The organism is Microbulbifer sp. ABE4_465 (genome assembly GCF_056160765.1).
Genome location: NZ_JBSWXV010000005.1, coordinates 114,447 through 172,117, shown reverse-complemented (window position 1 = coordinate 172,117; position 57,671 = coordinate 114,447). Strand labels below are relative to the sequence as shown.

The window sequence follows — 57,671 nt, the reverse complement described above, 5'->3', positions numbered from 1 at the left end:
CAGCAGGTTGCCCAGCTCCTGCTCAATCATATAGCCGATGCCGCCCTCGGTTTCCGCACCCAGCACGTCGAGTGGGTAGGCCTCGTCCGGCTTGTAGGCGGCGCCCTGCAATGCCAGCAGGCCCACCTGCGGACCATTGCCGTGGCTGATCACCAGTTGGTGTTCGCGGGCGATGGGGGCCAGTGCCTGGGCGGCAAGGTGCACATTGGCACGCTGCACTTCTGCGGTCATGGGTTCGCCACGTTTGAGCAGGGCGTTGCCGCCCAGAGCCACTACAACACGCATGGCATCAGTCTCCCAGAGTCGCCACCATCAACGCCTTGATGGTGTGCATGCGGTTTTCAGCCTGTTCAAAGGCCACGTTGGCTTCGGACTCGAATACATCGTTGGTGACTTCAAGGCCGTTGTCGATACCGTGCTCTTCGGCAATCTGTTTTCCCACGGTGGTTTCAGTATCGTGGAAGGCGGGCAGGCAGTGCATGAAGCGGACATGCGGGTTGCCGCTCGCCGACATCAGTTCTCGGTTGACCTGGTAGGGCATCAGTAATTTGATGCGCTCCTTCCAGACTTCTTTCGCCTCGCCCATGGAGACCCAGACATCGGTGTGGATGAAGTCCACGTCTTGCACCGCGGCTTTCGCGTCTTCGGTAATCGTGAGTTTGGCTCCGTACTTTTCTGCCAGCTCTTCGGCAATGTTGCGGTAGCTCTGATCTGGCCACAGGGGTTTCGGGCCACAGATGCGTACATCCATTCCCATCAGGCAACCCACCAGCATCAGCGAATGGCCCATGTTGGAGCGGGTGTCGCCCACATAAGCGTACTTGATCTGGTGCACCGGTTTGTCACAGTGCTCTCGCATGGTCATCACATCGGCGAGCATCTGGGTGGGGTGATATTCATTGGTGAGGCCGTTGTACACCGGGACACCGGCGTATTTGGCCAGGGTTTCCACACCGGTTTGCGCGGAGCCGCGATACTCGATGGCGTCGAACATCCGGCCGAGAACCCGGGCGGTGTCCTTGAAGGATTCTTTGTGGCCGATCTGCGAGCCCGCAGGATCGAGGTAGGTGACCGTCGCGCCCTGATCACTGCAGGCCACTTCGAAGGCGCAGCGGGTGCGGGTGGAGGTTTTCTCGAAAATCAGGCAGACCGCCTTGCCCTCCAGGTGCTTCTGTTCGGTGCGGGCGTATTTGGCGCGCTTGAGGTCACGTGCCAGATCCAGCAGAAATTTGAATTCCCGCTGGGTGAAATCCTGAACGGTGAGCAGGGAGCGATTGCGTAAATTGAAACTCATGCCGGGTCTCTCCTGTGGAACGCTGGGGCTTGAGGGGCGAGGGGTTGCGGGAGGAGAACGCTGCCATATCAGTCAGCAGGGTCCCGCGCAATCGGGCAGGTCATGCAGTGGCCGCCGCCGCGACCGCGGCCGAGCTCCGATCCGCGAATGGTGATCACTTCAATACCGGCCTTGCGCAGCAGGGTATTGGTATAGACATTGCGGTCGTAGGCGATCACAACACCGGGTTCCAGGGCCACCACGTTGTTGCCGTCGTCCCACTGTTCCCGCTCGGCGGCGTAGACATTGCCCCCGGTCTCCACCACTCGCAGTTTTTTGATACCGAGGGCCTTGCTCACCACATCGAGCAGCGACGCTTCTTCGGTGCGCACTTCGTAGTGCCCCTTTTTGTCGCCGCGGTGAATGCTGTAACAGCGGATCTGATCGACAACTTCCCGGAACACGGTTACCGCGTCGCGGTCGAGAAAACTGAACACGGTATCCAGGTGCATGGCGGCGCGGCTTTTGGGCATCTGGCAGGCGATCACCCGGTCCGCGGCACCAGCGGCAAACAGCGCCTGCGCGGTCTGCAGTACGGCCTGCCGGGTGGTGCGCTCACCCATGCCAATCAGCACAATGCCCTGGCCAATGGGCATGACATCGCCGCCCTCCATGGAGGCACCGGTAAAGTCGGTGTCGGAATCTCCCCACCAGATATTGAAGTCACCGCCGGCAAAGCGCGGATGAAATTTATAGACCGCCCGCTGCAACAGGGTTTCCGGCTTGCGCGCGGGCCAGTACATGGGGTTGACCGTGACCCCGTTATAAATCCAGCAGGAGGGGTCGCGCTGGAACAGGGAGTTGGGCACCGGAGGCAGGATAAACTCTTCCGCCCCGAAGGCGTCGATCATCCGCTTCTTGTCCTGATTTTCCGGCAGTTCCGAAATGGCGATGCCGCCGATCAGGTGCTCCGCCAGTTGCTTGCTGGACATTTCGTTGAGCCAGGGGCGGATCAGTTCGGCGGTATAGGGACCGACACTGTTTGCGGTGACCCGCCGATCAAGTACAAATTTGCGCCCGTCGGGCACGTCCATGGTCTGGGCGAGCATATCGTGCAGCTCCAGTACCTCGGTGCCCCGTTCCTGCATTTTCAGCACAAAATCGTAGTGGTCTTTCTGCGCCTCGTGCACCCAGATTACATCGTCAAACAGCAGGTCGTGACAGTTGCCCGGGGTCAGCCGCTGGTGGGCCAGGCCGGGGCGGCAAACCATTACGGTATGTAATTTGCCGACTTCTGAATGAACACCGAATTTTGTCATAGTGGAGTCTCCGGATTGCGGAACAGCGACTGCCAGTCAACAGGGATATATAAAACCTTAGTTCAGTTTTCCCGAACGGTAGAATATCCCGACACGAGACACGAAATATTCACAGCGCGCCCAGGCTGAGCACGGCGCAGATCATGATCACCAGAATCAGCAGCAGGGGACCCATAAATTTCAGCCAGCGGTCGTAGCCCACACGGCCGATGGCAAGGCCTCCCATAACCACGGCGAACGTCGGGTTGATCAGGTTTACCAACCCGTTGGCGGACTGAAAGGCGGTGACCACCAGATGTCGGCTCACCTCGGCAAATTCTGCCAGTGGTGCCATGATGGGCATCGACAGCACCGCGAGCCCCGAAGAGGAGGGCACGAAGAACGACAGCAGTACCTCGATCCAGAACATTACGTTGATAAACGCCACTGAGGGCAGGTCGCCCACAGCCTGTTCGGCCCAGTAGAGCAGCGTATCGGTGATTTTGCCCTTATCCATGATGACCACTACGCCCCGCGCCACACCGATAATCAGTGCCACGCCCAGCAGGTCGCGGGCGCCATCGAGAAAGGTGTTCACCAGATTTTTCTCACCCAGGCGGGCGATGATGCCGATCAGTATGGCGGCGCCGAGAAACAGGGCGGACATCTGCCCCATCCACCAGCCTGCGGAGGACACGCCCCAGATCATGACCGCGAAGGTCAGCGCGAAAATGACCAGAATGATTTTGCGGGTGGTTGTAAACTCGATGGCTTCGAGGCTCGATTTTCCGCCGAGAAAATGCTGGCGGTTTTCTTCCCGCATATCGGCGACCAGAGAGGTTTCCGGGTTGGCCTTTACCCGTTTGGCGTAACGCATCACATAGAAGACGCAGGCGAGCCAGCCGAGCACCAGAATGACCACCCGCAGCCAGATTCCCTGGGTAAAGGGAATTTGCGCGGCGTTGGAGGCGATGACCGTGGCAAATGGATTGACGGTGGAACCGAGAGTACCGATACCGGCGCCCAGCATAATCATCGCCACGGCAGTGACCGCATCGTAACCGGCGGCGATCATTACCGGAATAATCAAGCCGTAAAATGCCAGGGACTCTTCCGCCATCCCGTAGGTCGAGCCACCCAGTGCGAACAGCGCCATCATAAACGGGATCATCCAGATCTCTCGCCCCTTGAGCGCCTGCATGGTGCGGCTCATGCCCGCATCAATGGCGCCGGTGCGGGTGACCACACCGAGAAAGCCGCCGATCATCAGAACGAAGAGTGCCACGTCAATGGCGCGGGCCTCGTTGGTGTCTGTGTCGTACATGCCGTCGACCGGCGCCATCAGCATGGAAATCAGCAGTCGCTGCGGATCGGACTCTACCTCGTGATAGGTGCCGGGCACCGGAACTTCTTCCCCCAGTTCTGGATTCATTTCCCGAGTGTATTCACCCGCCGGAATAATCCAGGTCAACGCGGCCACAAAAATGATCAAACCAAAGAGGATGGTGAACGCAGTGGGGAAGCTGAAGCGCTTTTCCTGTGTCTCGGGGCTTGGTGATGGGGGTTGGTCGGATTCATTGCCGGTGTTCACGTATGACTCCTCGCGCGGCGATAGTTGCTGTGTTGCTGAAGCACGGATCGCCTATCCACACGCTCTAGGGTGGCCCCGACCCGGATGCTTTCAGTATGGGTCACTATCTGGCGCCTGCAATCTAAGCTTTGGTAGTACCCGGTAGTTGCGCGCGGCGTGTGGGGTGGGAACAATTCTCTGATGGATGGGTGAGTAAAGATGAGCGATGAATCAGGTGTGTCGAATCCGCCGGTAAAAACACCGTCGCTGCTGGATGCGCTTGTGCCCGTAGTGGCCCTGCTGTGCCTGTTGAGTCTTTCCTATTACCTGTTTCGCGACGATGCGTCCTACGGCCCCAACCAGATTGCCCTGCTGTTCTGTGCGCTGATTGCCATGGCGGTAGCGTTCAAGAATGGGATGTCTATAGATGGTATCCGCCAGGCGGTAGTCGGTGGTATTTCGACCGGATTGGCGGCCATTCTGATATTGCTGGCGGTGGGTGCCCTGATTGGCGCCTGGGCCATGTCTGGAACCATTTCCACCATGGTGTACTACGGGTTGAAAGTACTCAGTCCCAGTTATTTTTATGCCACGGCCGCCATCATCTGTGGGATTGTGGGCTTTACCGTAGGCAGCTCCTGGACAGTGGCGGGCACTATTGGCATCGGCATGATGGGCATCGCTCACAGTATGCAGCTGTCGCCGGCCATTACTGCCGGGGCGGTGATTTCCGGCGCCTACTTTGGTGATAAGGCATCCCCCCTGTCGGATACGGCCAACCTGGCCAGTGCCGCGGCGGGAGCAAATCTGTTCGATCATATCCGCGAGTCCCTGTGGACCTCGGTTCCCTCGCTGATGCTTGCGGTGGGGCTGTTCGCCCTGCTGGGTGAACCCGGGAATTTCGATGCCAGTCCGGTACTCGCAACCATGCGTGCCCACGCCACCGTATCTCTGTGGACGCTGTTACCCCTGGCGGTTGTGGTGGTGTTGGCGCTGTTGCGTTTCCCGCCTTTTGTAACGATCTTTATCGGTGCGCTGGTAGGGGGTGGCCAGGCGGTAATCACCGCGCCGGACAGTGTGCTGGCGCTGGCGGGCGACAGTGATATCCCCACCGCACTGGCCTACGTAAAAGGTGTCTGGGCCGCCATTGCCACCGGGTTTACCGCGGACAGTGGCAATGCGCGCGTCGATGAACTGCTGTCCCGGGGCGGCATGGCAAGTATGCTGAACACGGTGTGGTTGATCATCACCGCACTCGCGTTCGGGGCGGTGGTTGAGCACGCGGGGCTGTTGCAGCGTCTTGTGGGGCCGCTCATTGCCAGGGCGCGCTCGGCCGGCGCACTGGTGTCCTCTGTGGTGGCCACGAGTTTCGGAACCAATGTGCTCGCGTCGGATCAATACATTGCCATCGTTCTGCCGGCACGGCTTTTCCGTCCGACGTTTGAGAAGCGCGGTTATGCGCCGGTCATGCTATCGCGGGTGGTGGGGGATTCCGCCACGGTTACTTCGCCACTGATACCCTGGAACAGCTGTGGTGCCTATATGGCCGCTGCCCTCGGCAGCTCGACCATTGCATTTGCGCCTTTCTGTTTCTTCAACCTGTTAAACCCGCTGTTGACCGTACTCTTTTCATTTATCGGTTTCCGCGTGCTTCGTGCAAGCCGGGGGTAGTCCGGTGCCTGCCGCCGGCCCGATGAAGTAGGTGAAATACCCCGCCCGGGCTGGTAGCATTCCGCGGCACTGGAGTGCGAACAGATTCTCGATTCCACCATCAGTCTCAAGAAAGTCTCCACGTTTCTGGCTGCAACCGTCCGTGCGCGATGCAAGGCCAAGCTTTGATGCTTTATCTTGTTTTTGATAATAAGTATCATTTGCGAAAATTGAACTTCAGGAGTGACCATGCAATCTCAACAACAAGTGCGGGCTGGCCGCGGAAAAGGGCTGGTACTTGGCCTGCTCTCCATGCTGGCTGCCGTATATGCTTCAGCCAACGGTGAAATCGGCGACCACGTAAATGACCTGAAAGGACATCTGGGGCAGTACTCGGAAGAGGTAAGCTGGCTGGTCGGAAAATATGACGGCGTAGTCGATACATACGAAGCGAAGGGGCAGAAGGCAGTAGAGACCCAGCAGCTGATCGACTTCTGGGAAGAGGTGGATTTCCACTCCGCGATCGAAACCAACTATGTACCTGTTTACGCGAATATCTGGCAGGGCATTTATGGTATCAAGCAGGCCATTGAAGCGGGTAAGCCGGTAGCCGAAGTGCGCGCCGAGCAGGACAAGCTGAACAGTGCTTTCTGGCAGGCGTTGGGGGCGGTGAAACTAGCGTCTCAGTTCCAGGAAAAGGGCTTGCTGGCCAAAATCCAGACCACGGAATCCGAGCCTACCACCATGCCGGAGACGCTGGACGATATTAAGCATCGCCTGGATCGCGTCGTGGCCAAATACGCCGAGAAGCTGCCAGAAGCCGCGACCACCATCGTTCACGATACCTACCTGCACCGTTTCGAAGGGGTAGAAGGTGCGTTGATCGAGCAGGATGCTGCACTGGTGGAAGATCTGGAGAAAGACTTCAATGTGACTCTGCCGCAGGCGCTGAACGGTAAATCCAGCGTCGATGACGTACGCAAGGTCGTGGAGTCCATGCAGGTTAAAATCGACCGCGCCAAGGCGCTGCTGGTTGCCGCCGAGAAAAAGCGCAAGGACGTTTTCTAACTGCCCCATGTGCGTTTACCCAAGGGCATACACGAGGAAGCCGCGGTCGAGCGGCTTCTGGCCCCGTCCCATCGAATCGAATAAGGACCATCCGTGCAGCGCAGAGCTTTTTTACGTAGTGCCTGTTTAAATAGTTTTGCCGTGGCTGGAGCCATGGGATGCCTGCCATTTTCCGCGCTGGCTGCGGATGCGAAAAAAACGGCCCTGTCTGTGGACCAGTTGCCTCCGCTGGAGGGGGATCTCACCCTCTACCTGGGGCGCGGCGAAGGCGGGCTTTATGAAAATGTTCTCGACGCGATCCGCAAGCGCAACCCTAAATTTAATTTGCAAATCCGCCGCGGTGTTACCGCTGCTCTGGCCAATACGATTGTTGCCGAGTCCAAGGCCGGGGTGCGACGGGCGGATGTTTTCTGGGCGGTGGATTCCGGAGCGATCGGCCTGGTCGCCGATGCGGGGCTTGCGCGGGCTCTGCCGGCAGACCTCACCGGTCAATTGAAGCCGGGTTTCCAATATCCGCAATGGGCGCCGGTCACAGGCCGTATCCGCACATTGCCCTATAACACCGAACGGGTGACGCCCGATCGTATTCCCGACAGTGTCATGGCATTGCCGGACAGTGACCTGTCCATTGGATGGGCGCCTGCTTATGCGTCTTTTCAATCCTTTGTGACCGCAATGCGCTTGCTGGAAGGTGAAAAGGTAACTGCCGATTGGCTTAAGGGCATTAGCCAGCGGGCCAAAAGCTACGCGGGTGAGCTGGGTGTTGTTATGGGGGTGGAGCGCGGTGAAGTGGATATCGGCTTTGCCAACCACTATTACACCTTGCGCCTGAAAAGTGGCAAGCCGGATGCAAACGTGGATCTGGCATTTACCAACAATGATGCGGGCTGCCTGGTGAATGCGTCGGGTATTCTGGCGTTGAGTGAGGGGGATCTGCCGATCAACTTTATTCGCTACCTGCTGACTCAGGAAGTGCAGTCTTATCTGGCTCGCGAGGCCTATGAAATCCCCCTGGTAAATGGTGTACAGCCGCCACAAGGGCTGCCTGCCCTCAATACCATTTCTCCGCCCAAGGTGGATCTCACCCAGTTGGCGGATTTGCGTCCCACTCTCAACCTGATGCGCCGAATCGGGGTGTTATGACCCGCTGGCCCAGTTCCTATCCGCTGGCAGCGCTGATCGCGCTGCTGGCCATTCTGCCTATTGGTGTATTGGTCGATCTGGCCGCCGACGAGGCGGCACTGTTCGATGCGCATAACCTGCGTGTGCTTTCCAACACACTTTTGCTGATGGCATTTACTGTGCTCGGTTCGGTGCTGATTGGCGTACCACTGGCACTGGTCACCGCCTATGCGCAGTTTCCCTGGCGGCGGTTGTGGCTGGTGATGCTGGCTGCGCCGCTGGCGATTCCCAGTTATATCGGTGCTTTTACCATTTACGCTGCGTTTGGCCGCGGGGGTGAAATCCACAGTCTGTTGGGGATACCGCTGCCGGCGATGGACGGATTGCTCGGTGCTTCACTGGTCATGATCCTGTATTCCTACCCGTTTGTGATGTTGACGACGCGCGCATCACTTTTGAGCCTGGATGCGAGCCTGGTGAATGCGGCGCGTACTCTTGGTATGTCGCTCGGAATGAGCCTGTGGAAGGTGGTATTGCCGCGTGTTGCCACGGGGATAGCCGCCGGTGGGCTGCTGGTGGCTCTGTATACGCTTTCAGATTTCGGTACTCCGGCGATCATGCGCCTGGATACCTTCACCCGGGTGATTTTCGTCGAGTACAACGCGTTTGGCCTGAGTCAGGCGGCGATGCTTTCCCTGCAGTTACTGGTGATTGTTGGACTGGTGCTATTCCTCGAATCGCGGGTACGCGGCAGCCGCGAGAAACCGGGGCGGCACCTGACACTGTGGCCCAACCGTGCTCAGCGGCTGCTTATTGGGCTGATGGTCTCGCCGGTGATCCTGCTGGCGGTGGTGCTGCCTCTAGCCATTTTTGCCGTCTGGTTGGCCCGTGAGGGCAGTGGCGGATTCGATCTGCGTTACGCCTGGAATTCTGCGCACGCGTCCTTTCTTGCGGCGCTTCTGGCTGTGGTACTGGCTGTTCCCGTGGCCCACGCGGCGATTGCTGGCCGGGCTGGTCGTGTTATGGAGCGGGTGACCTACTTCGGCTTTGGCGTGCCGGGCATCGTCATGGGGACCGCACTGGTTTACGTCGGCCTCAAGCTGCCGTTCCTGTATCAGACCCTGGGATTGCTGGTGTTGTGTTATGTGCTGCGCTTTTTGCCGCTGGCGGTAGGTTCCGTGCGTTCTACCGCGGAAGGGCTGGATTCCAGCCTGGTAAAAGCCGCCCGCGTATTGGGGGCGAGCCCGCGGGAGGCGTTTCAGCGGGTGACGCTGCCGCTGACCATGCGCGGCATGATTGCCGGTGCGGCACTCGTTTTTCTCGAGGCCATGCGCGAACTGCCCGCCACGCTGATGCTGGGCCCCACCGGATTTGAAACGCTGGCAACCTACTTGTGGCGAGTGTACGAAGCGGGGTATTTTGGCCGCGCGGCCATTCCCGGGTTGTTGCTGGTATTGATGTCGGCCCTGGGGCTGGCATTGATGTTGTCCGGGGAGCGCCGGGCCGAACTTGAAGTTTCAGGAAAATAACTGCGGTAATGCTGAACGTAAGCCACTTGTCTGTCGACTACGGTTCCACTCGCGTGGTGGATGATCTCAACCTTGCCCTCGGAGAGGATGAGGTGTTGATGCTTGTTGGCCCCACCGGCTGTGGTAAAACCACCATTCTACAGGCGCTGGCCGGGTTGATCCCTGTGTCCGAAGGGGAGATCGCGCTGGGTAGCTGGCGCTCTACTGCCGGGCAGCCGGTACCACCGGAAAAGCGCAATGTGGGAATGGTATTTCAGGATTTTGCGCTTTTTCCGCACCTGACCGTGCAGGAAAACGTCTGCTTCCGCCTCAAGGATACCGCGCTGGCCGATCATTGGCTTAAGTTACTGGGGCTGGAAGATTTCCGGCAGGCGAAGCCTGCAAGCCTGTCTGGTGGACAAAAGCAGCGGGTTGCCCTGGCGCGGACGATTGCGCATCAGCCCGCGTTTATCCTGCTGGACGAACCGCTTTCCAATCTCGATGCCGCTTTGAAAGACAGCCTGCGCTGGGAAATCCGCGAGGCCCTCAAGGCCGCGGGCATTCCCGCCATCTGGGTTACTCACGACCAGGAAGAAGCACTTTCCGTGGGCGACCGTGTGGGAATATTGAACGGCGGCAAGCTTGAGCAGCTCGATACTCCGGAAGCGTGTTTTTCCGAGCCCGCGAGCCGTTTCGTTGCGCGCTTTCTCGGTGAGGCCAGTTTTCTTCCCGGCGCGCTGGAAGGGCACCAGGTAACCACTGCTCTGGGGCCTGCCCCCGGTATTCCGATCGATGGTGCGAGTGGCAGCGTGGACTTGCTATTGCGCCCGGATGACCTGTCTCTGATCCCGTCAGAGATGGGGAATGGTGTAGTGGACTGGGTGCGCTACGAGGGCTGCTCGCGCCTGTTCGCAGTGCAGATTGCCGATGGCGTGCAGCTCAAGGTCCGCACCAGCCACGAGATACATGCGGAACCTGGGGCCCGTGTACAGATGGCTATTACCACTACTCACCCGCTTGCAGCCTTCGCCCGTTAGATCCCTGAGGCGGCCGTTATTGACTCGCGTCGTATTCGGCGGCGCGAGTATCATCTTCCTCCGCAATTTACTGGTGCTACCTGACTGACCGCTACGCAATCTGTGCCCGCAATGGGGGCGAAGACCTGTCTGGCGCCTTCTGTATCAAAAAAACCTTGAATTTTGATAGCTCTTTCGGGCTAGTCGAAAAAGCTTTCCACAGTGACGTGTGAACCGATCAGGGGGTTTAGTTACAGCGGAAATTTGTCAACCCTGTTTTGAAAACATTTGTAAGTGACTGATTTGTAATGAAAATTTAATTTGGTTAAATTTTCTTCACAAAGTGGTTACAACGGAGTCATGCGGGCTGGCGGCGTTTTCCCGTACGTTGCTCACAGACATATCCACAGTTTCTGTGGATTGTGAATAAAAAAGCCGGCGACTGCCGGCTTTTGTGCTACTGCTCTGTAAGTCTGTCGGGCGCTGACCTGGGGCAAACGCAACAGAATCAATTGGTCAGATCAGCGGAAGTTCAATTCCACCCGGCGGTTTTGTGCGCGGCCGGCTTCCGTTGCATTGGACGCGACGGGCTTGGTCTCGCCGTAACCCTTGGCGGTAATGCGTGAGGTATTCACCCCGCGGGAGACCAGGTACTTACGCACAGACTCCGCCCGCTGCCCGGAAAGGCGCAGGTTGTAACCGTCGTTGCCTTTGCTGTCGGTGTGGCCGGCTACTTCCACCAGGGTATTTGGCTGGCTACGCAGCGATTGCACCACCATGTCCAGCGAGGCTTCCGCGCGGGGGGTGAGCCTGGCGGAATTGAATTCAAACTGGATGTTATCCAGGGTGATGGTCTGGTCGGCCACCACGCAGCCAAATTCATCCACTTTGGCGCCGGGCAGCGTGTTTGGACAGCGGTCGTTCTGGTTGAGCACGCCATCACCGTCGTCGTCCAGGTTGATCTGCTCGACCGGTTCTTCCTTGGGCGGCGGTGCGTAGGCCACGGTGGGCGCGGGTGGTGGCGGGCAGTTCAGCGGAATGCTGATGCCGATACCAAACTGATAGTCGTTCATATCACCGGCGAAGAAGTCGCGCAGGTAGCGCACTTCCGCACGCACTTTGACCCCGTTATCACTGATCGGGCCACTGACGATACCGGCACCGATGTTGACGAAGGCGTTGGTTTCCTGAATTCCGTAATCGAACTTGGTGTTGTTGTGAGACACACCGACACCACCGAGCAGGAATGGCGAGTACCCCTGGCGACCGTTGAAGTGATACACCACATCCATGCCCAGGCCCGCGAGCTCTACATCACCCGAGGGGTAGAGCTCGCCCGTGTACACGTAAGGATACTCGCTGATTGTATAGTCGTTGCTGATAGTACCCGCTGGTGGGTTGCTCGGGTCGTAAACAATGCTCGGTTGCGGGTTACCAAACAGGTTGTCGTCCTCATCCAGTTTGACGCCAAACAGTTGCACTTCGGTAAACCAGTTGCCACTGGTCTGGAAGCCGTAAGTGGCCCGGGCCCCGGCGCCCTGGCGCTCGGTATGGCGGTCCTTATCCACGCGTGTGCCCACCGCCATGATGTCGATATAACTGGTTTCCTGTGCGGTCACCTGGCTGCCGGCAATCATGGCGGCGGCGAGCGTGATCCCCGCGGATAGTTTGGGGGTAAAGATTTTGAAAGGCATAGAAGTCTTCCTTGGCATTTTCATTTGCAGAGATCGTTTTTTTACGCTGGTGTCAGAGGCGTCGGGTTATGGGGTGCGTGTTAAGAGCTCTTGAGATCGAACGCACTCCAAGTCACAAAAAAATTAGAAGCTCGTTGCTGTTTCGAGCACTTTTACTTCTTCCCGTTACTTTTAGTTGATCTCCGCGACTTTGCCAGTGCTATAGAGGTGGGATGGTGATAAATGGCGCGAAAGTTTACGTGTTGATATTGGATTGTGGGTTCGGCGTGAAACTGCGGCATATTGAGAGGCCGGCGCATGCCCCGGCAGCGACAGCCGGGGTAGGTTGTTCGGAATAAAATGACGCTGTGAAGTTACCCGAAGATTCAGAATTGATGGCGAAAACTGATCAGGGCCGCGGTGATGGCCACATTGAGGCTTTCCACATCGTTTTGCATCGGAATACGAATGCGGTGGGTGCAGGATTTTGCCACTGCAGGGCTCACCCCGTGGGTTTCGTTGCCCAGTACAAAAATGGTCGCCGCCGTTGAGTCCAGTGTGCCGAGGGTATCCGCGGCGTGGGAGGAGAGGGCGCACACGCGGGCACCTTGCGCGCTGAACTTTTCCAGGGTGGCCCCCAGCTGGTCGCAGCGCAGGATGCGTGTCTTGAAGAGGGTGCCGACGCTCGCCTTGATCACCAGTGGATCGATTTGCGCGCAACCTTTTTTCGGCAGCAGGATGCCGTCGATACCCCCGGCACAGGCCGAGCGGATGATCATGCCCAGATTCTGCGGATTGGTAATGCCATCCAGTGCCAGCAATTCAAAGTGCTTGCCATCATTTTCCCGCAGAAAACGCTCGGCGCTGCCGTATTTGGGCAGTGCCAGATCCAGCGCCACGCCCTGATCCTGACGGACATTTTTGGAGATTCGCGACAGGCCTTTTCGGTCCCAGTGGGCAATTTCGATGCCCCGGTCCGCCGCTAGCTGCTCGATACGGGAAATCAGCTGGTCTTTGCGGTTGCTGTCAGCCAGGTGCAGCTTGTGGACCGGCAGCGCGTTGTCTTCCAGTGCTTCCAGTACCGGTTTGCGACCGTAAATGGTGAGTAGGCTGTCAAAGAAGGCGCGCTTTTTCAGGTATTCGGGTGAGTCGGTCACGATAGATTTTCGTCAAGAATGGTTTGCAATTGGCGGAGCGCATCTTCGCTCAGCCCGGCTTTTTTCGCCAGTGGCAGTGCCGCCAGCCCCAGTGTCTGGTAAACCCGCGCCGTATCCGGGCTGGTTTGCTGCAGGGTCTTTACCTGCCGCGCAACCGTCGCCAGGTCTCCCCGGACCAGTGGCCCAGTGAGTGCCTGCTGCGGGCCGAGAGAGAAATTGTTGCGCGCGGTCTGCAGCACGATGGGTTCCAGCATGTGCATGGCGGTTTCGCGGTCAATACCCGCGGCATCAAGAACCCGCAGGCTCTGATCCAATAAGACCGTCAGGTAGTTGCACGCCATCACCGATCCGGTGTGGTAGAGCACTTTCTGTGCGGGGCTGAGGTTAATACAGTGGCAATCCAGTGCGAGAAAAGCGCCTTCCAGTATCTCTACTGCTTGTGCAGCGCCTTCCAGTGCTACCGTGGCGCCGGGCAGGTCCGCCAGTGAGCGCTTCGGGTCTGCAAAACTGTGCACCGGATGTGCACTGGCCAGTCTCTGTGCGCCACATGTGGCAAGTGTCGATGCGGGGAGTGCGCCACTGCAGTGAAATACCAGAGGCTGTGCATTCTGCTTGCGGAGAGTCGGCGCCAGTGCCTTCGCTGTGGCTGCAATCTGATCGTCTGGCACTGCCAGCATCCAGATATCGGCGGCGGGCATCTGCTGCAAGTCATCGATGACCCTGCCTGCGCCGATAAACGCCCGCGCACGCGCGGCACTGCCTGTCTGGCGATTGAGGATGCCGCCGATCTCGAGGAAGCCGCGCTGGTGCCACAGGGCGGCAAGTGTTTGCCCCAGCCTGCCGGCACCAATGATATTCAGTGTTTGCAATTAGTTTCCTGCCAGGCAGGTCGCGTAAGCGGCCACTGCGTCGGCCAGTCCCATGCTGATGGCATCTACGGTCAATGCGTGGCCAATAGACACTTCCTGTAAGCCGGGCAGGGTGCGGTAGCGACGCAGGTTGATCAGGTTCAGATCGTGGCCCGCGTTGACGCCGAGGCCCAATTGCAGGGCGTGCTCCGCGGCGGCGCAGTGTTCCGCAAAAATGCGATCGACATCGGGGCTCTGGGTTGTCACCGCTTCCGCGAAAGGGCCGGTATACAGCTCAATGCGATCGGCACCGACGTCTTTTGCGAGGCTGATTTGAGCTTTGTCGGGATCCATAAACAGGCTGACACGAATACCCGCTTCCTTCAGCTGTTGAATGATGGGTTCCAGGCGTGCGCCGTCGCGGGTCAGATCAAACCCGTGGTCGGAGGTGAGCTGATCGTCACTGTCCGGTACCAGGGTGCACTGCTGGGGGTGAGTCTCCAATACCAGCGGCAGTAAGCCAGGATATGTACCCGCCGGGCCCGCAAACGGGTTGCCCTCGACATTGAACTCTACGCCCCTCGATGCGCAAAGGGCGGCGAGATCGCGCACGTCACCCGGGCGAATGTGTCGCTGGTCCGGGCGCGGGTGCACGGTTATACCGTTGGCGCCGGAGTCCAGGCAGGTGCGCCCGTGGGCGACCACATCCGGGTAGTTGCCTTCGCGAGAATTGCGAATCAGGGCGATTTTGTTCAGGTTGACGCTGAGATCAATCACTGTGCGTTTTCTCCACTGGTCTTCTGTTCCCCGGAAGGCGCGGCGTCCGGGTTTTTACGTTTGGCTTTCAGTATACGCACTGACATGTTCGGTGCATCGCGGAAGGCCTTGTGTTGACCGCGGGGCTCGGCGGCAATTTGCTGTACCACGCTCATGCCAAGCAGCACTTTGCCGAATACGGTGTAGCCCGGTTTGTCGGCACTGCCGTCAAGTCGGCTGTTGTCCACCAGGTTGATAAAAAACTGAGAGGTAGCACTGTTCGGATCATTGGTGCGCGCCATGGCGATGGTGCCGCGCTCGTTGGACAGGCCGTTGTCCGATTCATTTTTGATCGGGTCGTTGGTGGGCTTCTCCTGGAAGTCGAATGTGAAGCCGCCACCCTGGGCCATAAAGCCGGGAATTACCCGGTGAAAAATTGTGCCGTTGTAAAAGCCGCTGTCTACGTAATGCAAGAAGTTCTCCACCGTGGCCGGCGCCTTGTCCGCATACAGCACCAGTTCGACGGTGCCGAGATCCGTCTCCAGCTCGACTCGCGGGTTATTGGTAACCGCCAGTGCCAGGCTGGAAAGGCCCAGCAAGAATCCTGTAAAGGCAGTTTTTAGCAGAGGGCGAAAGGTGGGGAGGTATTTCATATTCTCTTCCGTTGGCGAATACAAATGACAAACACAAAAAGGCCCGGTGGGTAACCGGGCCTTGAGATTCTAACCGCAGCGTTCGGTGAAGGGAAAATTCCGTTTAATTGGCCCATTCGGAATTGCGTTTGCGCGGTTTGAAGTGTGGTGCAACCATGGCCAGAATCGCACCGAGCAGTACCGAGATGGCGCCGTACATATACCACTTCTGGGAGTCACTGGAAGACAGGCGCTGAATTTCAGCCTGGTTCATGGTTTGCTTTTGCTTGAGCAGCTCGTGCTGGTTCAGCAGGTTCTGGTGGCGCTGGTTCAGTGCAACTGCGTCTGCCGACAGTGACTTCAGTTCCTTAAGTTCTTTCGCCAACGCCTCGGCGCGCTCCTGCTCAATTTTCAGTGCCGTGGTGAGTTTGGTGTTGTCCTCTTCCAGACGGCGCACCTCACCACCTAGATCGCCCTGCATGCTTTCAATATGTTCGAGGCGCTGTTCTGCCTGGGCCAGTTTGATCTTGGCGACGGGCTCGGACTCGAGGTATTGACGGCGTATCCAGCCCTCTTCACCGCCGGGGGTGCGCACCTGTGCCCAACCCGTATCCGGGGAGTCTTGCAGCAGGGTCAATTTGGTGCCGCTGGGGAGGCCGCGGTGCAGGATGCGGAACTCATTGCCTTGACCAGAGCGCATGGGCACATGCAGCTCATCGGTAATATAGCGCTCGGAGCTGATGGCCTGGCTGTGGCTTGCCGCAAGAGCGATCAGGGAGGCGGTGAGTGTGGAGATCAGTTTCTTCATGGTCGGGGAAATCGGAAGCTCAAATAGTTATGGTGTCGCAGGTCGGCTCAGGGCAGAACCAGCTTGTACGGTTTGACGGTGACAGAGGCGTAAACGCCGGCACTCATATACGGATCGGCATCGGCCCAGCTTTGCGCGTCTGCCAGTGACGCAAATTCTGCGACCACGAGGCTGCCGGTAAAGCCCGCTTCACCGGGTTCCTCACTGTCGATGGCCGGGTGCGGGCCGGCGATCAACAGGCGTCCCTGATCCTTCAGGGCGTTCAAGCGCGCGATGTGCTCGGGGCGCGCGGCCTTGCGCAGGGGCAGGCTGTTTTCGACATCCTGGCTGATAATGGCGTACCACATAATCTGTATCGGAATCCTGGTTCGTTATCGTTTTCGGCGATAGTCGTGTTTCGGGTGGCAGTTCGCTTTAACTCTTTGCTCGCGAGAGTGCGTTACTGCTGCACCATAATTTCTTCCAGCGTCAGCCCGGTCAGTTTGCCGATTCGGCGAAACAGAAACACAAGCACCAGCATCAGAATGATGGTGGCGGGCAGGGCGATTACCGGGAAACTGAGCGCGGTCATCTTTCCGAGCTCTTCGTTAAACGCTGCGGTGCCCGGGGGGCTTTGCAACAACACTTCCGCAAGAATGTAATTCAGGGTCGACGACAGAAAGAAGGACCCGGCGATCATCCACGAAGCCTGTTGCAGGGTGCGATTAAACGCGGTCTCGTTGCCTTTGGCTGCGAGGCGGTTGGCAATTTTGCGAGTATCGAGAATCCGGTCGTTGTAAATCAGGGTGCGTACCAGCGGCCAGCGGGTGTACAGGCTGGCAATGGTGAGTACACCGAGCAGCCCGGGAATGGCGGCCTCTTTGATCGCGATATATTTTGCATCCAGCTCCAGCAGGCTTATGCCGCCGGTCAGCAGAATGCTGATCACGCCCAACGCGGAAAAAAAGTTAACCTTGCCTGAGCGTTGCAGGTCGCGCAGGCCGTATCCAAGAGGAAATGCCAGGGCCACGACGATGGCCCACTTGGTGCCCAGCCAGTCATCGCCTGACAGTTTGGTAAGAATCAGGGTAGGGATGACGATGTTGAGCAGCAGGTTGCCCAGCAAGCTTTCTTTGTGGGGCTTGTCGGCAGTGTTTTCTGGGGATGCGGCGGGCTGCGCCGTATCTGAGTGGGTCTGGTTGCTATCAGTCATCTTCTGTTCCGGTGATAATGCCCGCTGGCTGACGGTACAGCTGTCAGTGGCGAAGTAACTTTCCCCCGTGTGGGGCCTTATCCCTGAAACCGGTAAACCGGTTGAAGTGGCAGGCCTGTCAGTAGGGCGTCTGTGGCGCGCCACGGTGACGGCTGCATCGGCGGTTTAACCTGCGAGTTACTGTGACAGTAACGGGGCTAAACAGTTCCGTTTGGCGTCAATTTCGCAGCGCCTCTCAGGCCGGCCCAACGCCACACACCATTGCCACACAAGTTAACACGAGTTATGGACTCTGATATGTACACTGCCCGATCCGTCGTGACCAACGAGGCGCTATCTGGCCAAATCGATCTGCACTGCCACAGCACTGCGTCGGACGGTATTTTAAGTCCTGCAGCGCTGGTGTCGAGGGCGAAATCCGCTGGCGTGACGCTGTTAGCGCTGACCGATCACGACACCGTGGCCGGGATCGATGAGGCGTCAGCCGCTGGCGCCGCGGAAGGTGTCGCGCTGATGCCCGGTATCGAGTTTACCGCGCGCTGGGGGCGACGGGTGGTTCATATTGTCGGGCTGAATATCGACTGTACGTCCGGGGTTCTGCAGGAAGCGATTTCGGCACGCGCCAAGCTGCGGCGGCAGAGGGCCCTGGAAATCGCGGAGCGCCTGGAAAAGCGCGGCTTCAAGGGCGCATTTGCAGGCGCCCGCGCGCTCGCCGGCGGGGATGAGATCGGTCGTCCGCACTTCGCTCGCTGGATGGTGGCCGAGGGGCATGTGGCGGACACCGCCAAAGCATTCAAGCGGTATCTGGGCACCGGCAAGATCGGTGACGTACTGGTTCCCTGGCCAGATCTGAGGGAAACGGTGGCGGCGATTCACGGCGCGAGCGGCGCCGCGGTACTTGCCCACCCGCTGAAGTACGGTTTGACCCGCACCCGCCTGCTGGCGCTCCTGAAGGACTTTCACGCTGCCGGCGGTGATGCCGCGGAGGTGGTGTGCGGCCAGCAAAACCCGGTTCAGACCCGGGAGATCCAGGCATTGATGGCCGAGGTTGATGACCGGGCTGCTCAGGGTGGCCGGTCTTTGCTTGCCTCTCTGGGTAGCGATTTCCATCAGCCCGATCAGCCCTGGCGGGCACTGGGCAGTGTGCATTTGCCGGGCAGTGTCGAGCCCGTATGGGCGCTGTGGCGCAGCTAACAGGTGTCACGCGCGGTGCCGCTCTGCCGGTGCTTGCCGCGGGGGAGGCTGCTCGTCCGAGGTGTTTGTGGCAAACTGGCGCCAATAAACAATTGTTGCGCAGCTGTTGCTCTGCGCTTTGAGAACCAGGGGGTAGGTAGTGGCGCAATTCTTCCAGATTCATCCGGAAAATCCGCAAGCGCGTCTGATCAGTCAGGCGGCCGATATTGTCGCGTCTGGCGGAGTAATCGTATTTCCCACGGATTCTGCTTACGCGATCGGCTGCCGTCTGGGTGAAAAAATGGCGGTGGAGCGCATTCGCGCCCTGCGCCAGTTGGACAAGAATCATAACTTTACCCTGATGTGCCGGGACCTGTCTGAACTGGCCAGTTACGCCAAGGTGGACAACCAGATGTTCCGCCTGCTCAAGAACCACACCCCGGGGCCTTACACCTTTATCATGCCGGCCACTTCCGAAGTGCCGCGTCGCCTGGTCCAGGCCAAGCGCAAGACCATTGGCCTGCGGGTGCCGGACAACCCCATCGTGCAGGGATTGATCAGCACACTTGGTGAGCCCCTGATGAGCTGCAGTCTGATCATGCCCGGGGAGGAACAGCCGCTCACCGACCCTTACGACATCCGCGATACCCTGGAACATCAGGTTGAGCTGGTCATCGACGGCGGATTCTGTGGCCTCGAAGCGACCACCGTGGTGGACCTCACCGGTGACGAGCCGGTACTGGTGCGTCAGGGATGTGGTGCAATTGATGAAATTCTCGGCTGACGCTGATGTATAATCGCGCGTTTGGCGTGGGCTCCGGCGCGCGCTGCCCCTTAGATGTCCGGTGATTGTGTGTCCAGTGAAGAATTAGATGAAGTCGTTGCGGCCGATTCCGTCGAGGCTGAGACAGTGCCTGTGGCCGAGGAGGCGCCTGCGGCCAGCGAGCTCAGCGGTGCGTCCGCGACCGCAGAGACAGCGGGTGCGGCAAGCACTTCCGAGGCAGAGGACGAGCCCGGGTCTTCCGGTGAGCAGGACACCTCCGCGAGCCCACGACAGGGCGAAATGCCGTTCGCCATGGTAGAGGGCAAGGCATTCACAGACCTGCCCAGTGACCTGTATATCCCGCCAGATGCTCTGGAAGTGATCCTCGAGGCCTTTGAAGGTCCGCTCGACCTGCTTTTGTACCTGATCCGCCGGCAAAACCTGGACATCCTCGAGATCAATGTGGCGGACATCACGCGCCAGTACATGGCCTACGTGGATATGATGACCTCCATACGCTTTGAGCTGGCCGCCGAGTATCTGGTGATGGCCGCCATGCTGGCTGAAATCAAATCCCGCATGCTGCTGCCGCGCCCGCCGGAAGCGGAGGAAGAAGAGGGTGAGGATCCACGCGCTGCACTGATTCGGCGCCTGCAGGAATACGAGCGTTTCAAGACGGCAGCGGAAGATATGGATGAACTGCCCCGGGTGGGCCGTGATATCCATCAGGCCAGTGCCAGCGGCCCGGATCGCAAGTTGACCCGGCCGGAGCCAGAGGTGGACCTGAAAGAAGTGCTGGTCGCCCTGGCAGACGTTCTGCGTCGCGCAGACATGTTTGAAAGCCACCAGGTAGAGAAAGAAAAGCTCTCTACCCGTGAGCGCATGACGCAGGTGTTGGACAAGATTAAGCACCGCCAGTTTGTGCCATTTGTCAGCCTGTTTCGAGCGGAAGAAGGCCGCCTCGGGGTCGTGGTGACCTTTCTGGCGGTAATGGAGCTGGTGAAGGAATCTCTGCTGGAGCTGGTACAGAATGACGCCTTTGGGCCCATCCACGTACGCGCTCGCGGCGAAGTGTCGGAAGCCCCGGATGAAGAGGTGCCCGGCGATGAGGATTCCGGTGAGGCCGATACTTTCTACAGCGATGAAAGCGTAGAAAACGCGATCGTTGACGATGCTGAGGGCGCACCGCAAGCGGAAGCGCCTCAGCCCAATGGTGAACTCGCGTTTGATACCGAGACCGAACAAGAAACCAGTATTGAATCACCAGTGCGCACAGCGCCGGGGTTTAGTGAAGAGTGAGTGAATCCAACAACATGAGTATCGCCCCGGAATTACTGCGCCGGATCGTCGAGGGCGCCCTGCTGGCCGCAGCGCAGCCGCTGTCGGAAGACAAGCTTCTGTCCCTGATCGACGAAGGGGAGCGCCCGGAGAAAGCCGAGCTGAAGCAGGCTCTGGAAGACATCGCGGAAAATTGTGCCGAGCGCGGCTTTGAATTGACACAGGTCGCCAGTGGCTGGCGTTTTCAGGTGCCGAAAGATCTGGCCCCCTGGGTAAACAAACTGTGGGAAGAAAAACCGCAGAAATATTCCCGTGCGACCCTGGAAACTCTCGCGATCATTGCTTATCGGCAGCCCATCACCCGTGGTGATATCGAAGAGATCCGCGGTGTGGCGGTGAGTTCGCATATTGTCAAAAGCCTGTCTGAGCGCGGCTGGATCAAGGTTGTCGGGCAGCGTGACGTGCCGGGCAAGCCGTCACTTTACGCCACTACCCGTGAGTTCCTCGACTACTTCAATCTGAAGAGCCTCGATGACCTGCCGACGCTGGCGGAAATCCGGGATATCGAAAGCCTCAATGCCGTCCTGGACCTTGGCGATGGTGCACCGGCACCAGCGGAGGGCGATGCGACCGTAGACAGTGAAGGGGAGGAGGGCGAGCCTGCTGCCAGTTCAGCGGAAGAGCAGGCTGCCGATGGTGAGGAAGCCGAACCAGCGCCCGAAGGTCTCTCGGTCGACAGTGGCGAAGCTTCAGCCCTCGAAGTGACGGAGGAAGGCGACATGTCGCCAGCGGACGATGAAGTTTCAGACGCGCCGGCACAACCACAAATAGAAACCGCAGACAGCGACAGCGACGAGGACTACCCTGAAGAGGCGTCTCTAGCACAAGATGGCGACCCGACAGCGGAAGCTGAAGAGGAAGACGTCGCCAAGTACGATGATCCTAGCGACGAACAGGATGAAGATGAACAGCAATCCCCGGAAAATCTCCACTCATGAGTGATGAAGCAGCGCCACTGGGCGAAAAACTGCAAAAAGTATTGGCCCGAGCCGGCCTTGGATCGCGCCGGGAAATGGAGCGCGCCATCGAAGCTGGCCGAGTCACCGTCAATGGCGAAGTGGCCGGGCTGGGTGAGCGGGTCAGCGAAGACGACCAGATTGAGTTTGACGGCAAACGTATTGCCGGTGGTGACGAAAACCGCGTACGCGTGATTCTTTACAACAAGCCCACCGGCGAGATCTGCTCCCGCCACGACCCGGAAGGCCGTCCCACGGTTTACGACCGCTTGCCGCGCCTTAAGACCGGGCGCTGGATTTCTGTCGGGCGACTGGATTTCAATACCAGCGGGCTGCTGTTGTTTACCAACAGTGGCGAGCTGGCAAACAAACTGATGCACCCGTCGTCGGTGATCGATCGGGAATACCTGGTGCGGATTCAGGGGCAGGTGGACGACGACATGAAGAAGCGCCTGACCAAAGGTGTTTCGCTGGATGACGGCGATGCCCGTTTTACCGATATTGTGGAAAGCGGCGGTGAGGGTACCAATCGCTGGTTTTACTGTGTGGTTATGGAGGGACGCAACCGGGAAGTACGACGGTTGTGGGAATCCCAAGGCGTGCGTGTCAGCCGTCTGAAGCGGGTGCGCTACGGCAGTGTATTTATCCCGTCCCACGTGCGCGTCGGGCAGTGGATTGAAATGGAACCCAAAGAGATCGACGACCTGTGTATTACCGCGGGACTGCCCAAGCTGGGGCAGCGCGCGCTTACTCAGTCGGAGAAAGAAATCCTGCAGCGCCAGCGCCGCAAGCTTCGTAAGTCACCGGTGCCCTCGGGTGGCCGCGCACCAAAGCGCAATAGCCACTGAGTTTGCGCACGGGTTGAGCACAAAAAAAGGCAGTGTGATCGCTGCCTTTTTTGTGCCCCGGCGACGGTGTCGCCGATGTGGTTCAGGGCTGTTCATCCTGCTCGAAATCTTCAATCGCATCACCGTCGGAATCCGGCACTTCAATATCATCGCCTTCGATGATCTCGTTTTCCATACCCGGGTCTGTCACTTCCGGTTCGATATTGCCGCCCTCGGAAGGGACCGCTTCATCCGCTGAGACCGGGGGAGTACCGGCGCCGGCTTCGGACTCCACCAGGGTTTTCAGCTTCTGCAGTCCATCTTCGTAGGACTTGCCAACCATGCGCGACACCATCAGGCCCATCCAACGTGCGATGGGGCTGCCGCCCATTTCCGACTCAAATGACCAGGTTACGTTGGTGCCGCTACTCTGTGGCTGCAGGGTAAATTCAGCCTTGGCCTGCCCCTGGGTGCCGAAGTCCAGGTCAGTGGCAACACGTGAGTAGGGTTCGCTGGCGGTAATGGTCTGAGAGCCGCTGCCCACACTGGGGTTGTCGCTTGTCCATTTCATGATGGCGCCGTTGCCCTCGGTAAAACCCTCGTAGGTGTATTCGGTATTCGGGTCGATCTGGTACCAGGGGGACCACTTGTTGAAGTTGCGGAAATTGTTCAGATAGGGGAAGACCACCTCCGGTGGTTCGGCGATGTAGACACTGCGCTCAGTGGTGGCGACACGCGGAAACAGAAAGCCGGCCAGTACCAGCAGGGCGAGAAAAAGCAGTATGTACAGTATCCAGCGCATCGCGGACCCCCTAGAGGAAAGTGTGAGAAAGGGACTCTGGCAGGGGGAGGGAACTGCACGATCACCGGCCTGCAAAGCCTGCAGGAAAGTGTACTGGGAGAATTTCAGCTTCGCCAGCGGATGGATACGGGAATGAGATCCTTATCCATCCGCTGTCTGACGACTAAAAGTTGTTGTCCAGGACCGGCAGGGTGATACGCACGGCAAGGCCGGCACCGGGGGCATTGAAGGCCTCGATCTGCCCCCGGTGCTGGGCAACGGTGCGCTGGGCAATGGCCAGGCCAAGCCCGAAACCACCGCTTTCGCGGCTGCGTGCTTCGTCGGTGCGGTAGAAGGCGCGGAAAATGGCCTGCAGCTCGGACTCCGGCACACCGCGCCCGGAATCGATCACCTGAATCTGGCAGCCCTCCTCATTGGGCGAGCCAGCCTGCTCTGCAGGTGGGGGAACTGAATCCACGGTCACCGTAACGCGGCCGCCCTCGGGGCTGTATTTGATCGCGTTGCGCAAAATATTCTCCAGTGCCGCCGTGAGGGAGCTGCCGCGGGTGGCCACCAGTAACTCGCTGCCTTCGCCGCGCAGGCATATTGAGACCTGCTTGCCACGGGCTTCGTCTTTCAGTTCATCGCTCAGCGCCTGAAGCAGGCCGTTGATTTCCACCACGTCGTCCAGTGGCCGCTCAGCGTCTCCGCTGACCGGGAGGGACAGAATATCGGCAATGATGTCTTCCAGGTAATCCGCCGCCTTGCCGATCTTGTCGAGCTCGGGGTCCAACGCCTCGATCTGCTTCTGGCGGGCGATACCCAGTGCCACCTGCAGGCGCGCGAGGGGGGAGCGCAACTCGTGGGACACATCCTTGATCAGTCGGCGCTGCTCCGACATCGACTCCTGAAGCTGTGCGGTCATAGAGTCGAAGTCTCCGGCCAGTTCCCCCAGCTCGCGCCCGTGGCCGCGCAGGGTGGGGGTTACCCGGTAACTGAGGTCCCCGGCCGCCACCCGGCGGGTGGCAATGCGCAAATTGTCCAGGGGCTTGCTCAGGTAGCGGGCCAGCAGATAGCACGCCAGGCCAGAGGCCAGGGTGACCAGTACCAGAATCGGCCAAAAGCTGCGCAGGATAAATCGCAGCAGTAGCTCTTCCTTACTCTTCCCGGCAATAAACACCACGCGCAGTGTCTCGCCACCGCGCTGGTGGACGAAAAAGCCCACACTGGGTTTTCTGTCCACCAGCCCACGCGCCTCGCGATTGCGGAAGTTGAGGCCGGTGAAAAATGGCGCCATGTCTCTGGGGATGGGGCGGTGAAGAATTTCCTGGCCGTCGCTGTCGATGGCGTAGACGCGCTTCTGTACATCCTTCGGCTGTTGTTCCAGCCAGTGTTGGAAATGATCGATGCCGTGGCGGCGGGTCATACGCAAGTTGTGCGTGATCTCGCGGAACAGCTCGGGCCCCTCCCAGCGATCTCTCTGTGCTGGATCGCCGAACTCGCGGATATGCGTGATGTAGACCGCCGCCAGTACCATGATGATCGCGGTGAGCCAGGCACCGAAGAAAATGCGTCCAAACAAGCTGCTCATCAGGTTAGCTCTGAGTGCGGGTCAGCATATAGCCAGCACCCCGGATATTGATGATCAATTCCCGGTGCGCGCCCTGCTCGGTGAGCTTCTTGCGAATGTTGCTCACGTGCACATCGATGGAGCGGTCGTAAGGCATCAGTTTGCGCCCCAGGGCCTGTTGCGTCAGTACTTCCTTGCTGACCACCTGGCCCGCGCTCTCTGCCAGAACCTTGAGTACGGAAAACTCTGCGCCGGTGAGGTTGACCGGCTGATCATTCCACTGGCACAGGTGTTCCCGCGGTAGCAGGCGCAGGGAGCCGTTGACCAGGTCATCGCTACTCGATTCTGACTCATTGCGCCCGCGGCGCAGAATGGCGCGCAGACGGGCCGCCAGTTCGCGCGGATTACACGGTTTGGGCAGGTAGTCGTCCGCACCCATTTCCAGTCCGACGATCCGGTCAACGGTATCGCCTTTCGCCGTCAGCATGACCACGGGTAGCGAGTGCCCGGGGTTGGCGGCGTCTTCGCGCAGCTTGCGCAAAACATCAAAACCGGTGTGTACCGGCAGCATGACGTCCAGTACCAGTGCGTCAAACGGCATGCTGCGGGCCAGTTCCAGGCCGCGGCCGCCGTCGTTCGCCACGGTTACCTCAAATCCTTCCCCTACCAGAAACTCTTCCAGTAATTCAGTCAGTTCGGTGTCGTCGTCTACCAGCAGAATATGACTCATGAATAAGTGCTCACATTTCCGGGTGGTGCAGGGTTGCTGCTCAGTGTTGGGGAATTATATGCGCAGTGTCGCGGAGAATCGGGAAATAGGATTGTGTGTTTTACCGTTCTTAACAAATGTTTACCGCCATTAGCCCCTATTTACAGTGCGCGAGCCTAGTATGCACATACCGACTCGGGAAACACGCAAACCGCCAAGCGGGTCCTTGAGAGACTACGTGAACGACAAAGTGGTTTGCCTTACAGCACAGCGTTATTTGAGGATTTCAATATGAAACAACTGACTATGAACAAATGGAAGGCACTCGCTGGCACCCTGATCCTGGGTAGCGCACTGACCACTTCCGGCCTGGTGATGGCCTTCCCCGACGGGGATCACGGCCCGCGCCATCACAAGGGAGAGCACCACCGCGGTGGTGACCACAAGGGGCGCATGTTTGAGCGCCTGGCGGAAGAACTCGATCTCACCGAAGGCCAGAAAGCGCAACTGAAAGCGGATCGCGAAGCTGGCAAAGAGGCGCGCAAGGCGGATCGCCAGGCGATGCGCGAGCTGCACAAGCAACTGCGCGAGGCCATTGACTCCGGTGCTGACCAGGCGACCCTCGACAGTCTGGGTGCGCAGCTGGGCAAGCTGGAAGTGGCGAAAATGCAGCGGATGCACCAGAAGCGCCAGCAGTTCGAGGCCATCCTGACCAATGAGCAGAAGGCCAAACTGGAAGAAATGAAAGCGGAGCGCAAGGCGCGCTTCGAGGAGCGAAAGGCGCGTCGCGCGGAAAAGCAGGCGGATTAAGCGCTAGCGACGCTCTCAGGTTCTTGTTTTAGCAGTCAGTCATACCCTTATGCTGTGAATGCAGCATCGGACTCGCCGGCGCCCACCCCAACAGCCGGTGGGGTCCATCCCCCTGATGCCCCTGTTCTGCAGGGGTTTTTTTCGTTTTGCCGGGCAATGTCCCGAGAAAGGCGACGCGCCTTGCTGAACCCGCCCATTGTTGGGAAAATGCCCGCCCCACGAATATCGCCCGGAATTCGCTTTCCGAGTCGCGCCGTTCGGGGCAGCAATTGGCAGTAGAGGATATACAGTGAGCAAGATCGGCCTGTTTTACGGTAGCGACGAGGGCAACACCGAGGGCGTCGCCCAGCGTATTGCCGCGCGTCTGGGGGAAGACCGGGTGGTAGTCCACGATATTGCCGATGTTACCCAGCTGGAAATAGCGGATTATGAACAACTGATTTTTGGTATCCCTACCTGGGACTTTGGGCAGATCCAGTCAGATTGGGAAGATTTCTGGGAAGATGTGCAGGAAATCGACTTTACCGGTAAGACTGTTGCTCTGTTTGGCCTGGGCGACCAGTTTGGATATGGGGACTATTTCCTCGATGCCATGGGAATGCTGCACGATGTGATCGTCGCCAATGGAGCGATCATCGTGGGTCACTGGTCTACCGCCGGCTACGAGTTTGAAGCCTCGAAAGCGGAAATAGCCGGGCAGAACCTGTTTGTGGGCCTGGCGATCGATGAGGATCAGCAGGAAGAAATGACCTGCGCGCGCCTGAACGAATGGTGCCAGCAGATCGCGGAAGAATTTGGCCTGGAAGGTGGTGCAGAAAGTATCGCTGTGATCGAGGATTGATAGCGTCATGACGCAAACGGACATGCACACGGCTTCCATGGCACTGCAGGATTTCTGGCCTTGGCTTGCGGATCACTGTAACTGTATCCTGCGCGCCGGTACCCCGGACTCCATACTCTACGACGACGATGATTTTCACTGGCGTTTCACCCAGGAGAACCCGCGCACACTGCTGGTTCAGCTGGTGCGGGGTAAACGCTTGATCGGAGAAGTATTTATCGAGCCGGATCTGGTGACATCCGTGCGTATGACGCCCGGCGATAAGGACGAGGTGATCTTCGATCTGATGGCCGAAGCGGATGGCGAAGAACAGGTGCTTTACTATTTTGTGATGGCTCACGGCTACGATGGCCACGATCAGACGGAGCCGGTAGCGCGGCACGGAAGGTTGCATTAACCCACCGGCCACGTTTCAATTTTTCCTATTTCTCCGCGGCGCCCACACCGATATGGGCGTCCAGAAAATCCAGTAACTGGGTGTACATCAAGCGCCGGTTCTCCTCGTTATAAAATCCGTGCCCCTCGTGCTTGACGATCAGGGACTGGGCCGGCTTGCCGCTTTTCTCCAGCTCTTCAAGCATCGCTTCCGCGTGGGCTACCGGCGCGCGCTCGTCTTCTTCACCGTGAATGATAAATAGCGGCAGGTCCAGCTTATCGGTGTGATACAGCGGAGAGTTTGCGCGCATAACCTCCGGGTTCTGTCCAATGGTTCCACCAAGATACGCGACACCGCGATCCCTTCGGCGAATATCTCCCTTCTTGTACAACAACTCCAGGTCGTAAACACCCACATAGCCCGCAGCGCACTGGTAAAGTGCCGGATAGCGGATAGGGTTCATGAGCGCAGAATAACCGCCGAAACTGGCTCCGTAGATACATACGCGATCTGCATCGGCGTGGCCTTGCTTCACTGCCCACTGTACGGCTTCGGCAATATCCCGCTGAATTGCGCCGCCCCACTCATTTTTTCCGGCATCCTGGAAGTGATCGCCAAACCCGGTAGAACCGCGGAAATTCACCTGAAGTACCAGATAGCCGTTTTGGGAAAGAATTTGTGCGTCGCGGGTGTACCCCCAAAAATCTCGCGCGTGCGGTCCGCCGTGGGGCATCACGACCATCGGCAGTTTGCCGGTTTCTTCACGGCCTGCCGGGAAGGTCAGGTAGGTACTGATTCGCAGCCCATCGGAAGCCTCGAAGGATTCCGCACGCATCGGGTTCAGGTTCATCGGATCCAGCCATTCTGCGGAAGAAAGCAGGAAGTCGACTTTTTTGGACTCCAGGTCGACGAGGAAGTAGTCCCCTGGCAGGCGGTCGCCGGATACCTGTAAAACCCCTTTCTTGCCATCGCGGGTAAAACTGGTGAAGTTGATATGGTAGCCCTCGAAGGCCTGTTTCAGTCCGCGATAGAAGGGTGCGAAGCCATCGCCCTCATCGAAAAACTGCGCGGTGGGGTAGTCCGGGTTCAGGTAGACACCCAGAGGAGTCTGGGTGTGAGGGTGCAGGATGATGTCACTGATATCCGCGATTTCGTGTTGCAGCACCTTTCCGAGAGTTTTGTTTTCTGCGTCCCAGGTGACCAGTGTTTCCGTAGCGTTGGGGGTATCCACCACCAGATAACTCAACTGGCGAGAGTGATCGAACCCAACCGGGTAGGCGTTGCGCAGCAACGGGTGGGTGATCTGTGACCAGCCATTGTCGGCCTTGGCGTAGAGTTCGTATTTGTTCTCGCGATTGGTTCCGTTGGCGAACAGCAGGTTACCCCTGCCATCCGTATACGCCCGCCCACCCACTTGCGGCAGACCGACGATCTCTTTACGCACCCCGGTGTAAATGTTGAGCCGGTATACATCGCCGTGGCTTTCAAAGTCCCGGGCCCAGGGGGAGGTGGATATAAGGATTTCGTTCTTGTCGTCTACCAGTGGGTCAATAATGGTGGCGTGGGCGTACGTTGCCTCGGCTTTTTTGATGCGACTGCCCAGTTGCTGCTCACCGGCGGCGTAGCCAAAAATATTTTTACCGCGACTACCGTCTGCATTGATGGCGAACAGCGAGCCATAGTTGACCGGGGCCTCAAGGGCTGCGCGCCGGCTCATAACCTCGGCAACAACCCGCTCGTTGTTTGCCCAGTAAAACTCTCCGACCTCTTCCTTGCCACGAAACCGCAGGGAACCGGTAATTTTCAGTGGGGAAAGGCTCATAAAGACCAGCACCCGCTCTCCCTCATAGCTGCGGGCGACAGCCATATGCGATCCCGTTGGGGAGATTTTTACCTGGTGAACTTCCGGGTGGCGGATCAGGTCTTCGAGGGGAACCGCGGCGGCTGAGACGAAAAAAGGGCTGACCATTGCGAGCAGGGCTATGGTCAAAGCAGAAACAAAACGCATGGTGACTCCGTGTACTTCTTCGATTCTTCCGGGCGGGGGGCCTGAGCATCGGTCAGTAGATCACCTTGCGTAAACGGCCGCCCGTTTCTGTTACTCGAGGATCGAAAATGATCGATCCTCGAGACACCAGTCTATTGGAAAACAGATTGGGCGACATCTATGTGATATGTATCACGCTTCGTTGCTGTGGTGCGAGACTAGGCTAGTAGGCCTTTCAATATCTCCCGGTACATATCCTTTACCAGGTCGAGGTCATCGGCCTTCACGCACTCATCCACTTTGTGAATGGTGGCGTTCACCGGGCCGAGTTCTACCACCTGTGCACCTGTCGGGGCGATAAAACGGCCATCGGAGGTGCCACCGGCGGTGGATAGCTCGGTTTCTCGCCCAGTCACTTTGCGAATGGCGGCCTGGGCGGACTCTACCAGCGGGCCTTCGGCGGTCAGGAAGGGTTGACCGCTCAGATTAAAGTTGGCTTCATAATTGAGGCTATGCTTGTCAAAAATGGCTCGGGCGCGGCTTTCCAGTTCCTCTGCGGTGGTTTCCGTTGAGAAGCGCCAGTTGCACACGACTTTCACGTCTCCAGGGATCACGTTGGTGGCACCGGTGCCGCCGTTGATATTGGATACCTGGAAACTGGTGGCGGGGAAGAAGTCGTTACCCTGATCCCATTCTTCCGCCGCCAGCTCGGCCAGTGCCGGTGCCAGTTTGTGCACGGGGTTTTCTGCAAGGTGCGGGTAGGCGACGTGGCCCTGGATTCCGAATACGGTAAGCTCCAGGCCGAGTGAGCCGCGGCGGCCATTCTTGATCACATCGCCGGCGAGGGTAGTACTGGACGGCTCGCCCACCAGACACCAGTCGATTTTTTCATTGCGCTCTTCCAGCCACTCGACGACTTTCACGGTACCGTGCTTTGCCGGGCCTTCCTCGTCGCTGGTAATCAGAAAGGCGATGCGGCCTTTGTGGTCCGGGTGTGCCGCGACAAATTCTTCACAGGCGACCACCATGGCGGCCAGTGAACCTTTCATATCGGCTGCACCGCGGCCATACAGCATGCCGTCGACCACTTGTGGTTCGAACGGAGGGTATTTCCAGTTTGCTTCCGGGCCGGTTGGCACTACGTCGGTGTGGCCGGCGAAGGCAAACAGTGGGCCTTCTTCGCCGCGTACGGACCAGAAGTTATCGGTATCGCCAAAACGCAGGTGCTCGGTTTTAAAGCCGATTTTTTCCAGGCGCTCGAGCATCAGGTCCATACAACCCGCGTCTTCAGGGGTTACGGATCTTTTGCTAATCAGGTCGCAGGTTAGTTTTACTGTCGGGGTCATGGGAGTTTCTACTGGCTCCGTGGTATTGGGAGCGCTGTTCCTATTTTGTGGCGGCCTGCCTGCCGGTGGCTGTTCGCGAGACACGCCGTGAACCCATCCATGGGGGCTCTTCTGCGAGGTCCCTCTCGCAGAAGGTCTCGCGAACAGCCCCCGGCAGGCAGGCCTTCGCGTTGAAACGCATATAATTGAACAGGTTCAACTGGTTGCCCGGTTTTTCAGTGCGAAGTGCTGAACTTCGACTGAAGGCAATGCGCCTGGTGGAACATTTCGGAACCGTCGGTGCCAGGGATGGCACCGCCGGAGCGTACAGGGATGTATCTACAGCGATTCCGAAATGTTCCACCAGGTGTTTTGCCGCCACAGTGCGGAAACCAAATGGACCCGGTAGCGACGAAAAAATCAGTTGCTGTGGAGTTCAGCGTTCAACTCGACGGCACTTTTGTTGGTCAAACACTCAACTGCACCAGTGGTAGAGTTGCGACGGAATAGCAGGTCGGATTTGCCAGCGAGGTCGCGAGCTTTAACAGATTCGGCAACTTCGCCTTTGTCGTCCAGCAGGGCGACTTTGGTGCCGGAGGTAATGTACAGGCCAGACTCAACAGTGCAGCGGTCGCCCAGGGGAATACCGGTGCCCGCGTTGGCACCCAGCAGGCAGCCTTCGCCCAGGGAAATGACGATATTACCACCGCCAGACAGAGTACCCATGGTGGAGCTGCCGCCGCCCAGATCGGAACCAGCGCCCACGAATACACCGGCAGAAATGCGGCCTTCGATCATGCCCGGGCCTTCGGTGCCGGCATTAAAGTTTACGAAACCTTCGTGCATGATGGTGGTGCCTTCACCCAGGTAAGCACCCAGACGCACGCGGGCAGTGTGGGCGATACGCACACCTGTCGGCACAACGTAGTTGGTCATTTTCGGGAACTTGTCCACGCAGGAAACTTCCAGCAGCTCGCCCTTGAGGCGTGCTTCCAGCTGACGCTGGGGCAGTTCTGCCAGATCGATGGCGCCCTGGTTGGTCCAGGCTACGTTGGCCAGCTGGCCGAAGATACCGTCCAGCTTGGTGCCGTGAGGTTTTACCAGACGGTGGGACAGCAGGTGCAGCTTCAGGTAGGCCTCCGGCACAGACTGCGGCGCGTCATCGCTGTGCAGCACTACCGCCACCAGCGGACGCTGGCTGTTGGCGAACTGGCGCAGGATGGCTGCCTGTTCTTCGGCACCGGCGCTGGCCAGTTGATCTGCCAGCGGTTGCAGTTGTGCTTCTTCCAGAGCAACGGCTACGTTGCCGCCATTGATATCGAGAGTGCCGGTCACGGCCTTGGCGATTTCTTCGCTCGGGTTCAGTAGCGGTTGCGGGAAGTACACTTCCAGCCACTCGCCCTTGCTGTTGCAGGTGCCGACGCCGAAGCCAATGCTGTACAGGTTGCTCATGATGGTTTCCTTTTCGTGAGTCTGAATTTGTTAATGTGTTGCTGTCGGGGTTAGCTGCCGGGGATTACTTGACGAAGCTGGCGTAGCTGTCGGCCTTGAAGCCGAACAGGGTGTCGCCGCCCTTGGTCATCACCGGGCGCTTAATAAGTGTTGGGGTCTCAAGGGCCAGGGCTTTTGCGCTGCCATTGTCCATGCCGTTTTTTTGCGCCTCATCCAGGGCACGCCAGCTGGTGGAGCGGCGGTTCAGTACCTGCTCCCAGCCAAATTCTTCCAGCCACTGGGTTAGCGGCACGCTGCCCATACCGTCTTCGCGGAAATCGTGGAAGGTGTATTCCACACCATTTTGTTCTAGCCACTTGCGGGCCTTTTTTACGGTGTCGCAGTTCTTGATGCCGTACAGGGTAATCATTGGTTTTCCAGTTTCTGTCGTTCTGTCAGGCCTGAAGTTCTGGATTCAGGCTTTTTTTGTTTTCTTCGGATGTTTGCGCGCCGGGTAACAGGTGGTGCAGATTTCGCATACGGTGCCGTCGCAGCCGCGGGCGGAGCAGTATTCGCGGCCGTAGAAAATAATCTGCAGATGTAGTTTGTTCCATTTCTCCCGCGGGAAAACCCGCTTCAGATCCTTCTCCGTCTGCGCCACATTTTTACCTGAGGTAAGACCCCAGCGCTGGGCCAGGCGGTGGATGTGCGTATCCACCGGAAAGGCCGGGTGGCCGAAGGACTGGGCCATCACTACGCTTGCGGTTTTGTGGCCCACTCCCGGCAGGGTTTCCAGAGCGGCCATGTTTTCCGGCACCTGGCCGTGGTATTCGTTGACCAGAATCTCGGAGAGTTTCTGAATTGCCTTGGACTTCTGCGGTGACAATCCGCAGGGACGGATCACTTCGCGAATTTTCTCTACCGGCACCCTGGCCATGTCGTAGGGATTGTCCGCGAGCTCCCATAGTGCCGGGGTGATCTGGTTTACCCGCTCATCGGTGCATTGCGCGGAAAGTAAAACCGCGACCAGCAGAGAGTAAGCATCGAAGTGGTCCAGGGGCACCGGGGTTTCCGGGTAGAGCTCTTCCAGTCTATGAAGGATGTAATCTACCCGTTCCTGCTTGAGCAGGTTTTTTTTCACTGCAAATTCTTCGGTCATTTTATTCGCCAGCAAGCAGGCTCCTACAACGGATTCTTTTCGCAGAAGCTGCGAATGCGCCTTGCTGCTTCGATACATTCTTCCAGGGTGGCGACCAGGGCCATGCGCACATATTCCGCGCCGGGATTTACTCCGTTGGCCTCGCGGGCCAGGTAGGCGCCGGGCAGTACAGTGATGTGCTGCTGGCGGAACAACTCGCGGGCGAAGGATTCACCGTCGCCGACCCTCGGCCACAGGTAGAAGCTCGCTTCCGGTTTTTGTACCTCGATACAGCCGTCGAGTATTTCCAGTACTGCATCGAACTTCTGGCGATACAGTTCGCGGTTCTCTTTCACGTGCTGTTCGTCCTGCCACGCGGCAATGGACGCATACTGGGTAGGTACCGGCATGGCGCAGCCGTGATAGGTGCGATACAGCAGGAATTTTTCCAGAACTTCACCGTCGCCGGCCACAAAGCCGGAGCGCAGGCCGGGCAGGTTGGAGCGCTTGGACAGGCTGTGAAATACCACGCAGCGGCGGTAGTCATCGCGCCCGAGTTCCGCGCAGGCTTGCAGCAGGCCCGCTGGGGGATTGGCCTCGTCGAAATAGAGTTCCGAGTAGCATTCGTCGGAGGCGATGATGAAGTCGTACCTGTCCGCCAGCGCGATCAGTTGTTTCAGATCGTCGGTACTCAGTAGCGCGCCGGTGGGGTTGCCCGGGGTGCAGAGGTACAGCAGGCTGCATTCCTGCCAGACACTCTCTGGCACCGCAGCAAAGTCGGGTTTGAAGCCGTTTTCCGCACTGCAGTTTACAAAGTGGGGCGAGGCACCGGCGAGAAACGCAGCGCCTTCATAGATCTGGTAGAAGGGGTTTGGCATCACCACCTTCGAGCCTGGCGTCACTACCGCCTGCGCGAAGGCGAACAGCGCTTCGCGGGTACCATTGACCGGAATCACTTCCGATTCTGCATTCAGTGCCGAAAGTTTGAACCGATTGCACAGCCAGTTGGCGATGGTCTCACGCAGCGCGTCCAGCCCTTTGGTGAGCGGGTAGGCGGCGAGTTTTTCCAGGTTGTCGATCAGTTCGTCGCGGACAAACGCCGGCGGCGTGTGTTTGGGTTCACCGATGGACAGCGCGATGTGCGGCAGTGCTGCGGGCGTTTCAATACCCTCTTTCAGTTTTGCCAGTTTGGCGAAAGGGTAGGGCTGCAGCTGTTGCAAATTCGGGTTCATATTATTGTCTGCTTGTAACGCGTTTTACGACTCTATTCAGGGGCGCTCACGACGGTTCACGGCTGCGGCGGCAAGGTGGCCTGGTGCGCGTCCAGTTCCTGGCAGATCGCCTGTTCCAACAGTTCGATCAGGCTGTCGTCGGTCAGCGGCTGATCGTCGCCGGCGGTAATATGGAAAATATCCTCGACCCGTTCCCCAAGCGTGGAAATCTTTGCGTTGTGCAGTCGCAGATCGTGGGTAATAAAAATCCGTGCGATGCGCGCAAGCAGGCCAGGGCGGTCCGCGCTGGTGATTTCCAGGGTGCTGTAGGTGTCGCCGGGCTCAGTGGAGATATGGGCCTGGCTCGGCAGATGGAACATTTTCAGGCGGCGCGGGGTGCGGCGCTTGATCACTTTTGAATAATCCTCCACCAGTTTCAGTTCTTTGTGGAGGGTATTGCGGATCTGCTCCAGGCGGTGGGGTTCGTCCAGCAGTGGCTGGCCACTCTCGTCCAGTACGTAAAAAGTATCCAGTGTGTAGCCACCGGCGGAGCTGTACAGCCGCGCGTCGTGAATGTTCAGGTTGAGCATGTCGAGGCCGGTAACCACCGCGGCAAACACGTTGGGTCTGTCCGGGGTGTATACAAATACTTCCGTAGCGCCGTCGTGTTCTCCGGGGCCCGAGTTGCGGGTTAATACCACAGAGTCGCTGTCTTCGTCCCGCGCCGGGTCTTTCTGCAGCTGATAGATGGCGGCGGTGTGCCAGGTGATGCTGTCGGTACTTTCGCGTACGAAATAGTCTTCACCCATTTCCGACCAGATATCTTCCACCGCATTGCTGGGGACTCCCATGGCGCGCAGCATATTGCGCGCCTGTGCCTGGGTTTCCACGTAGATTTCGTCGCGGTCGATGGGGTTTTCAAGGCCGCGCCGCAGGGCGCGCTGGGTGTACTGATACAGCTGGCGCATCAGGCTGGCACGCCAGCTGTTCCACAGGTCCGGGTTGGTGGCGTTAATGTCTGCCACCGTCAGTGCGTAGAGGTAGTCCAGGTGTTCACGGTCGCCCACTTCGGCGGCAAAGGCGTGGACCACTTCCGGATCGGTAATGTCCTGTTTCTGGGAGACGGCGCTCATCAGCAGGTGCTTTTCTACCAGCCAGCACACCAGGCGGCGGTCGCGAGCTGAGAGCCCGTGGCGACGACAGAACGCATCTGCATCGATCACGCCAAGTTTGGAGTGGTCACCGCCGCGGCCCTTGGCAATATCGTGATAGAGGCCAGCGATATACAGCAGCTCGGGCTTGCGCATGCGCGACAGGATTTCTGCGGCCAGCGGGAACTTCTCCCAGGCCTCGTCGCTGCGGAAGCCGCGCATATTGCGCACTACCTGCAGGGTGTGGGCATCCACGGTGTAAATATGGAATAGGTCGTGCTGCATCTGCCCGGTGACGCGACCAAACTCCGGCAGGTAGCGGCCGAGGATGCCGTAGCGGGTCATTCGGGTCAGCTGCGTGGACAGGCCACGCGGGCTGCGCAGCAGCTGCATAAACAGGCGCGCATTTGCCGGGTCCGCGCGGAACTGATCGTCGATCAGATGGCGGTGTTCGCGCATCAGGCGAATGGTGGAGGCGCGCACCCCGTGGATTTCCGGGTTGTTTGCCATCAGCACAAAGATTTCCAGCAGGGCGGGCGGGTACTCGATAAAGGTGCGTGTTACCGCTGCCTCGATGGTATTGCCGCGCAGTTGGAAGCGCTCGTTGATGGGGGTGACCGGCAGATGCTTGCCGCGCTGCAGGATCACTTCATCCAGGAACTGCAGCATCACATCGTTTAATTCCCGCAGCGCCATCACGATGCGGTAATAGGTGTGCATGAACTGCTCCACCGCCAGGTGGGTGTCGTTGTCCTTGTAGCCGAAGTCTCGCGCCAGTTCCCGCTGGTAGTCGAACAGCAGCCGTTCTTCAGGGCGGCCAGCCAGCAGGTGCAGGCCGTAGCGCACCCGCCACAGGAAGTCCTCGCCTGACTGCAGGATGGCGAACTCTTCCTCGGTGAAGAAACCCTTGCCCTGCAATTGTTTCAGTGTGCGCACATGAAAATAGCGCTTGGCCACCCAGTTGATGGTCTGGATATCCCGCAGGCCGCCGGGGGCGTTTTTAATATTGGGTTCAAGATTGTACTCGGCACCCTGCTGCTTGCTGTGGCGGGCTTCCTGCTCTTCGTACTTTGCGCTGAAGAACTGGTCTGCGGGCCATAGATTGTCGGGTGTCATGCGCTCGGTGAGGGTTTCACAGAGGGCCGGGTTGCCGACCACGGTGCGGCATTCCATCAGGTTGGTAGCAACCGTGATGTCTTCCGCCGCCATTTCCACACACTGGTCCACGGTGCGCACGGCGTGGCCAATATCCAGTTTCAGATCCCACAGGAAGGCGACCAGGCGCTCGATATTGTCGACGACGGTCTCGTCCGGCTTTTCGGTGGAGAGAATGAGCAGGTCTATATCGGAATTGGGATGCAGTTCGCCGCGGCCGTAGCCCCCGACGGCCAGCAGGCTGATGGTGCTCGGCCACTGGAACTGGTGCCAGGCGTAGTGCAGCAGGCAGTCCACAAACAGGGCGCGCTCGTAGACCAGCGTGCGAACATCTTCGCCCTCGCGGAAACGGCGTGCCATATGGGTATCTGCCGCGCCTACCGCATCCTTGAAAATTTCCAGAGTGGGGCGGGCACCCTCCGCCAGATCTCTCCGGAACCGGGACTGGTCGAAGAAAAACAGGGGCTTTTCGAAATGCGGTAACTGCGCAAGCTGCGTGGAATTCATAGATGCGGAACCCGGTTTACCCTGTCGGCCAGCGCGAGCGCTGAAATGTGTCTTGTTTTTGGTCGGGGTCAGAACGACTCTTCCTTGCGCGCGGTGAGAATCTCAACCCCGTCGCTGGTGACCGCCATAGTGTGCTCCCACTGCGCGGACAGGCGGCGATCGACAGTGACCGCAGTCCAGCCGTCACGCAGCACTCGGCTGCCGGGCTTACCGGCGTTGATCATCGGTTCGATGGTGAAGGTCATGCCTTCCTCCAGTACCTGGCCGGTGCCCGGCTTGCCATAGTGGAGGATCTGCGGGTCTTCGTGGAAGACGTCACCGATGCCGTGGCCGCAGAAGTCTTTGACCACGGAGTAGTAATTTTTTTCTGCGTGCTGCTGGATCACGTGGCCGATATCGCCAAGGGTGGTGCCGGGGCGCACGATCTCGATCGCCTTGTACAGGCATTCCTGGGTGATCTTGACCAGGCGTTCCGCATGGGCGGCGGGTTTGCCGACGAAGTACATTTTGGACGTATCGCCGTACCAGCCGTCCTTGATGACGGTGACGTCGATATTGATGATGTCGCCTTTCTTCAGCACCTTGGACTCGGAGGGGATGCCGTGGCAGATCACTTCGTTAACGGAGGTGCAGATGGATTTGGGAAAGCCGCGATAGCCCAGGCAGGCGGGGATGGCCTCCTGAACATTGACGATATAGTCATGACAGCGGCGGTCCAGTTCTTCCGTGGTGACACCGGGAACCACATGTTCGCCAATCATCTCCAGCACTTCGGCGGCCAAGCGGCCGGCGGTGCGCATTTTGGCGATCTGTTCTGGACTTTTTACAGCGTTGGTCATGAATCTTCCCGGGTATTCGTGGCTTTTGGCAGAAGTGCGCGTGTTTTGCACACTTTTAACGCAATTTTGGTGCAGTCAGGGCCCCGAGGTCAGACTGGGCCCGGAAACGGCGCGATATTGTAGCGGAATTACAGGGGCAGGGCATTAGGTGACCGGAATGTCAGCATTCGTGTCCGACCCAGAGCGATTCTGCAGAATCCGCTTTCGTGGCGCTGTTCACACTTCCAGCGCCCTGAGGAATATGGTATAAAGCGCGCCGCTTTGGGCAGTGCCCGAGGTGAAACTAAACAAAGGGTGGTGAATTTCACCGCACTTAACAAACGCCGCACATATACCGGCACATTCTCCTGGGTGTCTTTGTGGTTCCCCATCTGATGGTGAAACCCGAGGATTGGTGAATGGGGTATATGGAGGATCAAACCCGGGAAGCATTCGGCCTTTAAGTTACGGTCGGCTGCCTCCGTATTATTGTTATTGAGGTTTATTATGCCGCAAGTCAGCATGCGCGATATGCTGCAGGCTGGTGTCCACTTTGGTCACCAGACTCGCTACTGGAACCCGAAGATGGGTGAATACATCTTTGGTGCTCGCAACAAGATTCACATCATCAACCTGGAGCACACTGTTCCGGCCTTCAACGAAGCTCTGCAAGTCATCAAAGGCATGGCAGCGCAGAAGAAGAAGATCCTGTTTGTTGGTACCAAGCGCGCTGCGCAGAAGTCCATCAAAGAGCAGGCCGAACGTGCGGGTCAGCCCTACGTCAGCAACCGCTGGCTGGGTGGTATGCTCACCAACTACAAAACCATTCGTGCTTCCATCAAGCGTTACCGCGATCTCGAAGCCCAGTCTCAAGACGGTACCTTCGAAAAGCTGACCAAAAAAGAAGCCCTGATGCGTACCCGCACCATGGAGAAGCTTGAGCGCTCCATCGGTGGTATCAAAGACATGGGTGGTCTGCCGGACGTACTGTTCGTGATCGACGTGGAGCACGAGCGTATCGCTATCCAGGAAGCCAACAAGCTGGGTATCCCTGTGATCGGTATCGTTGATACCAACAGCAGCCCGGAAGGCGTTGACTACATCATCCCTGGTAACGATGACGCGATTCGTGCCATCAAGCTGTACACCACTGCGGTAGCCGACGCTGTACTGGCTGGCACTGCCGAAGCTGGTGGCGCTGCTGCTCAGAATGAGTACGTTGAAGCGCAGGACGATCAGCAAGCTGCGGACTCCTAATTCGGAGTACTAGCCGCAGGCTACTGGCGGTGTAACATTTTTGGGTTACGCTGCAGGGAAAAGGGGCCACTTATCCGGCCCCTTTTTTTCAAATCCAACAAAGAATTTGAATCTGAACCCGAGGATTGAATCATGGCGATTACCGCGTCAATGGTAAAAGAACTGCGCGAGCGCACCGGTCTGCCGATGATGGAGTGTAAAAAAGCACTGAACGAGGCAGATGGCGACATCGAGAAAGCGATTGAAGACCTGCGCAAGGCTTCCGGCCTGAAAGCGGCCAAGAAAGCTGGCCGTACCGCTGCTGACGGCGTTGTTGCTGCCAAAGTTGCCGAAGACGGCAGCTACGGTGTTCTGGTTGAGGTGAACTCCGAAACCGACTTCGTTGCCCGCGATGAAGGCTTCAAAGCTTTCGTTGGCAAGGTTGTCGACAAGGCATTTGCCGATCGTCAGGAAGATGTTGCTGCACTGATGGAAGGTGAGCTGGAAGAAGCGCGCGAAGCGCTGGTACAGAAAATCGGTGAGAACATCGGTGTTCGTCGCATTCAGCTGGTTGAAGCGCCGGTAGTGGGTGCCTATGTGCACTCCAACAGCCGTATCGCTGCCATCGTTGCCCTGAGTGGCGGTGATGTTGAAACCGCGCGCGACGTGGCCATGCACGTAACTGCGGTCAACCCGCAGGTGGTTAAGCCGGAAGATATGCCGGCTGACGTGCTGGAGAAGGAAAAAGACATCATCAAGGCGCAGCCGGATATGGAAGGCAAGCCTGCCGAAATCGTCGAGAAGATGATGGGCGGCCGCATCAAGAAGTTCCTGAAGGAAAACAGCCTGGTGGAACAGCCTTTCGTTAAGAACCCGGACGTGAGCATCGGCAAACTGGTGAAAGATGCCGGTGGCGACGTTGCTAGCTTCGTGCGTTTTGAGGTGGGTGAAGGTATCGAGAAAGAAGACGTTGACTTTGCAGCGGAAGTGGCCGCTCAGGTTAAAGCCAGCTCTTGATGTCTGAATCAGCCGGCGACCAAGCGGTCGCTGGCGCCAGCGGGGTGCACCCGGTGTGTTCATTTGAATACGTCCGGGGCGCCCCGCTGTTGTATCTGGACCACTAAGGGTTTCTGCTCGATATTTGAGCGAAATTGGTGGCGGGTGAGGCTATCCCGCACTTTGAACCAGGCCAGATCGGTATAGCCATAGGTAAAGCGCCGAATTTGTTGTAATGTTCGGCGGGCGCGACCCGGAACTGCGGTTGCGTCTCAACAGAGAATTTAGCCCGTAACAGTTGAGGAACAAGGGATGCCAGGTATTAAAGACCGCAAGTACAAGCGAATCCTGTTAAAGCTCAGCGGAGAAGAGCTGATGGGCGAACAGGGGTTTGGTATCAGCCCCAAAGTGCTCGACAAAATGGCCCTTGAGATCGGCCAGCTGGTGGGTATTGGTGTCCAGGTTGGTCTGGTGGTCGGTGGCGGCAATTTGTTCCGCGGTGCCGCGTTGAACGCTGCAGGCCTCGACCGGGTAACCGGCGACCACATGGGCATGCTGGCCACCGTGATGAACGCCCTGGCTCTGCGCGATGCCCTGGAGCGCTCCAATATATCTTCCCGCGTTATGTCGGCCATTCAGATGAGCGGTATCGTGGACCACTACGACCGCCGCGCCGCCATCCGTTACCTGGAGCGTGGCGAAGTGCTGATTTTTGCCGCCGGCACAGGTAACCCCTTCTTTACCACCGATTCCGCTGCCTGTCTGCGCGGTATCGAGATTGAGGCGGAAATGGTGCTCAAAGCCACCAAGGTGGACGGCGTCTACTCGGCGGACCCGAAACTGGTGCCCGACGCCACCCGCTACGACCAACTTACTTACGACGAGGTTCTGGACAAGAAACTCGGGGTAATGGATCTAACCGCAATCTGCCTCTGCCGCGAACACAATATGCCTGTGCGGGTGTTCCGCATGGATAAGACCGGCGCACTGCTCAATATTGTTGTGGGTGGTGAAGAGGGCACACTGATCGAAGAGGAAGTGAATCGTGATTAACGATATCAAGAAACAGGCCGAAACGCGCATGGGTAAAGCCATCGATGCGCTGGGTACCAACTTCAATAAAATTCGTACCGGCCGCGCCCATCCGAGCATTCTGGACGGTATCCAGGTGTCCTATTACGGCTCCGACACGCCGCTGTCTCAGGTGGCCAACGTGACCGTAGAAGATGCGCGTACCTTGTCTGTTACTCCCTGGGAAAAGAACCTGGTGCCGGAAATCGAAAAGGCCATTATGAAGTCCGATCTGGGCCTCAACCCCAGCACCGCCGGTGCGGTAATCCGTATCCCGATGCCGATGCTGACCGAGGAAACCCGTAAGAACTTTATCAAGCAGGCCAAAGGCGAAGCGGAAAGCGCGCGGGTCTCCATCCGCAACAATCGTCGCGATGCCCTGGCCGAAGTGAAGGCGCTGGTTAAGGATAAGGAAATCTCCGAGGACGACGAGCGTCGTGCAGCGGACGAGATCCAGAAACTGACCGATAAATATATTGCCGAGGTGGAAAAGGCACTGGCGGCAAAAGAAAAAGACCTGATGGAAATCTGATGTCTTCTGGCGGTACTGGTGTGACAGCACTCAAGCAGGCGGGACCGCGACATGTTGCCATCATCATGGATGGGAATGGCCGCTGGGCTGCGCGTCGCGGGCTGTCACCGTCCGCCGGGCACAAGGCGGGCGTTGAGCGGATCCGCGATCTGATCGAAGCGTGTAAAGAGCGCCAGATCGAGGTGCTTACCCTGTTCGCATTTTCCAGTGAGAACTGGCAGCGTCCGCCCAAGGAGGTAGAGCTGCTGATGACCCTGTTCCACTCCTATCTGCGCCGGGAGGCCCGGCGTATGCAGGAGCAAGGTGTGCAATTGCGTGTGATTGGGCGGCGCGACCGCTTTTCACCGAGGGTGCAGCGGGCGATTGTGGAAGCGGAATCCATCACCTGCGATGGCCAAAATGGCACTCTGGTGATCGCTGCCGATTACGGTGGCCAGTGGGATATCGCCCAGGCCGCGCGTACGCTGGCTGAAGAGGTCGCTAGCGGTCAACGCTCTGCCGATTCCATCGACGAGGAATCTTTGGGCGCGCACATCCAGCTGGCGGACCTGCCGCCGGTGGATCTGCTGATTCGCTCCAGTGGGGAGCAGCGAATCAGTAATTTCGTGCTTTGGCAGGCGGCGTACAGCGAGTTCTATTTCACCGATACGCTGTGGCCGGATTTCGACGTGCCAGCGCTGGATCTTGCGCTGGAGGCATTTCGACTGCGGGACCGTCGTTACGGTGGGCGCGGCGAGGATGGCCTGGGGGCTCAAGCCTGACAGAACCGGATCTGCCAGGCTGACGAGCACGGATTACCGATTGATAATAGTTAAAGGTTTTTAAGGGTTTAACGGTGCTAAAACAAAGAATAATTACCGCGCTGGTGTTGGTTGCTCTTTTCCTGGGGTTGCTGTTTTTTGTGCCCCTGCAATGGTTCTCCATTGTGATCGCCGGGGTCATTCTGCTGGGTGGCTGGGAATGGGCCAACCTCTCCAATCTGAACCGTGCCCTGCGCTTTGTTTTTCTCGCCGCACTGGGTTGTGCATTGATCGCCACGGCCCACTATGTTTTCAGTTTTGATTTCTCAACCCCCGATACCGATCGCGCACGTCAGATACTGGCGGTTGCCTGCGGTTGGTGGGCGCTGGCCTTTCTATGGGTGCAGGGGTACCCCGCCAGTGCCATGTTGTGGGGGAATCGGTGGGCGCGCGGGTTGATCGGTCTGGTGGTTCTGGTTCCAGCGTGGTTGTCCGTCGTTATTCTGCAGGGGCAGGATCACGGTGCCTGGCTGGTGCTGTTTGTGGTTGCGGTGGTCGTGGCTGCCGACGTGGGTGCCTACTTTGTGGGGCGCAAGTTCGGCAAACACAAGCTGGCGCGGGAAGTGAGCCCCGGAAAATCCTGGGAGGGCTTTTTCGGCGGTCTCGCAGCCTGTCTGGTTCTGGCGCTGGGCGTGTCCGTGGCGTTTGATCTGCCCACCAAAAATACGGTGCTTTTCACTATCGGCGTGCTGGTGACCGCACTGGCATCCGTGATTGGTGATCTTGTGGAAAGTATGTTCAAGCGCCATCGGGGGATCAAGGACAGCAGCCGAATCCTGCCGGGACACGGCGGTATTCTGGATCGCCTGGATAGTCTTACTGCAGCGCTGCCCGTGTTTACCATGGCGGCGCTTGCCAGCGAACTGCCCAAATATCTGTAATCTTCGATAGTTGATTTGGGCGCAGAGGTATTTCGAATTCATGCAAACCACGACCCCACAACCTGTCTGTGTGCTCGGGTCCACCGGTTCCATCGGGGTGAGTACGCTGGATGTGCTTGCCCGTCACCCTCAGGATTATTCTGTTTTTGCCCTGACTGCGCGCGACCGCGTGGCCGAGCTGGCACAGCAGTGCCGCCGGTTTAATCCACGCTATGCCGTAGTATTGGACGAGGGGAAAGCGCTGCGACTTCGTGGCGAGTTCGCTGAAGAAGGGCTCTCCACGCAAGTGCTGAGTGGTGTGGAAGGTTTATGCCAGGTGGCATCTGACCCACAGGTGGCCATAGTTATGGCTGCGATTGTAGGCGGGGCCGGATTGCAGCCGACACTGGCGGCCGTGCAGGCAGGGAAAAAGGTGCTGCTGGCGAATAAAGAGTCGCTGGTGATGGCCGGGCCGCTGTTTATGTCGGCTCTGGCGGAAAGTGACGCCTCACTGTTGCCGATCGATAGCGAGCACAACGCGATTTTTCAGTGTCTGCCGTATCCGTGCGATAGCCTGGCAGATGCCGGTGTGGAGCGTATTTTGCTGACAGGCTCGGGCGGGCCTTTCCGCACCGCAGACCCTGAGAGTTTGCACCGGGTTACGCCAGATGAGGCCTGTAACCACCCCAACTGGTCCATGGGACGCAAAATTTCGGTGGATTCCGCCACCATGATGAACAAGGGGCTGGAATTCATTGAGGCCTGCTACCTTTTTCACGCGGAACCTGCCGATATTCAGGTGGTGGTACACCCGCAAAGCATCGTGCACTCCATGGTGCAATATCGGGATGGTTCCCTGTTGGCGCAGATGGGGGAACCCGATATGCGTACACCCATTGCACATGCCCTGGCGTTTCCCCAGCGTATTGACAGTGGTGTAGGTGCGCTGGATCTGATTTCTGCCGGACGCCTGGACTTTGAGGCGCCGGATGAGGCGCGATTCCCCTGCCTCCGTCTGGCGCGGGAAGCAATGGAGCAGGGTGGCAGCGCGCCAACCGTGCTCAACGCGGCGAATGAGGTGGCGGTGGAGGCGTTTCTCGAAGGGACGCTCCCGTTCACCGGAATCGCTGACTTGATCGAAAAGGTCATGAATTCTACCAAAATGGTTGAACTGACGGATCTGGGTACAGTCGAACTGGCTGATCGGGAAGCGCGTGCGCGAGCTCATGAGGTGCTGAGCGAGCTGTGCGGCGTCCACAGCGTCGACGGTGATAATACCAACGGGCAGCGGCCGCAAACGAGATCAATGTAAACTGACCCCATGTTAGATTTTCTACAGACTGCTGCCTGGGCGCTCGTTGCCCTTGGCGTACTGGTAAGCTTCCACGAGTTTGGCCACTTCATTGTGGCGCGCTGGTGTGGTGTCAAAGTGCTGCGTTTCTCCGTAGGCTTCGGCAAACGCCTGTTTTCCCGTTACGATCGCCATGGCACTGAATTTACCGTGTCGGCGATTCCACTGGGCGGTTACGTCAAGTTCCTCGACGAGCGTGAAGGTACCGTAGCGCCGGAGGATCTCGATCGGACTTTCAACCGCAAAAATGTCTGGCAGCGGATGGCGATCGCCGCCGCAGGTCCCGTGTTCAACTTCTTGCTGGCCATAGCGCTTTTCTGGGGCGTTTTTATGGGGGGGACTTCCGGCCCTGTACCCATAGTGGATCAGGTCGAGCCCCGCAGTATCGCAGCGTACGCAGGCCTGGAATCCGGCCAGGAAATCATTGCCATCGATGACCACCCCACACCCACCTGGCAGGCGCTCAACTGGCGCCTGGCGAATCGTCTCGGCGACACGGGGCATATTAAGTTTTCCGTGCGCTACCCCGATTCCACCCTCGAATATCACATGTATGCGGACATCGATCGATGGCTGGCAGGGCAGGAAGTGCCGGACCCGCTGGACGAGATCGGCGTCAAACTGTGGATTCCCAGCATCAGTATGCGCCTGGCGCAGGTAGTGGGCGGAAGCCCCGCAGAGAAAGGTGGCCTGCAAGAGGGCGATGAAATCATCGCTACCGATGGGCGCGATTACAGTGATTGGGATCAGTGGACCAGTTATATCAAGGCCCATCCGGAGCAGAGTGTGCAGGTTACCGTGCTGCGCGACGATAGTGAGCAGGTGGTTACCATAACGCCGGAGCTGGTGAGCCTCGATAGCGGTGAAAAAATTGGCCGTATCGGCGTGTTGCCGGTGGCTGCATCCTGGCCAGAGGACAAGGTGCGGCGCTATCACTATGGCGTGCTGGGCGCGTTCAATAAGGGGTTGGAAGAGACCTGGAGCAAGACGGTATTTACCCTGAACAGTTTGAAAAAACTGCTGTTTGGCGAGATCTCAACCCGTAACTTGAGTGGCCCTATCACCATTGCTAAAGTTGCCGGCACTTCGGCAGACGCAGGTTGGCAGTCATTCCTGTCTTTGCTGGCACTCCTGAGTATTAGTCTGGGAGTGTTGAATCTCTTGCCGATTCCCGTGCTCGACGGCGGCCATCTCCTCTACTACGGTATTGAAGCGATCAAAGGCTCCCCGGTGTCGGAAAAGGTGCAGATGATCGGCTTGCAGGTGGGGATGGCGATGGTTTTGGGGATCATGGCGCTGGCGTTGTATAACGATATTCTGCGTCTCTAATGAATTTTTGCCGGTGACCTCTGTCCTATTCTGTGTTCTTGGTGGGGCTTCCCATTTAGGGCGAAAGTAGGAGGGACGGGCGCCAGTTGATCTGATGATGCAATCGGATCATGCGAGAGGCGCGGCCTCTGATGTATCGGGCAATTTTGCCCTTATGGAATTGCGAATAAACACTCGGAATTAGTAGATGAAAGATTTCCTGAAGGCGGCGAGTCTCGGCCTTGCACTGCCCATTGCTGCTTACGCCCAGTCGTTTGTAGTCAACGATATTCGCGTTGAGGGGTTGCAACGTGTTTCCGCCGGTACTGTTTTTGCCGCTTTGCCTGTTCGGGTCGGTGACCAGATTGAGAGTGTCGAAATCCAGAGCGCTACTCGTGCGCTGTTTCGTACCGGTTACTTTCAGGATATTCAGATTGGACGCGAGAGCGGTGTGCTCGTCATCACCGTGCGCGAGCGCCCGGCCATTTCCAAAATTGAGATCACCGGCAACAAAGCCATCAAGACCGAAGACCTGCTCAAGGGCATGAACGACAACGGTCTGGCCGAAGGTCAAATCTTCAAGCGCGCGACCCTCGAAGGTCTGGCGCAGGAGCTGCAGCGTCAGTATGTGGCGCAGGGCCGCTATGGCGCCAGTGTTACCACCGAAGTGAAAGAGCTGCCACGCAACCAGGTGGAGCTGAAGGTGGTGGTGGATGAAGGCTCTGTTGCTGCCATCAAACATATCAATATCGTCGGCAACCAGGCGTTTTCCGATGACGAGCTAGGTGAGATCTTTGAGCTGCAGACCACTGGCTGGTTGTCCTGGCTCAATAGCGACGACAAATACAACCGTGAAAAGCTCACCGGCGACCTGGAGCGCCTAGAGTCCTACTATCTTGACCGCGGTTACCTGGAATTCAAAATTGATTCCACTCAGGTATCTTTGAGCCCGGATAAACAAAGTGTATTCATCACGGTGAATATCACTGAAGGTGATGTCTATTCTGTTTCCGAAGTTGAGCTTGCCGGCGATCCGGTGGTGTCCGAGGAAGAAATTCGCCGCCTGCTGCTGGTGCGTAAAGGGCAGACCTTCTCTCAGGTACTGATGACCACTACTTCCGACTACATTACCAAACGCCTGGGTAATGAGGGTTATACCTTTGCCGAGGTGAATGGAATTCCGGAAGCCAATGAAGATGATAAAACCGTAAAGGTCACCTTCTTTATTGATCCGGGTAAGCGCGCCTATGTACGTCGTATCAACTTCCGTGGCAATACTCGTACGTCTGACGACGTGTTGCGCCGTGAGATGCGCCAGATGGAATCCGCTTCCGCCTCTTCTGCCCGTATCGAGCAGTCCAAGGTTCGTCTTGAGCGCCTGGGGTATTTTAAGGAAGTGCAGGTGGAAACCACCGAGGTACCGGGCACGTCCGACCAGATCGATGTCGAATACACAGTAGAAGAGCAGCCTTCCGGTACCATCGGCGGTACTGTGGGTTACGCGCAGGGCAGCGGCCTGGTGCTCGGCGCTAATGTGCAGGAAAACAACTGGCTGGGTACCGGTAAATCTGTTGGTTTTGCGGTAAACACCTCGACCTATCAGACGGTACTTAACTTCTCCTATACCGACCCGTATTTCACGCCAGACGGTGTCAGTCGTGGTTTCAACGTGTTCTATCAGGAACGCGATTACTCTGAGATCAACCTGTCCAGCTATAACACCACCACTTATGGTGCGGGTTTGAGCTTCGGTTACCCGATTTCTGAGATTTCTCGTATCGGCCTGAATATCGGCTTCAATCACCTGGAGTTGAGCACCCACAGCAGTTCCGTGCAGGAAATCAAAGACAGCCCTGTGCCGATCAATGGGGTAAACGGTGAGATCAATTCCGATGATGAGGCGGATATTCTCGAAGAGCTCGAGATGGCCGTCGAAGACGGCATTGCGCTGGATCTGAGTATGCCGGTGGATACCGGTCTTCTGAACACTAACCCGGATGGCTTCGTTGATCTGTATGGCGATGAGTTTGATTCCTGGTCCCTGACGACGTCCTACGCACGCTCAACACTGAATCGGGGTATTCTCGCAACCCGCGGTGCGTCCCAGCGCGCTTCCATAGAAATAGCGCTTCCTGGCGGAGACCTCGAGTATTACAAGTTTATTTATACCGGACAGTATTTCCGCCCGCTTACCAAAGACCTGACGCTGCGTCTGCGTACGCGATTGGGCTACGCCGAAGGCTACGGCGAAACCGATGAGCTGCCGTTCTTTGAAAATTTCTACGGTGGTGGTTTTGGTTCTGTGCGCGGCTTTGAGCGCAACACACTCGGGCCGCGTTCAACACCTGCCGTGAATTACCGAACAGCACCTTGTGCGGTTGATGCAGAGGGTGATGTAACCGAATTCTGTTATGTGCTGGACGACGCAACCGGTGAGCTGGAAACGACTCCGGTGAGCAATCGCCGTCCAGACCCTTTCGGCGGCAACATTCTTGTGGAGGGCAGTGCCGAAATCATTTTCCCGATTCCGTTCGTGAAGGATCAGCGCTCCATGCAGTCCGCGTTCTTTATCGACGCGGGTAATGTATTCAGTACCAACTGCGGTGTTTCTCAGCTCAACTGTTACGATATCGACGTTGACCATATCAATGTGTCTGCAGGTATCGGTCTGACCTGGATTACCGGCTTTGGTCCGCTCACCTTCAGCTTGTCCAAAGCTCTGCAAGAAAACGAAGACGACGAGATCGAAGTATTCCAGTTCTCATTGGGTAATAGCTTCTGACCACTGGAAATTGCCGCCGCAACTGTTTAGGGTTCACTCCTGAGCGGTAAGCGGTGGCCTTCCAGATGACTTCTCATTGAAAAGGGCCACTGTGGAAGTGGCCGCAAATTTACAGAAATACGGAGAATAAAAAGTGTTCAAATTTGTAAAAGTGAGTGCGATTCTGCTGGCTGGCCTGCTTTTTGCGGGAACCGCGAGCGCACAGTCAAAGGTAGCCGTGGTGAATATCCAGGCTGCGATCATGAGCACTGAGAAGGCGACCTCCAAGATCAATGCCCTGAAGACCAGCTCCGAGTACTCCCAGCTGCAAAACAGCGCCGAAAGTATTCGTGCAGAAGTTCAGAAAATGGCTGAAGACGCGCAAAAGAATGGCGTAACCTGGTCTGAAGAGAAGAAAGCCGAGCAGCAGCGCAAGATCAACTTCAAGCGTTCTGACTTCGAAACCACGGTGAAAAAGCTGCGTGCGATGGAAGGTCAGGCAGTGCAGGATCTGCAGAAAGACCTGCTGCCGAAAGCCAAAGCGGCTCTGGAGGAAGTGATCAAGGAGCAGAAGTTGGATCTGGTACTGGATGCCAGTGCTGCGGTTTACGCTGGCAAAACTGCCAATCTGACCGAAGAGCTGGTTAAGCGCCTCAACGCTGCCAAGTAACTTCGACAGTAAAGCAATGATGAAAAACGCTCAGCCAACGCTGGCGCAGTTGGCTGACGAACTGGGCGCGGAATTGCGCCTGGCGGCTGGGGCCAGCGGCGATCAGGTGCCGACTGGCCTCAATACATTACAGGATGCGGCGAAAAGTGAAGTCAGCTTTCTCGCCAGTGCCAACTACCGCCGTTTTCTCGCCACCACCAATGCCTGTGCAGTACTGGTTTCTGCCGACGATGTGGAGTCCTGTCCGGGCACTACATTGATTGTGCCCAACCCCTACCTGGCGTTTGCCCGGGCCACTGCGATTTATGATCGTACGCCTACCCCGGCGGCAGGAATTGATCCCTCAGCCATAATTCATGACAGCGCAGAGGTAGCTGCGGATGCCAGTATTGGCCCGGGCGTCGTGGTGGAAGCGCATGCGAGAATCGGTCAGGGTGCCGTTATTGGCCCTGGCAGCGTGGTCGGTGAGGGTAGTGAAATTGGCGCTCGCACGCGATTGTTTCCCAATGTGGTGGTTTATCACGGCTGCTCTATCGGCGCTGATTGCACCGTGCACAGTAATACGGTTATTGGTGCGGACGGTTTCGGTTTTGCGCCGGCTCAGGGGCAGTGGACCAAAATCCATCAATTAGGCGGTGTGGAAATTGCCGATGAAGTCGAGATAGGTTCCTGTACCTGTATTGACCGCGGTGCCCTCGGTAACACAGTAATCGGCCGCGGGGTGAAGATCGACAACATGGTGCAAATCGCGCACAATGTGCAGATTGGTGACTACTCAGCCATGGCTGCCTGCTCTGCGGTGGCCGGTAGTGCGGTTATCGGCAAGCATTGCACCATTGCAGGTGGGGCCGGGATCGTTGGCCATGTCACCATTGCAGATCGCAGCCACGTCACTGCGCGTACCCTGGTTACAAAATCCATTGAAGAGGCCGGCTCTTACTCCAGCGGCGTTCCTTTTATGGATAGTCGTAGCTGGCGTCGTAATGCCGTGCGCTACGGGCAGCTGGATCTGATGGCGCGTCGCCTGAAAGCGCTGGAAGTGGCACTCAAGCAGCAGGAGTAAGCGCCGAATTAAGCTATACCTGCTTCACCAGTTGTAGTTACAAGATTTAATCGTAGTTTCGGGGCGTACGGCGCCCCGAAGTGGTTTCTGGGGACAAATCGTCATGATGGACGTACAGGAAATTCGTCAATACCTTCCACACCGCTATCCTTTCCTCTTGGTGGACCGGGTTGTTGAGCTGGAAGAGGGGAAGTCGATCAAGGGCTATAAGAATATCTCGATCAATGAGGAGGTGTTCAACGGCCACTTTCCGGAAGTGCCGATCTTTCCGGGTGTAATGATCGTGGAAGCGCTGGCGCAGGTTTCGGGAATTCTCGGCTTCAAAACCCTTGGGCAAAAACCGGAAGATGGCTACCTGTACCTGTTTGCGGGTATCGACAATGTGCGCTTCAAGCGCCAGGTGGTGCCCGGTGATTGTCTGCAGCTGGAAGCGGAAGTGGTTTCCGAGCGCCGCGGCATCTGGAAATTCGCTGGCAAGGCAACGGTAGACGGCAATCTCGCTGCCTCCGCCGATATCCTTTGTGCGGTGAAAAAAATCTGATTGCACAGGGTGCGCCTGTAAGGGCGGCTTGTGCAATTCATTGTGACCAAATTGATTTTTATATTCGCCATTCACGGGTAAAGTATCGTCGTCGTTTCTGGCGCCATGGCGAGGGAGTCCTCGCTGCCGCCAGCCGATGCATTATCGAGCCGGTGAGGAGAAAGCCACAAAATGCAGACCAGTATTCATCCGACCGCTATTGTCGACCCGTCGGCAACCATCGGCGAAGGGGTGCAAATTGGCCCGTACAGTATTGTGGGGCCCGATGTGGAAATTGGTGACGGCTGCCAGATCGCTTCCCACGTGGTTGTGAGCGGGCCCACCAAGCTCGGCAACAACAACCATATTTACCAGTTCGCCACGGTTGGTCAGGATACCCCGGATAAGAAGTATCAGGGTGAGCCCACCACGCTGGTGATTGGTGATAATAATGTCATTCGCGAAGGCGTCACTATCCATCGCGGTACGGTACAGGACCGTGGTGAGACCACGATTGGTAATGACAATCTGCTGATGGCCTATGCCCATATCGGTCACGACAGCGTGATCGGTAATCACACGATTCTGGTGAACAATGTCGCGCTGGCAGGGCACGTGTATGTGCGCGACTGGGCCATTCTCAGTGGCTATACCCTGGTGCATCAGCACTGCACAATCGGTGAGCATGCGTTTACCGGTATGGGCTCTGGTATTGGAAAGGATGTACCCGCGTACGTGATGGTCACCGGTAATCCGGCGGAAGCCAAGACGATCAATGCGGAAGGATTGCGCCGTCGGGGTTTTTCCCGCGATGAAATCGCACTGATCAATAAAGCCTACAAGGTGGTTTATCGGCGCGGGCTGACGACCGAAGAGGCGCTGGAATCCCTGGCGCAGATGCGCCAGGAGTCTGCAGTCATTCAACCCTGGATTGACTCCCTGAAAAACTCTTCCCGCGGGATTGTCCGTTGAGTGCTGCCTCCCCCGTTAACAGCAATCCCCTGCGGGTCGGTATGCTCGCCGGCGAGGCTTCTGGAGACATTCTTGGGGCCGGCCTGATTCAGGCGCTGCAAAAGCGATTTTCGTCCGTGGAAGTGGTCGGCATTGCCGGACCACGCATGCTCGCGTTGGGCGCTGAATCCCTGTTTCCGATGGAGCGCCTCTCAGTCATGGGGTTGGTGGAGCCGCTCAAGCGACTGCCTGAGCTGTTAAAAATTCGCCGCACCCTGCGCGAACATTTTATTGCCAATCCTCCGGATATTTTTATCGGTATCGACTCCCCGGATTTTAATCTCGGGCTGGAAGAAGCTCTGCGTTCTTCGGGAATCCCGACGGTGCACTATGTGAGTCCGTCGGTCTGGGCTTGGCGCCGCGGTCGAATCAAGAAGATTGCCCGGGCCGTAGATCATATGCTGACGCTGTTGCCGTTCGAGGCGGATTTTTATCGTGAGCACCAGGTGCCTGTGACCTTTGTCGGCCATCCGTTGGCAGATGAAATCCCACTGGATGTGAATGTGGCGGAGGCTCGCCGCGCGTTGGGGTTCTCTGAGCAGGATGAGGTGGTGGCGCTTCTGCCAGGCAGTCGCGGCGGTGAGGTGCGTTTGCTCGGGCCGTTGTTCATGCAGGCCGCTCTCTGGTGTCAGCAGCGCCGGCCGGGACTCAAGTTTGTATTGCCCGCCGCCAGCCCTCAACGTCGCGAGCAACTGGAGCAGCAGCTCGCGCAGTTCCCCGCTCTGCAGGAGCTGTCGCTGACGGTTCTGGATGGCAATTCCCAGCAGGCACTTGCGGCAGCAGATGCGGTATTGATCGCGTCCGGTACTGCGACCCTGGAAACCATGTTGATGAACAAGCCCATGGTCGTGGCGTACAAAATGGCGGCACTGTCCTATGCGATTTTCTCGCGCATGCTGCACACGCCTTGGGTGTCGCTGCCGAACCTGCTCGCCCAAAAAGAGCTGGTGCCGGAAATCCTGCAGGACGATGCTACTCCCGAGGCACTGGGTGCCGCGCTACTGAACTATTTTCACGACCCGCTGCTGGGTGACCAGTTGCGTCGAGAGTTTAGTGAGATGCACCAGGAGCTGCGCCGCAACGCATCGGAGAAAGCCGCAGATGCGGTCTGTGCGCTGCTGGGCAAATAAGTTCGTTTCCTTACATCTCCTCTTGCCTATTTCCTTTGTGAATTCTATTTGTCTTTTCTATGCCCAAGTCATCTTTGCCTCCCTATATCTGCTCCTACACCGGTTCTTTGCTTGCGGGTGTCGATGAAGTTGGTCGCGGCCCATTGGCCGGTGATGTCGTGGCGGCTGCGGTTATTCTCGACCCGGAGAATCCGATCGTGGGTTTGGCAGATTCAAAAAAACTCAGTGAAAAAAAGCGCGAGCTCCTGTTTGATGAGATTCAGGAGAAGGCGAAGAGCTTTGCCATTGCGCGCGCCACGGTGGAGGAAATTGACCACCTGAATATTCTCCACGCGAGCCTGCTGGCCATGAAGCGTGCGGTCGAGCAGTTGTCGGTGCAGCCCGAATTTGTGCTTGTGGATGGCAATCGCAAACCGCAGTGGCAGTACGATTGCGATACGGTAGTGAAAGGGGATGATCGGGTTGCGGCTATCGCGGCGGCTTCTATTCTGGCGAAAGTTACTCGAGATCGAGAGATGGTAGCGCTGGATGCTGTCTACCCGGGATATGGTCTGGCGGGGCACAAGGGCTACCCCACCAAGGTTCATATGGAGGCGCTGGCGCGTCTCGGTGTGACGCCAGTGCATCGCAAGAGTTTTGCGCCGGTCAAGCGCCAGCTGGATCTGATTTGACGCGGGGCGGGCTGGATTAGCCCGCTTTTTTCACCCGTGCACTAGTGATCATCTTGTCCGAGACTTCCACAATCTCGATCAGGTAATCCTGAATATACAAGCTGATGTTACCCTCCGGGATGCTTTCCAGGTGTTCCATGATCAGGCCGTTGAAGGTTTTCGGACCGTCGGTGGGCAGGTCCCAGTGCAGGGTGCGGTTAATCTCGCGAATCGACGTGCCGCCGTCCACCAGATACCAGCCGTTGTCCTGTTCGATGATTTCTTCGTCGTCACTGGGTACCTGGCTTGCGGTAAAGTCGCCGACAATTTCTTCCAGCAGGTCTTCCAGGGTCACAATGCCCATGACCTCACCGTACTCGTCCACCACCAGCCCCATGCGTCGCTTCTTCTGCTGGAAGTTCATCAGTAGGGTGGGTAGCGGGGTGGCTTCCGGGACGAAGTAGGGTTCGTTCAGGTGCGATTTCAGGGATTCCGCAGTCAGCGTGTCCGGTCCATCGCGCAGGATCTGCGCCGCGCGGCGCAGGTGCAATATGCCCACTACATGGTTGATGTCGCCGCGATAGACCGGCAGTCGGGTGTAACTGCTTTCTGCCAGTTGCTGGAGGATGGCCTCGGCATCATTGTCCAGGTCGACACCAATCACCTCATTGCGGGGAATCATGATGTCTTCCACGGTGGCCTGATCCAGATCCAGTACGTTCAGCAGCATCCCTTTGTGCTTGGTGGGGAGCAGGGCGCCGGACTCAAATACCACCGAGCGCAGCTCCTCAGGTGCCAGGTGTTCCGCCTCGGCTTCCTTGTCGGCTTCCACGCCCACCAGGCGGGCGAGTCCATTGGAGACGCCCCCGATGAGTTTTACAAAAGGGGTCAGCAGCCACAGGAGTGGGCGCAGCACGACACTGGCGGGAAAGGCGATTTTTTCCGGGTGCAGTGCGGCAATGGTTTTCGGGGTGATTTCTGCAAAAATCAGTACAACCAGGGTGAGGGCTGCAGTTGCGTACCAGACTCCGGCTTCGCCGTAGAGCCTGGTAAATACGGCGCCGGCGATGACCGAGGCCAGAATATTGACGATGTTGTTGCCAATCAGAATGACACCGATCAGCTTGTCCGGGCGCGCGAGCAACTCCATGGCCCGCTTGGCGCCACGGTGGCCGGTTTTGGCCTGGTGGCGCAGGCGGTAGCGATTCAGCGCCATCATGCTGGTTTCGGAGCTGGAGAAAAACGCGGAAATAACTATCAGCAGGCCTATCAGTGCAAAGAGTAGGCCGGGCGGCAGATCGTTCAAGGGAGAGCTCTTTCTATTGGGATAGGGCGATATTGGATCAGAACGGCTGAGCTCGCAACTTTCGTTATTCTGTTGCGGCTCAGCCCGGTGATTGCGGTAGTGATTTACTGCTGGGGAAGGATGACTTCCAGCGCCAGTTTACTACCGAAAAATGCCAGCATCAGGATCGCAAAAGCGGACAGGGTCCAGCGCACAGCGGTGTTGCCACGCCAGCCTTTTTTCCAGTGGCCCCACAGCAGAATGCTATAGAGAATCCAGGCGAGAATCGACAGGGCGGTTTTATGCACCAGGTGCTGTGCAAACAGGTCGTCCACAAACAGGGTGCCGGTAATCAGCGCCGCAGTGAGCAGTAACTGGCCGAATGCTACCAGGCCAAACAGCAGGCTTTCCATTGTCTGTAGTGGAGGTAGCAGGCGGCTGATACCGCCCGGGCGGTGATTGTGCAGCTGCTGGTTGAGCCAGTACAGGTAGATGGCCTGCAGTGTGGCCAAGGTCAGCAGTGAGTAAGCGGCAATGGAGAAAAACGCGTGTGCGGCAATACCGGGAGAAATCTGGGTGGGCGGTGGGGTGCCTCCCCATCCGTGTGCCGCGAACAATTCTGCCAGGGCAGCCAGTGGTGCAATGGCGAGAATGAGTAGTGTCAGCTTGTGCCGCAGGGATAGGCAGAGAAGTAGTAGCCCTACAGACCAGGTGATCATGGATATGACGGCAAGCAGGTCGAAGCGAAAGCCGCTCACGGTCACGAGCGTAAATTTCAGGGAAATTGCGTGCGCCAGCAGCGCGCACGCAAACAGGCCCAGCAACAGGGGCTGTCTTTTAGCCTGTGATTGGCGAGACAGGGTGGCCACCGCTACACCTGTAGTGGCGATATAAAGCGCGATTGCCATCCAGTGGGCGAATGCCGCCATTGGGGTGAGTCCGTCTTGCAGTTTCATTATTTGTCTGGGCGGGCAGTGTGTCACAGCGCGCCTGTGCTGGAAAGCCCGGCTGGGCTATACTGCCGCGTTTTTGGGGTGGCTGCCGTTTTCGGCGCGGATGAAAGCAAAGTCCCCAGCCCGGCTTTTACGATTTGAGAAGGTGATATGTTCGATAACCTGAGCGACCGATTATCGTCGGCACTGAAAAAAGTCACAGGTAAGGCCCGCCTGACGGATGACAACATCCGCGACACCCTGCGTGAGGTGCGCAAGGCGCTGCTTGAGGCAGACGTGGCGCTGCCTGTGGTCAAGGCGTTTGTACAGCAGGTCCGTACCGCGGCGGTGGGTCAGAAGGTCAGTAAGGCGCTCAACCCCGGTCAGCAGTTCGTCAAAATCGTGCAGGATGAGCTGGTCAAGGTAATGGGTGAGGCGGCCACGCCTCTGAACCTGGCGGTGCAGCCGCCGGCGGTAATCCTTATGGCGGGCCTGCAGGGTGCGGGTAAGACCACCAGTGTGGCCAAACTCGCCAAGTACCTGCAGGAGCGCGAGAAAAAGAAGGTGATGGTGGTCAGTGCGGACGTGTACCGCCCAGCGGCCATCAAGCAGCTGGAAACCCTCGCGGGTGAAGTGGGTGCGCTGTTCCAGCCTTCCGAGGCTGATCAGAAACCTGTAGATATTGCCCGTCAGGCGATGGATGCGGCGCGTAAGCAGTTTGCTGACGTGCTGATCGTGGATACCGCCGGTCGCCTGCACGTGGATGAGGAGTTGATGGGTGAGATTCGTGAGCTGCACGAGTTCCTCGGCCCCGCAGAGACCCTGTTCGTCATCGATGCCATGATCGGTCAGGACGCGGTGAATACCGCCAGCGCCTTTAATGACGCCCTGCCGCTGACCGGTGTCGTGCTGACCAAGGCCGACGGTGACGCCCGCGGCGGTGCCGCACTGTCCGTGCGCCATGTGACCGGCAAGCCGATCAAATTCATTGGTGTGGGTGAGAAGACCGACGCCCTGGAAACCTTCCATCCGGACCGTATCGCCTCTCGTATCCTCG

At 57.9% G+C, this 57,671-nt stretch carries 53 protein-coding genes and 1 pseudogene (2 of these 54 cut by a window edge); 29 read left to right on the top strand and 25 right to left on the bottom strand.

From position 1 onward, the window contains the following. The 4 genes from arcC to ACXAG1_RS10670 all read right to left on the bottom strand — a co-directional run. Positions 1-285, bottom strand: the 5' portion of a protein-coding gene (gene arcC / locus ACXAG1_RS10685; protein WP_475119698.1) for a carbamate kinase. 657 nt of this gene lie to the left of the window's left edge; only the first 285 of its 942 coding nucleotides appear in the window; it begins with the start codon at positions 283-285; the stop codon falls past the left edge of the window. Positions 286-289: 4 nt separating this feature from the next. Next, positions 290-1,294 carry an ornithine carbamoyltransferase gene (locus ACXAG1_RS10680; protein WP_475119697.1) on the bottom strand — a complete coding sequence of 335 codons (1,005 nt, stop codon included), beginning with the start codon at positions 1,292-1,294 and terminating at the stop codon, positions 290-292. Positions 1,295-1,362: 68 nt separating this feature from the next. Continuing rightward, on the bottom strand, positions 1,363-2,592 hold the full coding sequence (arcA, locus tag ACXAG1_RS10675; protein WP_475092524.1) for an arginine deiminase: 1,230 nt from the start codon (positions 2,590-2,592) through the stop codon (positions 1,363-1,365). A gap of 109 nt (positions 2,593-2,701) precedes the next feature. After that, positions 2,702-4,162: a YfcC family protein gene (locus ACXAG1_RS10670; RefSeq protein WP_231757734.1), complete on the bottom strand. Its 1,461-nt coding sequence runs from the start codon at positions 4,160-4,162 to the stop codon at positions 2,702-2,704. Positions 4,163-4,360: 198 nt separating this feature from the next. On the opposite strand from ACXAG1_RS10670, the gene nhaC reads away from it, so the two are divergent. The 5 genes from nhaC to ACXAG1_RS10645 all read left to right on the top strand — a co-directional run bounded on the left by nhaC (position 4,361) and on the right by ACXAG1_RS10645 (position 10,526). Continuing rightward, complete coding sequence (gene nhaC, locus ACXAG1_RS10665) at positions 4,361-5,812, top strand: Na+/H+ antiporter NhaC (RefSeq protein WP_475119696.1); 1,452 nt, start codon at positions 4,361-4,363, stop codon at positions 5,810-5,812. A 228-nt stretch (positions 5,813-6,040) separates the two neighbouring features. After that, positions 6,041-6,859 carry a hypothetical protein gene (locus tag ACXAG1_RS10660; protein ID WP_475092526.1) on the top strand — a complete coding sequence of 273 codons (819 nt, stop codon included), beginning with the start codon at positions 6,041-6,043 and terminating at the stop codon, positions 6,857-6,859. A gap of 141 nt (positions 6,860-7,000) precedes the next feature. Next, on the top strand, positions 7,001-8,002 hold the full coding sequence (locus tag ACXAG1_RS10655) for a type 2 periplasmic-binding domain-containing protein (protein ID WP_475119695.1): 1,002 nt from the start codon (positions 7,001-7,003) through the stop codon (positions 8,000-8,002). Beyond that, the gene (locus ACXAG1_RS10650) at positions 7,999-9,510 is read left to right on the top strand and encodes an ABC transporter permease (protein ID WP_475119694.1); all 1,512 of its coding nucleotides are present in this window, start codon (positions 7,999-8,001) and stop codon (positions 9,508-9,510) included. The genes ACXAG1_RS10655 and ACXAG1_RS10650 overlap by 4 nt, the downstream gene beginning before the upstream one ends. Before the next feature lie 8 nt (positions 9,511-9,518). Continuing rightward, complete coding sequence (locus ACXAG1_RS10645; protein WP_475119693.1) at positions 9,519-10,526, top strand: ABC transporter ATP-binding protein; 1,008 nt, start codon at positions 9,519-9,521, stop codon at positions 10,524-10,526. Between the two features lie 500 nt (positions 10,527-11,026). Here the strand turns inward: ACXAG1_RS10645 and ACXAG1_RS10640 are convergent, their stop codons facing one another. The 8 genes from ACXAG1_RS10640 to ACXAG1_RS10605 form a co-directional block, all read right to left on the bottom strand. Continuing rightward, a complete protein-coding gene (locus tag ACXAG1_RS10640) occupies positions 11,027-12,199 on the bottom strand; it encodes an OmpA family protein (RefSeq protein ID WP_475119692.1) in 1,173 nt (390 codons plus the stop codon). Between the two features lie 365 nt (positions 12,200-12,564). Continuing rightward, entirely contained in the window at positions 12,565-13,335 is a 771-nt protein-coding gene (locus ACXAG1_RS10635) for a TrmH family RNA methyltransferase (RefSeq protein WP_475119691.1), read from the bottom strand. Continuing rightward, on the bottom strand, positions 13,332-14,204 hold the full coding sequence (locus ACXAG1_RS10630) for a Rossmann-like and DUF2520 domain-containing protein (protein WP_475119690.1): 873 nt from the start codon (positions 14,202-14,204) through the stop codon (positions 13,332-13,334). Before ACXAG1_RS10630 ends, ACXAG1_RS10635 begins: the two co-directional genes overlap by 4 nt. After that, positions 14,205-14,960 carry a pyridoxine 5'-phosphate synthase gene (locus ACXAG1_RS10625; RefSeq protein WP_475119689.1) on the bottom strand — a complete coding sequence of 252 codons (756 nt, stop codon included), beginning with the start codon at positions 14,958-14,960 and terminating at the stop codon, positions 14,205-14,207. Further along, positions 14,957-15,592: a peptidylprolyl isomerase gene (locus tag ACXAG1_RS10620; RefSeq protein ID WP_475119688.1), complete on the bottom strand. Its 636-nt coding sequence runs from the start codon at positions 15,590-15,592 to the stop codon at positions 14,957-14,959. The genes ACXAG1_RS10625 and ACXAG1_RS10620 overlap by 4 nt, the downstream gene beginning before the upstream one ends. Positions 15,593-15,695: 103 nt before the next feature. Next, entirely contained in the window at positions 15,696-16,379 is a 684-nt protein-coding gene (locus ACXAG1_RS10615; protein WP_475092535.1) for a TIGR04211 family SH3 domain-containing protein, read from the bottom strand. 47 nt (positions 16,380-16,426) lie between these two features. Beyond that, the gene (locus ACXAG1_RS10610) at positions 16,427-16,726 is read right to left on the bottom strand and encodes a YciI family protein (protein ID WP_475119687.1); all 300 of its coding nucleotides are present in this window, start codon (positions 16,724-16,726) and stop codon (positions 16,427-16,429) included. A 92-nt stretch (positions 16,727-16,818) separates the two neighbouring features. Then, positions 16,819-17,571, bottom strand: coding sequence for a VC0807 family protein (locus ACXAG1_RS10605; protein ID WP_475092537.1), 753 nt, complete (start codon positions 17,569-17,571; stop codon positions 16,819-16,821). 297 nt (positions 17,572-17,868) lie between these two features. Between ACXAG1_RS10605 and ACXAG1_RS10600 the strand changes: the two genes are divergently transcribed. The 5 genes and pseudogenes from ACXAG1_RS10600 (at position 17,869) to rluB (ending at position 22,649) form a co-directional block, all read left to right on the top strand. Further along, complete coding sequence (locus ACXAG1_RS10600; RefSeq protein WP_475119686.1) at positions 17,869-18,765, top strand: PHP domain-containing protein; 897 nt, start codon at positions 17,869-17,871, stop codon at positions 18,763-18,765. Positions 18,766-18,904: 139 nt separating this feature from the next. Beyond that, positions 18,905-19,528, top strand: coding sequence for an L-threonylcarbamoyladenylate synthase (locus ACXAG1_RS10595; protein ID WP_475092539.1), 624 nt, complete (start codon positions 18,905-18,907; stop codon positions 19,526-19,528). Between the two features lie 132 nt (positions 19,529-19,660). Beyond that, positions 19,661-20,578 (top strand): annotated as a pseudogene (locus tag ACXAG1_RS10590) (segregation and condensation protein A); the annotation flags it as partial. A gap of 224 nt (positions 20,579-20,802) precedes the next feature. After that, a complete protein-coding gene (gene scpB / locus ACXAG1_RS10585; protein ID WP_475119685.1) occupies positions 20,803-21,783 on the top strand; it encodes an SMC-Scp complex subunit ScpB in 981 nt (326 codons plus the stop codon). After that, positions 21,780-22,649 carry a 23S rRNA pseudouridine(2605) synthase RluB gene (gene rluB / locus ACXAG1_RS10580; protein WP_475092541.1) on the top strand — a complete coding sequence of 290 codons (870 nt, stop codon included), beginning with the start codon at positions 21,780-21,782 and terminating at the stop codon, positions 22,647-22,649. The genes scpB and rluB overlap by 4 nt, the downstream gene beginning before the upstream one ends. Positions 22,650-22,731: 82 nt before the next feature. Here rluB and ACXAG1_RS10575 read toward each other — a convergent pair whose 3' ends face one another. From ACXAG1_RS10575 to ACXAG1_RS10565, 3 genes are all read right to left on the bottom strand, one after another. After that, complete coding sequence (locus ACXAG1_RS10575; protein ID WP_475092542.1) at positions 22,732-23,430, bottom strand: SRPBCC family protein; 699 nt, start codon at positions 23,428-23,430, stop codon at positions 22,732-22,734. A gap of 163 nt (positions 23,431-23,593) precedes the next feature. Beyond that, positions 23,594-25,000: an ATP-binding protein gene (locus ACXAG1_RS10570; RefSeq protein ID WP_475092543.1), complete on the bottom strand. Its 1,407-nt coding sequence runs from the start codon at positions 24,998-25,000 to the stop codon at positions 23,594-23,596. 4 nt (positions 25,001-25,004) lie between these two features. Next, positions 25,005-25,709, bottom strand: a complete 705-nt coding sequence (locus ACXAG1_RS10565) for a response regulator (protein ID WP_475092544.1) — start codon at positions 25,707-25,709, stop codon at positions 25,005-25,007. A gap of 270 nt (positions 25,710-25,979) precedes the next feature. Between ACXAG1_RS10565 and ACXAG1_RS10560 the strand changes: the two genes are divergently transcribed. From ACXAG1_RS10560 to ACXAG1_RS10550, 3 genes are all read left to right on the top strand, one after another. Further along, entirely contained in the window at positions 25,980-26,498 is a 519-nt protein-coding gene (locus tag ACXAG1_RS10560; RefSeq protein WP_475092545.1) for a Spy/CpxP family protein refolding chaperone, read from the top strand. Between the two features lie 289 nt (positions 26,499-26,787). Next, positions 26,788-27,339: a flavodoxin gene (locus ACXAG1_RS10555; protein WP_475092546.1), complete on the top strand. Its 552-nt coding sequence runs from the start codon at positions 26,788-26,790 to the stop codon at positions 27,337-27,339. Positions 27,340-27,346: 7 nt separating this feature from the next. Next, the gene (locus ACXAG1_RS10550; protein ID WP_475092547.1) at positions 27,347-27,736 is read left to right on the top strand and encodes a hypothetical protein; all 390 of its coding nucleotides are present in this window, start codon (positions 27,347-27,349) and stop codon (positions 27,734-27,736) included. Between the two features lie 25 nt (positions 27,737-27,761). Here the strand turns inward: ACXAG1_RS10550 and ACXAG1_RS10545 are convergent, their stop codons facing one another. The 8 genes from ACXAG1_RS10545 to map all read right to left on the bottom strand — a co-directional run bounded on the left by ACXAG1_RS10545 (position 27,762) and on the right by map (position 38,459). Beyond that, on the bottom strand, positions 27,762-29,723 hold the full coding sequence (locus ACXAG1_RS10545) for an alpha/beta hydrolase family protein (RefSeq protein ID WP_475119684.1): 1,962 nt from the start codon (positions 29,721-29,723) through the stop codon (positions 27,762-27,764). A gap of 197 nt (positions 29,724-29,920) precedes the next feature. Beyond that, the gene (gene dapE, locus ACXAG1_RS10540; RefSeq protein ID WP_475119683.1) at positions 29,921-31,048 is read right to left on the bottom strand and encodes a succinyl-diaminopimelate desuccinylase; all 1,128 of its coding nucleotides are present in this window, start codon (positions 31,046-31,048) and stop codon (positions 29,921-29,923) included. Between the two features lie 399 nt (positions 31,049-31,447). Continuing rightward, positions 31,448-32,479 carry a 2,3,4,5-tetrahydropyridine-2,6-dicarboxylate N-succinyltransferase gene (dapD, locus tag ACXAG1_RS10535; RefSeq protein WP_475092550.1) on the bottom strand — a complete coding sequence of 344 codons (1,032 nt, stop codon included), beginning with the start codon at positions 32,477-32,479 and terminating at the stop codon, positions 31,448-31,450. A 64-nt stretch (positions 32,480-32,543) separates the two neighbouring features. Then, positions 32,544-32,888, bottom strand: coding sequence for an ArsC family reductase (locus ACXAG1_RS10530; protein WP_475092551.1), 345 nt, complete (start codon positions 32,886-32,888; stop codon positions 32,544-32,546). Between the two features lie 45 nt (positions 32,889-32,933). After that, a complete protein-coding gene (gene nth, locus ACXAG1_RS10525; RefSeq protein ID WP_475119682.1) occupies positions 32,934-33,617 on the bottom strand; it encodes an endonuclease III in 684 nt (227 codons plus the stop codon). Positions 33,618-33,640: 23 nt separating this feature from the next. After that, positions 33,641-34,828, bottom strand: coding sequence for a succinyldiaminopimelate transaminase (gene dapC / locus ACXAG1_RS10520; RefSeq protein ID WP_475119681.1), 1,188 nt, complete (start codon positions 34,826-34,828; stop codon positions 33,641-33,643). Between the two features lie 56 nt (positions 34,829-34,884). Continuing rightward, a complete protein-coding gene (locus ACXAG1_RS10515) occupies positions 34,885-37,620 on the bottom strand; it encodes a [protein-PII] uridylyltransferase (protein WP_475119680.1) in 2,736 nt (911 codons plus the stop codon). A 68-nt stretch (positions 37,621-37,688) separates the two neighbouring features. Next, positions 37,689-38,459 carry a type I methionyl aminopeptidase gene (gene map, locus ACXAG1_RS10510; RefSeq protein ID WP_475119679.1) on the bottom strand — a complete coding sequence of 257 codons (771 nt, stop codon included), beginning with the start codon at positions 38,457-38,459 and terminating at the stop codon, positions 37,689-37,691. 486 nt (positions 38,460-38,945) lie between these two features. Between map and rpsB the strand changes: the two genes are divergently transcribed. The 15 genes from rpsB (at position 38,946) to rnhB (ending at position 54,418) form a co-directional block, all read left to right on the top strand. After that, entirely contained in the window at positions 38,946-39,695 is a 750-nt protein-coding gene (gene rpsB, locus ACXAG1_RS10505) for a 30S ribosomal protein S2 (protein WP_475092557.1), read from the top strand. Positions 39,696-39,827: 132 nt separating this feature from the next. Further along, positions 39,828-40,691 carry a translation elongation factor Ts gene (tsf, locus tag ACXAG1_RS10500; protein WP_475092558.1) on the top strand — a complete coding sequence of 288 codons (864 nt, stop codon included), beginning with the start codon at positions 39,828-39,830 and terminating at the stop codon, positions 40,689-40,691. Positions 40,692-40,982: 291 nt separating this feature from the next. After that, a complete protein-coding gene (gene pyrH / locus ACXAG1_RS10495; RefSeq protein ID WP_043315683.1) occupies positions 40,983-41,723 on the top strand; it encodes a UMP kinase in 741 nt (246 codons plus the stop codon). Further along, complete coding sequence (gene frr, locus ACXAG1_RS10490) at positions 41,716-42,273, top strand: ribosome recycling factor (protein ID WP_475092559.1); 558 nt, start codon at positions 41,716-41,718, stop codon at positions 42,271-42,273. Before pyrH ends, frr begins: the two co-directional genes overlap by 8 nt. Next, on the top strand, positions 42,273-43,034 hold the full coding sequence (gene uppS / locus ACXAG1_RS10485; protein WP_475092560.1) for a polyprenyl diphosphate synthase: 762 nt from the start codon (positions 42,273-42,275) through the stop codon (positions 43,032-43,034). Before frr ends, uppS begins: the two co-directional genes overlap by 1 nt. Positions 43,035-43,108: 74 nt before the next feature. Then, a complete protein-coding gene (locus ACXAG1_RS10480; protein WP_475092561.1) occupies positions 43,109-43,954 on the top strand; it encodes a phosphatidate cytidylyltransferase in 846 nt (281 codons plus the stop codon). A gap of 40 nt (positions 43,955-43,994) precedes the next feature. Beyond that, positions 43,995-45,245 (top strand): 1-deoxy-D-xylulose-5-phosphate reductoisomerase, encoded by a 1,251-nt coding sequence (gene ispC / locus ACXAG1_RS10475; protein WP_475119678.1) that lies wholly within the window; start codon positions 43,995-43,997, stop codon positions 45,243-45,245. A gap of 9 nt (positions 45,246-45,254) precedes the next feature. Further along, positions 45,255-46,613 carry an RIP metalloprotease RseP gene (rseP, locus tag ACXAG1_RS10470; RefSeq protein ID WP_475092563.1) on the top strand — a complete coding sequence of 453 codons (1,359 nt, stop codon included), beginning with the start codon at positions 45,255-45,257 and terminating at the stop codon, positions 46,611-46,613. Between the two features lie 187 nt (positions 46,614-46,800). Next, entirely contained in the window at positions 46,801-49,374 is a 2,574-nt protein-coding gene (bamA, locus tag ACXAG1_RS10465; protein ID WP_475092564.1) for an outer membrane protein assembly factor BamA, read from the top strand. A 133-nt stretch (positions 49,375-49,507) separates the two neighbouring features. After that, positions 49,508-50,023 carry an OmpH/Skp family outer membrane protein gene (locus tag ACXAG1_RS10460; protein WP_043315699.1) on the top strand — a complete coding sequence of 172 codons (516 nt, stop codon included), beginning with the start codon at positions 49,508-49,510 and terminating at the stop codon, positions 50,021-50,023. A 16-nt stretch (positions 50,024-50,039) separates the two neighbouring features. Further along, a complete protein-coding gene (gene lpxD / locus ACXAG1_RS10455) occupies positions 50,040-51,086 on the top strand; it encodes a UDP-3-O-(3-hydroxymyristoyl)glucosamine N-acyltransferase (protein WP_475092565.1) in 1,047 nt (348 codons plus the stop codon). 103 nt (positions 51,087-51,189) lie between these two features. Continuing rightward, the gene (gene fabZ, locus ACXAG1_RS10450; protein ID WP_475092566.1) at positions 51,190-51,627 is read left to right on the top strand and encodes a 3-hydroxyacyl-ACP dehydratase FabZ; all 438 of its coding nucleotides are present in this window, start codon (positions 51,190-51,192) and stop codon (positions 51,625-51,627) included. A gap of 171 nt (positions 51,628-51,798) precedes the next feature. Further along, positions 51,799-52,578 (top strand): acyl-ACP--UDP-N-acetylglucosamine O-acyltransferase, encoded by a 780-nt coding sequence (lpxA, locus tag ACXAG1_RS10445; RefSeq protein ID WP_475092567.1) that lies wholly within the window; start codon positions 51,799-51,801, stop codon positions 52,576-52,578. After that, the gene (gene lpxB / locus ACXAG1_RS10440; RefSeq protein WP_475092568.1) at positions 52,575-53,747 is read left to right on the top strand and encodes a lipid-A-disaccharide synthase; all 1,173 of its coding nucleotides are present in this window, start codon (positions 52,575-52,577) and stop codon (positions 53,745-53,747) included. The genes lpxA and lpxB overlap by 4 nt, the downstream gene beginning before the upstream one ends. Before the next feature lie 59 nt (positions 53,748-53,806). Beyond that, on the top strand, positions 53,807-54,418 hold the full coding sequence (gene rnhB / locus ACXAG1_RS10435; RefSeq protein ID WP_475119677.1) for a ribonuclease HII: 612 nt from the start codon (positions 53,807-53,809) through the stop codon (positions 54,416-54,418). A gap of 16 nt (positions 54,419-54,434) precedes the next feature. Here rnhB and ACXAG1_RS10430 read toward each other — a convergent pair whose 3' ends face one another. Both ACXAG1_RS10430 and ACXAG1_RS10425 read right to left on the bottom strand, forming a co-directional pair. Further along, positions 54,435-55,703, bottom strand: a complete 1,269-nt coding sequence (locus tag ACXAG1_RS10430; RefSeq protein ID WP_475119676.1) for an HlyC/CorC family transporter — start codon at positions 55,701-55,703, stop codon at positions 54,435-54,437. 104 nt (positions 55,704-55,807) lie between these two features. After that, the gene (locus ACXAG1_RS10425; protein WP_475119675.1) at positions 55,808-56,638 is read right to left on the bottom strand and encodes a cytochrome C assembly family protein; all 831 of its coding nucleotides are present in this window, start codon (positions 56,636-56,638) and stop codon (positions 55,808-55,810) included. A 147-nt stretch (positions 56,639-56,785) separates the two neighbouring features. Here ACXAG1_RS10425 and ffh point away from each other — a divergent pair, with 147 nt between their 5' ends. Next, on the top strand, positions 56,786-57,671 hold the 5' portion of the coding sequence (gene ffh, locus ACXAG1_RS10420) for a signal recognition particle protein (RefSeq protein WP_475092572.1). It continues 542 nt past the right edge of the window; 886 of the gene's 1,428 nt are visible here — the first part of the coding sequence; the start codon lies at positions 56,786-56,788; the stop codon falls past the right edge of the window.

Bases quoted from the DNA above. Each gene is read 5' to 3' on its own strand.
- ACXAG1_RS10680 (WP_475119697.1), bottom strand. From the start codon at position 1,294: ATGAGTTTCAATTTACGCAATCGCTCCCTGCTCACCGTTCAGGATTTC.
- arcA (WP_475092524.1), bottom strand. From the start codon at position 2,592: ATGACAAAATTCGGTGTTCATTCAGAAGTCGGCAAATTACATACCGTA.
- nhaC (WP_475119696.1), top strand. From the start codon at position 4,361: ATGAGCGATGAATCAGGTGTGTCGAATCCGCCGGTAAAAACACCGTCG.
- ACXAG1_RS10660 (WP_475092526.1), top strand. From the start codon at position 6,041: ATGCAATCTCAACAACAAGTGCGGGCTGGCCGCGGAAAAGGGCTGGTA.
- ACXAG1_RS10650 (WP_475119694.1), top strand. From the start codon at position 7,999: ATGACCCGCTGGCCCAGTTCCTATCCGCTGGCAGCGCTGATCGCGCTG.
- ACXAG1_RS10645 (WP_475119693.1), top strand. From the start codon at position 9,519: ATGCTGAACGTAAGCCACTTGTCTGTCGACTACGGTTCCACTCGCGTG.
- ACXAG1_RS10640 (WP_475119692.1), bottom strand. From the start codon at position 12,199: ATGCCTTTCAAAATCTTTACCCCCAAACTATCCGCGGGGATCACGCTC.
- ACXAG1_RS10620 (WP_475119688.1), bottom strand. From the start codon at position 15,592: ATGAAATACCTCCCCACCTTTCGCCCTCTGCTAAAAACTGCCTTTACA.
- ACXAG1_RS10615 (WP_475092535.1), bottom strand. From the start codon at position 16,379: ATGAAGAAACTGATCTCCACACTCACCGCCTCCCTGATCGCTCTTGCG.
- ACXAG1_RS10610 (WP_475119687.1), bottom strand. From the start codon at position 16,726: ATGTGGTACGCCATTATCAGCCAGGATGTCGAAAACAGCCTGCCCCTG.
- ACXAG1_RS10605 (WP_475092537.1), bottom strand. From the start codon at position 17,571: ATGACTGATAGCAACCAGACCCACTCAGATACGGCGCAGCCCGCCGCA.
- ACXAG1_RS10600 (WP_475119686.1), top strand. From the start codon at position 17,869: ATGTACACTGCCCGATCCGTCGTGACCAACGAGGCGCTATCTGGCCAA.
- rluB (WP_475092541.1), top strand. From the start codon at position 21,780: ATGAGTGATGAAGCAGCGCCACTGGGCGAAAAACTGCAAAAAGTATTG.
- ACXAG1_RS10575 (WP_475092542.1), bottom strand. From the start codon at position 23,430: ATGCGCTGGATACTGTACATACTGCTTTTTCTCGCCCTGCTGGTACTG.
- ACXAG1_RS10570 (WP_475092543.1), bottom strand. From the start codon at position 25,000: ATGAGCAGCTTGTTTGGACGCATTTTCTTCGGTGCCTGGCTCACCGCG.
- ACXAG1_RS10565 (WP_475092544.1), bottom strand. From the start codon at position 25,709: ATGAGTCATATTCTGCTGGTAGACGACGACACCGAACTGACTGAATTA.
- ACXAG1_RS10560 (WP_475092545.1), top strand. From the start codon at position 25,980: ATGAAACAACTGACTATGAACAAATGGAAGGCACTCGCTGGCACCCTG.
- ACXAG1_RS10550 (WP_475092547.1), top strand. From the start codon at position 27,347: ATGACGCAAACGGACATGCACACGGCTTCCATGGCACTGCAGGATTTC.
- ACXAG1_RS10545 (WP_475119684.1), bottom strand. From the start codon at position 29,723: ATGCGTTTTGTTTCTGCTTTGACCATAGCCCTGCTCGCAATGGTCAGC.
- dapE (WP_475119683.1), bottom strand. From the start codon at position 31,048: ATGACCCCGACAGTAAAACTAACCTGCGACCTGATTAGCAAAAGATCC.
- dapD (WP_475092550.1), bottom strand. From the start codon at position 32,479: ATGAGCAACCTGTACAGCATTGGCTTCGGCGTCGGCACCTGCAACAGC.
- ACXAG1_RS10530 (WP_475092551.1), bottom strand. From the start codon at position 32,888: ATGATTACCCTGTACGGCATCAAGAACTGCGACACCGTAAAAAAGGCC.
- nth (WP_475119682.1), bottom strand. From the start codon at position 33,617: ATGACCGAAGAATTTGCAGTGAAAAAAAACCTGCTCAAGCAGGAACGG.
- dapC (WP_475119681.1), bottom strand. From the start codon at position 34,828: ATGAACCCGAATTTGCAACAGCTGCAGCCCTACCCTTTCGCCAAACTG.
- ACXAG1_RS10515 (WP_475119680.1), bottom strand. From the start codon at position 37,620: ATGAATTCCACGCAGCTTGCGCAGTTACCGCATTTCGAAAAGCCCCTG.
- map (WP_475119679.1), bottom strand. From the start codon at position 38,459: ATGACCAACGCTGTAAAAAGTCCAGAACAGATCGCCAAAATGCGCACC.
- rpsB (WP_475092557.1), top strand. From the start codon at position 38,946: ATGCCGCAAGTCAGCATGCGCGATATGCTGCAGGCTGGTGTCCACTTT.
- tsf (WP_475092558.1), top strand. From the start codon at position 39,828: ATGGCGATTACCGCGTCAATGGTAAAAGAACTGCGCGAGCGCACCGGT.
- pyrH (WP_043315683.1), top strand. From the start codon at position 40,983: ATGCCAGGTATTAAAGACCGCAAGTACAAGCGAATCCTGTTAAAGCTC.
- uppS (WP_475092560.1), top strand. From the start codon at position 42,273: ATGTCTTCTGGCGGTACTGGTGTGACAGCACTCAAGCAGGCGGGACCG.
- ispC (WP_475119678.1), top strand. From the start codon at position 43,995: ATGCAAACCACGACCCCACAACCTGTCTGTGTGCTCGGGTCCACCGGT.
- rseP (WP_475092563.1), top strand. From the start codon at position 45,255: ATGTTAGATTTTCTACAGACTGCTGCCTGGGCGCTCGTTGCCCTTGGC.
- bamA (WP_475092564.1), top strand. From the start codon at position 46,801: ATGAAAGATTTCCTGAAGGCGGCGAGTCTCGGCCTTGCACTGCCCATT.
- lpxD (WP_475092565.1), top strand. From the start codon at position 50,040: ATGATGAAAAACGCTCAGCCAACGCTGGCGCAGTTGGCTGACGAACTG.
- fabZ (WP_475092566.1), top strand. From the start codon at position 51,190: ATGATGGACGTACAGGAAATTCGTCAATACCTTCCACACCGCTATCCT.
- lpxA (WP_475092567.1), top strand. From the start codon at position 51,799: ATGCAGACCAGTATTCATCCGACCGCTATTGTCGACCCGTCGGCAACC.
- rnhB (WP_475119677.1), top strand. From the start codon at position 53,807: ATGCCCAAGTCATCTTTGCCTCCCTATATCTGCTCCTACACCGGTTCT.
- ACXAG1_RS10425 (WP_475119675.1), bottom strand. From the start codon at position 56,638: ATGAAACTGCAAGACGGACTCACCCCAATGGCGGCATTCGCCCACTGG.